General features: G+C 53.7%; 64 protein-coding genes and 1 other annotated feature. Of the genes, 34 read left to right on the top strand and 30 right to left on the bottom strand.

All coding sequences use genetic code 11. From position 1 onward, the window contains the following. Positions 1-57 precede the first annotated feature (57 nt). The 3 genes from L5470_RS07375 to L5470_RS07365 all read right to left on the bottom strand — a co-directional run bounded on the left by L5470_RS07375 (position 58) and on the right by L5470_RS07365 (position 2,744). On the bottom strand, positions 58-696 hold the full coding sequence (locus L5470_RS07375) for a Crp/Fnr family transcriptional regulator (protein WP_099798073.1): 639 nt from the start codon (positions 694-696) through the stop codon (positions 58-60). A gap of 174 nt (positions 697-870) precedes the next feature. Next, positions 871-2,391 carry an anthranilate synthase component I gene (trpE, locus tag L5470_RS07370; RefSeq protein WP_499499163.1) on the bottom strand — a complete coding sequence of 507 codons (1,521 nt, stop codon included), beginning with the start codon at positions 2,389-2,391 and terminating at the stop codon, positions 871-873. Positions 2,392-2,423: 32 nt separating this feature from the next. After that, positions 2,424-2,744: an aldose epimerase family protein gene (locus tag L5470_RS07365; RefSeq protein WP_198406113.1), complete on the bottom strand. Its 321-nt coding sequence runs from the start codon at positions 2,742-2,744 to the stop codon at positions 2,424-2,426. Positions 2,745-3,084: 340 nt separating this feature from the next. On the opposite strand from L5470_RS07365, the gene L5470_RS07360 reads away from it, so the two are divergent. The 6 genes from L5470_RS07360 to L5470_RS07335 all read left to right on the top strand — a co-directional run bounded on the left by L5470_RS07360 (position 3,085) and on the right by L5470_RS07335 (position 6,043). Further along, the gene (locus L5470_RS07360) at positions 3,085-3,453 is read left to right on the top strand and encodes a hypothetical protein (protein ID WP_099798075.1); all 369 of its coding nucleotides are present in this window, start codon (positions 3,085-3,087) and stop codon (positions 3,451-3,453) included. A 50-nt stretch (positions 3,454-3,503) separates the two neighbouring features. After that, positions 3,504-3,845 (top strand): LapA family protein, encoded by a 342-nt coding sequence (locus L5470_RS07355; protein ID WP_499499125.1) that lies wholly within the window; start codon positions 3,504-3,506, stop codon positions 3,843-3,845. A 66-nt stretch (positions 3,846-3,911) separates the two neighbouring features. After that, positions 3,912-4,484 carry a peptide deformylase gene (gene def, locus L5470_RS07350; RefSeq protein ID WP_099798077.1) on the top strand — a complete coding sequence of 191 codons (573 nt, stop codon included), beginning with the start codon at positions 3,912-3,914 and terminating at the stop codon, positions 4,482-4,484. 11 nt (positions 4,485-4,495) lie between these two features. Continuing rightward, positions 4,496-4,696, top strand: a complete 201-nt coding sequence (locus L5470_RS07345; protein ID WP_099798079.1) for a hypothetical protein — start codon at positions 4,496-4,498, stop codon at positions 4,694-4,696. Between the two features lie 22 nt (positions 4,697-4,718). Next, positions 4,719-5,102: a glycine cleavage system protein GcvH gene (gene gcvH / locus L5470_RS07340; RefSeq protein ID WP_448525483.1), complete on the top strand. Its 384-nt coding sequence runs from the start codon at positions 4,719-4,721 to the stop codon at positions 5,100-5,102. A gap of 5 nt (positions 5,103-5,107) precedes the next feature. Then, positions 5,108-6,043 (top strand): branched-chain amino acid ABC transporter permease, encoded by a 936-nt coding sequence (locus L5470_RS07335; RefSeq protein WP_499499122.1) that lies wholly within the window; start codon positions 5,108-5,110, stop codon positions 6,041-6,043. 26 nt (positions 6,044-6,069) lie between these two features. Here L5470_RS07335 and L5470_RS07330 read toward each other — a convergent pair whose 3' ends face one another. Continuing rightward, entirely contained in the window at positions 6,070-6,447 is a 378-nt protein-coding gene (locus L5470_RS07330; protein ID WP_499499120.1) for a hypothetical protein, read from the bottom strand. 276 nt (positions 6,448-6,723) lie between these two features. Here L5470_RS07330 and L5470_RS07325 point away from each other — a divergent pair, with 276 nt between their 5' ends. After that, positions 6,724-7,626 (top strand): vitamin K epoxide reductase family protein, encoded by a 903-nt coding sequence (locus L5470_RS07325; RefSeq protein ID WP_099798086.1) that lies wholly within the window; start codon positions 6,724-6,726, stop codon positions 7,624-7,626. Between the two features lie 35 nt (positions 7,627-7,661). Here L5470_RS07325 and L5470_RS07320 read toward each other — a convergent pair whose 3' ends face one another. After that, positions 7,662-8,294 (bottom strand): hypothetical protein, encoded by a 633-nt coding sequence (locus L5470_RS07320; protein ID WP_499499118.1) that lies wholly within the window; start codon positions 8,292-8,294, stop codon positions 7,662-7,664. A gap of 29 nt (positions 8,295-8,323) precedes the next feature. Here L5470_RS07320 and tnpA point away from each other — a divergent pair, with 29 nt between their 5' ends. Beyond that, a complete protein-coding gene (gene tnpA / locus L5470_RS07315; RefSeq protein ID WP_499499116.1) occupies positions 8,324-8,773 on the top strand; it encodes an IS200/IS605 family transposase in 450 nt (149 codons plus the stop codon). 155 nt (positions 8,774-8,928) lie between these two features. Then, on the top strand, positions 8,929-9,696 hold the full coding sequence (locus L5470_RS07310) for an amino acid ABC transporter ATP-binding protein (protein ID WP_099799545.1): 768 nt from the start codon (positions 8,929-8,931) through the stop codon (positions 9,694-9,696). Here the strand turns inward: L5470_RS07310 and L5470_RS07305 are convergent. The 6 genes from L5470_RS07305 to L5470_RS07280 all read right to left on the bottom strand — a co-directional run bounded on the left by L5470_RS07305 (position 9,693) and on the right by L5470_RS07280 (position 14,200). Then, positions 9,693-10,211: an inorganic diphosphatase gene (locus L5470_RS07305; protein ID WP_099799546.1), complete on the bottom strand. Its 519-nt coding sequence runs from the start codon at positions 10,209-10,211 to the stop codon at positions 9,693-9,695. The genes L5470_RS07310 and L5470_RS07305 overlap by 4 nt on opposite strands. 96 nt (positions 10,212-10,307) lie before the next feature. Next, positions 10,308-11,504, bottom strand: a complete 1,197-nt coding sequence (locus L5470_RS07300) for an aspartate aminotransferase (protein WP_099799547.1) — start codon at positions 11,502-11,504, stop codon at positions 10,308-10,310. After that, positions 11,505-12,635, bottom strand: coding sequence for an iron-containing alcohol dehydrogenase family protein (locus L5470_RS07295; RefSeq protein WP_499499161.1), 1,131 nt, complete (start codon positions 12,633-12,635; stop codon positions 11,505-11,507). Positions 12,636-12,701: 66 nt separating this feature from the next. Next, positions 12,702-12,812, bottom strand: coding sequence for a photosystem II reaction center protein PsbM (gene psbM / locus L5470_RS07290; protein ID WP_099799548.1), 111 nt, complete (start codon positions 12,810-12,812; stop codon positions 12,702-12,704). 148 nt (positions 12,813-12,960) lie between these two features. Next, the gene (gene hisB, locus L5470_RS07285; RefSeq protein WP_099799945.1) at positions 12,961-13,596 is read right to left on the bottom strand and encodes an imidazoleglycerol-phosphate dehydratase HisB; all 636 of its coding nucleotides are present in this window, start codon (positions 13,594-13,596) and stop codon (positions 12,961-12,963) included. Positions 13,597-13,606: 10 nt separating this feature from the next. Beyond that, positions 13,607-14,200, bottom strand: a complete 594-nt coding sequence (locus L5470_RS07280; RefSeq protein WP_099799549.1) for a hypothetical protein — start codon at positions 14,198-14,200, stop codon at positions 13,607-13,609. Between L5470_RS07280 and L5470_RS07275 the strand changes: the two genes are divergently transcribed. From L5470_RS07275 to L5470_RS07265, 3 genes are all read left to right on the top strand, one after another. Continuing rightward, positions 14,199-15,242 (top strand): cell division protein FtsQ/DivIB, encoded by a 1,044-nt coding sequence (locus L5470_RS07275; RefSeq protein WP_499499112.1) that lies wholly within the window; start codon positions 14,199-14,201, stop codon positions 15,240-15,242. The two genes, L5470_RS07280 and L5470_RS07275, sit on opposite strands and share 2 nt — an antisense overlap. Before the next feature lie 26 nt (positions 15,243-15,268). Further along, positions 15,269-15,784, top strand: coding sequence for a cofactor assembly of complex C subunit B (locus tag L5470_RS07270; RefSeq protein WP_099799550.1), 516 nt, complete (start codon positions 15,269-15,271; stop codon positions 15,782-15,784). A 68-nt stretch (positions 15,785-15,852) separates the two neighbouring features. Beyond that, entirely contained in the window at positions 15,853-17,058 is a 1,206-nt protein-coding gene (locus tag L5470_RS07265) for a 4-hydroxy-3-methylbut-2-enyl diphosphate reductase (protein ID WP_499499110.1), read from the top strand. Positions 17,059-17,064: 6 nt separating this feature from the next. Here L5470_RS07265 and psb30 read toward each other — a convergent pair whose 3' ends face one another. Continuing rightward, positions 17,065-17,205, bottom strand: coding sequence for a photosystem II reaction center protein Ycf12/Psb30 (psb30, locus tag L5470_RS07260; RefSeq protein WP_099799551.1), 141 nt, complete (start codon positions 17,203-17,205; stop codon positions 17,065-17,067). Between the two features lie 69 nt (positions 17,206-17,274). Between psb30 and L5470_RS07255 the strand changes: the two genes are divergently transcribed. Then, positions 17,275-17,640 carry a YkgJ family cysteine cluster protein gene (locus L5470_RS07255; RefSeq protein ID WP_099799552.1) on the top strand — a complete coding sequence of 122 codons (366 nt, stop codon included), beginning with the start codon at positions 17,275-17,277 and terminating at the stop codon, positions 17,638-17,640. On the opposite strand, the gene dprA is transcribed toward L5470_RS07255, so the two are convergent. The 3 genes from dprA to ndhC all read right to left on the bottom strand — a co-directional run bounded on the left by dprA (position 17,637) and on the right by ndhC (position 19,716). Further along, positions 17,637-18,761 carry a DNA-processing protein DprA gene (gene dprA / locus L5470_RS07250; RefSeq protein ID WP_099799553.1) on the bottom strand — a complete coding sequence of 375 codons (1,125 nt, stop codon included), beginning with the start codon at positions 18,759-18,761 and terminating at the stop codon, positions 17,637-17,639. The genes L5470_RS07255 and dprA overlap by 4 nt on opposite strands. 9 nt (positions 18,762-18,770) lie before the next feature. Further along, positions 18,771-19,283 carry an NAD(P)H-quinone oxidoreductase subunit J gene (locus tag L5470_RS07245; protein ID WP_499499107.1) on the bottom strand — a complete coding sequence of 171 codons (513 nt, stop codon included), beginning with the start codon at positions 19,281-19,283 and terminating at the stop codon, positions 18,771-18,773. Between the two features lie 70 nt (positions 19,284-19,353). After that, entirely contained in the window at positions 19,354-19,716 is a 363-nt protein-coding gene (gene ndhC, locus L5470_RS07240; RefSeq protein ID WP_099799555.1) for a photosynthetic/respiratory NAD(P)H-quinone oxidoreductase subunit C, read from the bottom strand. A 116-nt stretch (positions 19,717-19,832) separates the two neighbouring features. On the opposite strand from ndhC, the gene L5470_RS07235 reads away from it, so the two are divergent. After that, the gene (locus L5470_RS07235; protein ID WP_499499105.1) at positions 19,833-20,816 is read left to right on the top strand and encodes a carbohydrate kinase family protein; all 984 of its coding nucleotides are present in this window, start codon (positions 19,833-19,835) and stop codon (positions 20,814-20,816) included. Between the two features lie 457 nt (positions 20,817-21,273). Here the strand turns inward: L5470_RS07235 and acsF are convergent, their stop codons facing one another. From acsF to L5470_RS07220, 3 genes are all read right to left on the bottom strand, one after another. Next, a complete protein-coding gene (gene acsF / locus L5470_RS07230; RefSeq protein ID WP_499499103.1) occupies positions 21,274-22,416 on the bottom strand; it encodes a magnesium-protoporphyrin IX monomethyl ester (oxidative) cyclase in 1,143 nt (380 codons plus the stop codon). 98 nt (positions 22,417-22,514) lie between these two features. Further along, positions 22,515-22,883 carry an Npun_F0494 family protein gene (locus L5470_RS07225; protein ID WP_099799947.1) on the bottom strand — a complete coding sequence of 123 codons (369 nt, stop codon included), beginning with the start codon at positions 22,881-22,883 and terminating at the stop codon, positions 22,515-22,517. Positions 22,884-22,910: 27 nt separating this feature from the next. After that, positions 22,911-23,570 (bottom strand): cyclic di-GMP-binding domain-containing protein, MshE-related, encoded by a 660-nt coding sequence (locus tag L5470_RS07220; RefSeq protein WP_448514226.1) that lies wholly within the window; start codon positions 23,568-23,570, stop codon positions 22,911-22,913. Positions 23,571-23,851: 281 nt separating this feature from the next. On the opposite strand from L5470_RS07220, the gene L5470_RS07215 reads away from it, so the two are divergent. Next, positions 23,852-24,262 carry a single-stranded DNA-binding protein gene (locus tag L5470_RS07215; RefSeq protein WP_499499100.1) on the top strand — a complete coding sequence of 137 codons (411 nt, stop codon included), beginning with the start codon at positions 23,852-23,854 and terminating at the stop codon, positions 24,260-24,262. Here L5470_RS07215 and L5470_RS07210 read toward each other — a convergent pair. Then, on the bottom strand, positions 24,259-27,327 hold the full coding sequence (locus tag L5470_RS07210; protein ID WP_499499098.1) for an alpha-mannosidase: 3,069 nt from the start codon (positions 27,325-27,327) through the stop codon (positions 24,259-24,261). The genes L5470_RS07215 and L5470_RS07210 overlap by 4 nt on opposite strands. 150 nt (positions 27,328-27,477) lie before the next feature. Between L5470_RS07210 and L5470_RS07205 the strand changes: the two genes are divergently transcribed. After that, entirely contained in the window at positions 27,478-28,284 is an 807-nt protein-coding gene (locus tag L5470_RS07205; protein WP_499499096.1) for a hypothetical protein, read from the top strand. A 2-nt stretch (positions 28,285-28,286) separates the two neighbouring features. Beyond that, on the top strand, positions 28,287-29,258 hold the full coding sequence (locus tag L5470_RS07200) for a glycosyltransferase family 2 protein (RefSeq protein WP_499499095.1): 972 nt from the start codon (positions 28,287-28,289) through the stop codon (positions 29,256-29,258). Here the strand turns inward: L5470_RS07200 and L5470_RS07195 are convergent. Continuing rightward, entirely contained in the window at positions 29,176-30,090 is a 915-nt protein-coding gene (locus tag L5470_RS07195) for an alpha/beta fold hydrolase (protein WP_499499093.1), read from the bottom strand. The genes L5470_RS07200 and L5470_RS07195 overlap by 83 nt on opposite strands. Before the next feature lie 96 nt (positions 30,091-30,186). Between L5470_RS07195 and secE the strand changes: the two genes are divergently transcribed. The 8 genes from secE (at position 30,187) to cobO (ending at position 34,216) form a co-directional block, all read left to right on the top strand. Continuing rightward, positions 30,187-30,402: a preprotein translocase subunit SecE gene (gene secE / locus L5470_RS07190; protein ID WP_099799561.1), complete on the top strand. Its 216-nt coding sequence runs from the start codon at positions 30,187-30,189 to the stop codon at positions 30,400-30,402. A gap of 81 nt (positions 30,403-30,483) precedes the next feature. After that, complete coding sequence (gene nusG, locus L5470_RS07185; RefSeq protein ID WP_376787948.1) at positions 30,484-31,113, top strand: transcription termination/antitermination protein NusG; 630 nt, start codon at positions 30,484-30,486, stop codon at positions 31,111-31,113. A 14-nt stretch (positions 31,114-31,127) separates the two neighbouring features. Next, positions 31,128-31,553: a 50S ribosomal protein L11 gene (rplK, locus tag L5470_RS07180; protein WP_099799563.1), complete on the top strand. Its 426-nt coding sequence runs from the start codon at positions 31,128-31,130 to the stop codon at positions 31,551-31,553. A gap of 81 nt (positions 31,554-31,634) precedes the next feature. Continuing rightward, a complete protein-coding gene (gene rplA, locus L5470_RS07175) occupies positions 31,635-32,348 on the top strand; it encodes a 50S ribosomal protein L1 (RefSeq protein WP_499499090.1) in 714 nt (237 codons plus the stop codon). 7 nt (positions 32,349-32,355) lie between these two features. Beyond that, entirely contained in the window at positions 32,356-32,511 is a 156-nt protein-coding gene (locus L5470_RS07170) for a hypothetical protein (protein ID WP_157768365.1), read from the top strand. Then, positions 32,377-32,515: a sequence feature (ribosomal protein L10 leader region), on the top strand. Its footprint overlaps the gene before it by 135 nt. Positions 32,516-32,532: 17 nt before the next feature. Then, complete coding sequence (gene rplJ, locus L5470_RS07165; protein ID WP_499499088.1) at positions 32,533-33,060, top strand: 50S ribosomal protein L10; 528 nt, start codon at positions 32,533-32,535, stop codon at positions 33,058-33,060. Between the two features lie 70 nt (positions 33,061-33,130). Beyond that, complete coding sequence (gene rplL, locus L5470_RS07160; RefSeq protein WP_099799565.1) at positions 33,131-33,526, top strand: 50S ribosomal protein L7/L12; 396 nt, start codon at positions 33,131-33,133, stop codon at positions 33,524-33,526. 87 nt (positions 33,527-33,613) lie between these two features. Then, on the top strand, positions 33,614-34,216 hold the full coding sequence (gene cobO / locus L5470_RS07155; RefSeq protein WP_499499086.1) for a cob(I)yrinic acid a,c-diamide adenosyltransferase: 603 nt from the start codon (positions 33,614-33,616) through the stop codon (positions 34,214-34,216). Here the strand turns inward: cobO and L5470_RS07150 are convergent. Then, positions 34,213-35,013: a PhzF family phenazine biosynthesis protein gene (locus tag L5470_RS07150; protein ID WP_499499084.1), complete on the bottom strand. Its 801-nt coding sequence runs from the start codon at positions 35,011-35,013 to the stop codon at positions 34,213-34,215. The two genes, cobO and L5470_RS07150, sit on opposite strands and share 4 nt — an antisense overlap. Positions 35,014-35,069: 56 nt before the next feature. Here L5470_RS07150 and ndk point away from each other — a divergent pair, with 56 nt between their 5' ends. Beyond that, entirely contained in the window at positions 35,070-35,522 is a 453-nt protein-coding gene (gene ndk, locus L5470_RS07145; protein WP_099799568.1) for a nucleoside-diphosphate kinase, read from the top strand. Here ndk and L5470_RS07140 read toward each other — a convergent pair. From L5470_RS07140 to lipA, 3 genes are all read right to left on the bottom strand, one after another. Next, entirely contained in the window at positions 35,497-36,231 is a 735-nt protein-coding gene (locus tag L5470_RS07140; RefSeq protein ID WP_099799569.1) for a TerC family protein, read from the bottom strand. The two genes, ndk and L5470_RS07140, sit on opposite strands and share 26 nt — an antisense overlap. Positions 36,232-36,274: 43 nt before the next feature. Further along, the gene (locus tag L5470_RS07135; RefSeq protein WP_099799570.1) at positions 36,275-37,600 is read right to left on the bottom strand and encodes a valine--pyruvate transaminase; all 1,326 of its coding nucleotides are present in this window, start codon (positions 37,598-37,600) and stop codon (positions 36,275-36,277) included. 84 nt (positions 37,601-37,684) lie between these two features. After that, entirely contained in the window at positions 37,685-38,554 is an 870-nt protein-coding gene (gene lipA / locus L5470_RS07130; protein WP_499499081.1) for a lipoyl synthase, read from the bottom strand. Positions 38,555-38,725: 171 nt separating this feature from the next. On the opposite strand from lipA, the gene L5470_RS07125 reads away from it, so the two are divergent. Next, positions 38,726-39,694: a protochlorophyllide reductase gene (locus L5470_RS07125; RefSeq protein WP_099799571.1), complete on the top strand. Its 969-nt coding sequence runs from the start codon at positions 38,726-38,728 to the stop codon at positions 39,692-39,694. Next, complete coding sequence (locus L5470_RS07120) at positions 39,694-40,182, top strand: DUF3828 domain-containing protein (RefSeq protein ID WP_099799572.1); 489 nt, start codon at positions 39,694-39,696, stop codon at positions 40,180-40,182. Before L5470_RS07125 ends, L5470_RS07120 begins: the two co-directional genes overlap by 1 nt. Here the strand turns inward: L5470_RS07120 and L5470_RS07115 are convergent. Next, complete coding sequence (locus tag L5470_RS07115; RefSeq protein WP_499499078.1) at positions 40,179-42,857, bottom strand: CHAT domain-containing tetratricopeptide repeat protein; 2,679 nt, start codon at positions 42,855-42,857, stop codon at positions 40,179-40,181. The genes L5470_RS07120 and L5470_RS07115 overlap by 4 nt on opposite strands. Before the next feature lie 12 nt (positions 42,858-42,869). On the opposite strand from L5470_RS07115, the gene L5470_RS07110 reads away from it, so the two are divergent. From L5470_RS07110 to L5470_RS07100, 3 genes are all read left to right on the top strand, one after another. Next, positions 42,870-43,016, top strand: coding sequence for a hypothetical protein (locus L5470_RS07110; protein WP_157768366.1), 147 nt, complete (start codon positions 42,870-42,872; stop codon positions 43,014-43,016). Positions 43,017-43,042: 26 nt separating this feature from the next. Then, on the top strand, positions 43,043-43,987 hold the full coding sequence (locus tag L5470_RS07105) for a M23 family metallopeptidase (RefSeq protein WP_499499075.1): 945 nt from the start codon (positions 43,043-43,045) through the stop codon (positions 43,985-43,987). A gap of 185 nt (positions 43,988-44,172) precedes the next feature. Beyond that, complete coding sequence (locus tag L5470_RS07100) at positions 44,173-44,586, top strand: hypothetical protein (protein ID WP_099799575.1); 414 nt, start codon at positions 44,173-44,175, stop codon at positions 44,584-44,586. Positions 44,587-44,679: 93 nt separating this feature from the next. Here the strand turns inward: L5470_RS07100 and psbC are convergent, their stop codons facing one another. After that, positions 44,680-46,065 carry a photosystem II reaction center protein CP43 gene (gene psbC, locus L5470_RS07095; protein WP_099799576.1) on the bottom strand — a complete coding sequence of 462 codons (1,386 nt, stop codon included), beginning with the start codon at positions 46,063-46,065 and terminating at the stop codon, positions 44,680-44,682. Further along, positions 46,049-47,107, bottom strand: coding sequence for a photosystem II D2 protein (photosystem q(a) protein) (psbD, locus tag L5470_RS07090; RefSeq protein ID WP_099799577.1), 1,059 nt, complete (start codon positions 47,105-47,107; stop codon positions 46,049-46,051). The genes psbC and psbD overlap by 17 nt, the downstream gene beginning before the upstream one ends. Before the next feature lie 460 nt (positions 47,108-47,567). Here psbD and L5470_RS07085 point away from each other — a divergent pair, with 460 nt between their 5' ends. Continuing rightward, positions 47,568-48,014 (top strand): universal stress protein, encoded by a 447-nt coding sequence (locus L5470_RS07085; protein ID WP_227517413.1) that lies wholly within the window; start codon positions 47,568-47,570, stop codon positions 48,012-48,014. Positions 48,015-48,017: 3 nt separating this feature from the next. Beyond that, positions 48,018-50,510 carry an HAD-IC family P-type ATPase gene (locus L5470_RS07080; protein ID WP_499499072.1) on the top strand — a complete coding sequence of 831 codons (2,493 nt, stop codon included), beginning with the start codon at positions 48,018-48,020 and terminating at the stop codon, positions 50,508-50,510. On the opposite strand, the gene L5470_RS07075 is transcribed toward L5470_RS07080, so the two are convergent. Beyond that, positions 50,487-50,627: a hypothetical protein gene (locus L5470_RS07075; RefSeq protein WP_157768367.1), complete on the bottom strand. Its 141-nt coding sequence runs from the start codon at positions 50,625-50,627 to the stop codon at positions 50,487-50,489. The genes L5470_RS07080 and L5470_RS07075 overlap by 24 nt on opposite strands. Before the next feature lie 82 nt (positions 50,628-50,709). Here L5470_RS07075 and L5470_RS07070 point away from each other — a divergent pair, with 82 nt between their 5' ends. Beyond that, entirely contained in the window at positions 50,710-51,027 is a 318-nt protein-coding gene (locus tag L5470_RS07070; RefSeq protein WP_448514854.1) for a c-type cytochrome, read from the top strand. 483 nt (positions 51,028-51,510) lie between these two features. Here the strand turns inward: L5470_RS07070 and L5470_RS07065 are convergent, their stop codons facing one another. Both L5470_RS07065 and L5470_RS07060 read right to left on the bottom strand, forming a co-directional pair. After that, entirely contained in the window at positions 51,511-54,927 is a 3,417-nt protein-coding gene (locus tag L5470_RS07065; protein ID WP_499499070.1) for an EAL domain-containing protein, read from the bottom strand. Positions 54,928-55,119: 192 nt separating this feature from the next. Next, positions 55,120-55,365 (bottom strand): zinc ribbon domain-containing protein, encoded by a 246-nt coding sequence (locus L5470_RS07060; RefSeq protein ID WP_499499159.1) that lies wholly within the window; start codon positions 55,363-55,365, stop codon positions 55,120-55,122. Positions 55,366-55,477 lie beyond the last annotated feature (112 nt).

Genomic DNA, 55,477 nt, shown 5'->3' with positions numbered 1-55,477 from the left:
AAGCTCTAAGAGGCTCCATCGGTATGAACCGCACGCGGTTTTTGGTAAGGCGAATGCCTAGAGGGGGGAGGGCTCGCTGTTGGCGGTAATGATAATGTGGCGATCGCGATCGTAGGTGAGCCAGTGTTCAGCGCGGAGTTTGCCGAGCAAACGAGTCATCGTCACGCGACTGGTACCGATAGCGGTGGCGAGTTGTTGGTGCGTTAAGCGAACGCTGTAGCGGCTACCGAGGGGATGGGGCTGGCCAATTTCTGCTTTTAGGAGCAGGAGGAGATGACGGAGGCGCTCTTCAATGCGGCGGTGGCTGGCGATGGCCAGTAGCACTTCTGCTTGACGCAAGCGCCGGGTCAAGCCTCGCACTAAGCCTTGGGTTAGGTTTGGCGAGGATTCCACCTCCACTAATGAGAAGAGCATTAACTCAACCCTTGAAAGTGCTTTGGCGTGGTAGGCATTTAGGCTACTGAAGGGGAGGCCAAAGGCCGTGCTAGGGGTCGCTAGACCCACCACCACTTCTTCACCGTCGGGGTGTAGCAAGTTTAGGAGGACAACACCCTTGCTCACGAGCCAAACGCGCTCTGGTTCCATCCAGATGACATCTCCTGCTCCGAAGCTGTGGAGTCGCGAGGGAGAGGGAGTCGCTGTTTCCCGAAAGAGTCCCTCTGGGCGAGGCGGCGCAGCAGCAAGGAAGTTGGCCATGGTATCAAGACCTCAAGCAAGATAACCAATGTTGAACCCATAGCCCAAGACATTGGTGGCTTTGACGATTGAACGACTCACACTTACGACATGAACTGAGTCAGTCAGGACAAAACTACTGCCCACTATAGGTGGTCAATGTGAAGTTTAGTTAAAGTGTTTGTCAATGTTAGGTTAAGGTTTGGCACTCAGGGCAGAAATGGCCTCCAGTAAGCCCCGGGCTTTATTGAGGGTTTCTTCAAATTCTCGCTGTGGATCAGAGTCCGCCACAATCCCCGCGCCAGCTTGAACGTGGATCAGGTGTTGGTCTGCCTTGAGAGGCTGTACCACCATGGTGCGGATGGCGATCGCCGTGTTGAGTTGGCCTTCAAAGTCGTAGTAACCGTAGGCACCAGAATAGGGGCCTCGTCGCTTGCCTTCAAGGGCATGGATAATCTCCATCGCACGAATTTTGGGGGCACCACTGACGGTTCCTGCCGGAAAGCAGGCTTGCAGTAAATCCCATGCGGTTTTCTCTGGCAACAGTTCACCAATGACATTACTGACAATGTGCATGACGTGGGAGTAGCGTTCAATTACCATGAACTCTTCCACCTGGACGCTGCCTTGGCGACAGACCCGCCCTAAATCGTTGCGACCTAGATCCACGAGCATGACGTGTTCTGCCACTTCTTTATCGTCGGCTAGGAGCTCTGCCGCTAACTGTTGATCTTCGGCGTAGGTGCGCCCCCGTTTGCGCGTTCCCGCAATGGGGCGAACGGTGGCCAGCAGGCGATCGGGCTGGGTGGGGTGGTGTTCTGCTTTGACCATCACCTCAGGGCTAGAGCCAATAATCTGCCAATTGCCAAATTGAAAGTAGGCCATGTAGGGGGAGGGGTTGATCAGCCGCAGGGAGCGGTAAAGAGAAAAGGGATCGCCACGATAGGTGGCACTGAGGCGTTGGGAGAGCACCACTTGAAAAATATCCCCGGCGCGAATGTAATCTTTGGCACGCTCAACGTTGGCACAAAACTGCTCAGGGGTGGTGTTGCTGGTGTAGATGGGGGAGGGCTGGTGAGGCTGCCAGTGGAGATGAGTACTGTTGCTGGGATGTCCTATTTGGAGTTGGGTCAGGAGCCGCTCGAGGCGATCGCCCGCGTGGGTATAGGCGGTTTTAAGGTCAGTGTGGCGAGTGTCGGCATAGACCACGGCCCAAATTTTACGCTTCACCTGATCAAAGATAAGGATTTGATCCACTTGCATCCACACCCCGTCTGGCAGGTCATCAGCGGTGGGGGGATGAATGGGTACGCGTGGTTCAATCCACTGAATAAGTTCATAGCCCCAAAAGCCAAACAGACCACCAATGCCAGCAGGAAGTTGAGGGAGTTTGACTGGCTGGTAGGGKGCCAAGCACGCCGCCAAAATCTCAAAGGGGTTGCCTTCAAAGGTGGTTACCCCGCCATCGCGGTGGGTTTGGGTGGTTTGGTTCCCCCGGGTTTCCAGAACCCACAGGGGATCGCAACTCAGCAGGCTATAGCGAGCTAATGTCTCACCCCCCTCAACGGACTCCAGCAAAAAGTTATAGGGGCGATCGCGACAGACCCGATACCACGCCGAGACGGGGGTATCCATATCGGCAACCCACTCTTGGTAAAGGGGAATGAAGTTACCAGTGGTGGCAAGATCGCAAAACGTCTTGAAGTCGGGATACATGGGTGCGCCAGTCAAACCTATACGATTGTCGCCTATTGGGGGGCATTCGTAGCGGCAACAGCAATCTCAACCCCCAAGGTTGTATGACTTTGGGGCGGCACTTGGAGGAGATCCACCCCTGTATTCAAGGCATTGCGGGGGGCGGTCCATGGTTCTAGGCAATAGTAGGGTTTACCCTGAAGTGTCCAAAATACCAACGTCGTAAAAGCGAGATCGTAGCGCAGGGTGAGGCAGTACTGCTGCTGATGATCACAAACCTGTGTCCGCTGACCCTGCAGAGGACGACACGCCAAATCCAGTTCCGCAGCCCCCCAGTCAAAGGTACCCGCAAAGGTTAAGGGCTGCTTTGACACTCCCACCACCTAAAGGTGGGGGATTCTTACGCAGTCCATAAACGAACTCATAAAGGCGTTGTCAAGACGCCCCTACACAGTTCCTAGAGGCAAAGCCCCAAGGTTCTGCTTACTTGTAACAACTGTCGCCGATTGGGTTTTTCACCAAGGATGGCGACCAAGTATAGTTTAGCACAGAGCAACTAAAGTTGCTTTAGGGCTTTTCCACCCCGTACTAAAGTACGGAGCTACCAAGCTAACCCTCTGTGTAGGGCATGACCATCTCTTTGCTCCATGCTGGATTCTAGGATACACCGACCGCCTAAGCTACAATAGCGGCAATGCCCTTGGAGGGATTGCCATGACCCTAAAGTTTGCCAGCTTGAACCCGACCCTACGTTTTTGGCTCACCATCTTAGTAGTGACGTGGCTGTTGGGGGTGTTGGGGTTGGGCTGGTTGGTGCAGTCCGTTGCGATTCTGCTGCTCATTCTGATGGTGACACCAGTACTGTTGGTGGTAGGGTTGCAACTGTGGTTGCGATGGACGCTGGTGACCGCCGCCTGTCCAGTGTGTAGGTTTGAATTTAGCAGTCTCAATAACACCCAAACTCAGTGCCCGGCCTGTGGTGAAGTGCTGGTGGTGCGCGATCGCCAGTTTCAGCGGTTAACACCGCCTGGAACAATTGATGTTACCGCAGTAGAAGTCAATGCTAGTGTGATCGACGATTAACCACGGTGGTATGATCAGCCTCAGACCGTGAGTGTGTGGCAGGATGCCCTATGCGACAGTTAAACTTCGTCATGATATTTGTCATTGGCTTGGCTCTAGTTCTCTTTAGTATCCAAAATACGGATCCTGTTAGTATCAAAATCATTGAAGGAAAAGTCATTCAAGCCCCCCTCTGCGTCGAGTTGATTGTGGCGATGGGGATTGGTGCCGTTTTTGCGTGGGTCTTTAACGTTTGGGTGCAGGTACAACGCATCTTCACGGTACGGGTGGAAATGGAGGCTCGCGATGAGCAAATTGCCCACCTTGAGGAAGATTTAGAGCGCTATAAAGCCGCCCTTGAGGAGCAGCAACGTCTGCTGCCGAGTGTCAGTAGTGCATCGGTGGAGCAGTAGGCCAACGGCAGCAAAATTCGTTAGGCTATTTACAGTGATTAAGTTTTGTTGTCCTTTACCTGTCCTATGGCTACCTCTGAATCCCTTGGTATTGAAAAGAAAAAGTTAAAAAAGCCGCCGTTGCAACTGCATTACCTTGGCGATCGCATCCTGCGTCAGCCCGCCAAGCGGGTTGCCAAGGTTGATGACAGTGTTCGTCAAATTGTCCGACAAATGCTTCAAACGATGTACAGTGCCGATGGCATTGGTTTGGCCGCTCCTCAAGTCGGGATTAATAAACAAATTTTGGTTATTGATATTCACCTTGATGACCCGGATGTTCCGCCCTTAGTGATGATTAACCCGGTGATCAAGGAGGTGAGTGAGGACTTAGAACTATCTCAGGAAGGCTGCCTCAGTATTCCGGGGGTATTTCTGGAGGTGCGCCGACCCGCCATGGTGGAAGTGGCCTACAAAGATGAGTGGGGACGGCCTCAGACCCTCGTGGCTGGGGGGCTGCTGGCGCGTGCCATCCAACACGAAATTGATCACCTCATGGGTGTGATGTTTGTGGATCGGGTGGAAAATCAGGCATTGTTGCGCCACGAGCTGAAGGAACACGGGTTTGCCAACAGCACAGTGCGCTCCATTGCTGCTTGAGGACACCCTGAGTGCTGAAAAGTTACCTCTACTTGTTAGTAGCCTGTATTGCGGCGATCGCCACAATTGGGTCTATTTTTGAGCTAAGCTCCGGGGATGCCCAGCTTGGCACCGCCCTCACCACAGGGATTTTAGTCCTCAGTGTGCCCCTTGGCCTAGGTTGTTTTATTGCTGCTGTACGCCTTGGTCGCATGGGCGATCGCTCCGAATAATGCCCCCTCACCTTAAGTGCCTATGACCCTCACCTACCCCGACGATCTGCAATACCTTGACACCCACGAGTACCTCCGCCTTGAAGGAGAGATAGCCACCCTTGGCATTAGCGCCTTTGCAGTGGATCAACTGGGGGACATTGTATTTGTTGAGCTACCCGCTGTAGGAGACACCCTAGACCCCGGTAAGCGGTTTGGCACCATAGAGTCGGTCAAGGCAGTGGAAGATTTGTACGCCCCCTTTGCTGGAAGGGTGATTGCCGTTAACGAGGCCGTTGTCGAGAACCCTGAGCAAATTGCCCTAGATCCCTATGGTGAAGGTTGGCTGGTGCAAGTTCACATCACCACTCCCCCCACCGGCACCCTTTCTGCTAGTGCCTATCGTGCTCTGGTGGAAGGGACATAACCCCGATGGCGATTCCCAGCCTGCAACTTGTTGTAGATGGGCTAGCCACGGGCAGTGTCTATGCCATTTTTGCCCTTGGCTATACACTGGTGTTTTCAATTCTCGGCATCATTAACTTTGCCCACGGTGCTCTATTTGCCGTAGGGGCTTACATCACCTACGCATTGTTGGGGGGGCGCTTTGGCTTTAATGGCATCTTAGCCAACTGGCAACTGCCCATTGCCTTGCCCTTTGCGGCTGCTCTGATCTTGAGTAGCTTGCTCTGTGGGCTGCTAGGGGTTGCCATTGAATGGGGGGTTTTTCGGCCATTACGCCAGCAACGTGCCGATACGCTCCTCACCGTTGTGGCTAGTCTAGGGGTGGCTGTGCTCTTAACTAACCTCATTCAATACCTTGTCGGGGCTGAGGTTTACACCTACCCTGATCAACTCTACGGTGCGCTGCCTTTAACGCTTCACCTTGGTGAGTTGAGCCTGCGCAGCAGTCAATTTGTGATCCTCAGTGTTTCCCTAGTATTGATGGTGGCGCTAACCTATTGGGTGAACTATMCCCGCCTAGGCAAAGCCCTACAAGCAGTGGCGGAAAATCCGCTGGCGGCTACCCTAGTGGGAATTGATGGCGATCGCATCATTACCCTGACGTTTTTTGTTAGCAGTGCCCTTGCAGCAGTTGCCGGTACCCTTGTTGCCTCTAGTGTCAGTATCACAGGCCCGCAGTTTGGTGTCACCTTTGGTCTTAAGGGCTTAGCTGTCATTGTTTTGGGGGGGCTGGGGAGCTTACCCGGAACCATGCTGGCAGGGTTTTTGATTGGGTTAATTGAAGCGATGATTCCCGCTGCAGCCTCCGGCTTTCGTGATGCAGTGGCCTTTGGCATTTTGTTTCTTATCCTGCTGCTGCGCCCTCAAGGGCTGCTAGGGCGACCCCCCATCGAAAAAGTCTGACTCCCACCCTCAACGGTTGGTCAGTGTCACCGACACACCCAATGCCATAGGGGATGCTGCGCTCCCTGATGGCGAATACGCAACACTTGTTTCTCTAACCGTTGTTGCCACTTGGGCGATCGCCCCCACAAAATATTGCGGGTCTGCCAGTAGAGAACACTGAGGGTGAGGCCAATACAAAACGCTAAGCCCAACGAAGGCAGACGATTAAACATAATGCCGTAGCGCAGAGCGGCCCACGTAAAATGCTCCTTGAGCAAGCTCATCTCGTAGCGAAAGCCCCACAAACTGGCTAGCCCCACCGTCAACCACAGCACAAAAACCATACTCCATCGCATGTAAACCGTTAACCGATGGAGGCGCTCCACTTGTTGCTGAAATTCAGACTCAACTACATCTTGCATCTGTCGTAATCATACTGCGATCCTCTGGCTATTTAGTTGTGGCTCATGGCTGCGAGTTTGACGACGCTGTTCCAAGCACACACCACGGTATCCCCCTACCCCTATTCCTTTCAATTCTATAGCGTTGGCCTGCCCGGATGGGGGGTCTCATACCCCAATGCCCCGTCTGTTGACCTAGGTGCTGCCCTGTCTAAGGCAGCTTACCTCTCAAGCTATAATGAACTGGATAAATTCCTGAGGGTGCTTGTGTCCTCGGTGTCACCCGGAGGTTAACCTATGGTTCGACGTCGCTCAACTCCTTGGATTCATCGCTGGTCCCGCTGGTTTATTAGCGGTATTGCCCTTGCGGGGATGGCGGTTACCGCTTACTTGACGATCGCAAAGTTAACCAATCAGGATGTCACCTGTCCAACCAATGGTTGCGACATTGTACTCAATAGCCCGTGGGCAACTGTGTTTGGCATTCCCCTATCCCTATTGGGGTTTGTGGCCTACACAGGGATGCTGTCGCTGGCACTCTTCCCACTGCTGCTGCACCAGCCCCAACAAAAGGAGTTGCGCAAGCGCGCAGAGGGCACGACGTGGATGCTGCTATTTATAGGTGCCACCGCCATGGCGGCCTTTAGTAGCTATTTAATGTACATTTTGGCCACCGCCATTCAAGCGTCTTGCCCCTACTGTATTGCCTCCGCTCTCTTTAGCTGGGCCTTTTTAGTATTGGCAGTGATTGGTCATGACTGGGGCGATCGCGGCCAATTATTTTTTACAGGCTTTATTGTAGCAGTGATTACACTGGTGGGGGTATTTGGCGTTTACAACACAACGATGGTGCGGGATGACAGTGGCCCTGGGATACCCATCGTCAATACCTCTGGGCCTGCGGAAATTGCCTTGGCACGCCATCTAACCCAAAGCGGTGCCGTGATGTACGGTGCCTATTGGTGTAGCCACTGCCACGATCAAAAAGAACTATTTGGCAAAGAAGCCGTCCGTGAACTCACCTACGTTGAATGTGATCCCAATGGTGCCAACCCCCAAGTAGAGCGCTGCCGGGCAAAGGGGATTCAAGGCTATCCTACGTGGGAAATTAATGATCAACTCTACTCAGGAACGCGATCGCTAACCGAATTGGGGCAGCTCACCCAGTATCGTGGCTCCTATGCCTTTAAGAACCAGTGACACTCCCCGCCGTGGAACGGCGAGGCTTCTCTGAGTTAGGCTAGAGCAAAGCCAATCTGCTCTAACTTGACCTTAGAAGGGGCTGCCACAGCCCCTCTACACACTCCACTCAAATCGATATTGAGCTTTGTGCTTACCTTTCTCATGATGTTGCAGGCTCCATTACAGTCTGCATTGATAAGCCATCCTTGAGCAGTTCGATACAGACCTCTAAGAATTCGTTTTCCTGATGCCTTCCACCCTTCAGGTTTTTCGCCGAACGTAGGCAAGAAGTCATTATCAAAAAACGAGGCTTGAGACGTATACGATTCTTCGGTTTCGACTAATCGAATCCCGAAAATTAAACAAAGCTGCTTAATTCGTCCAAACAGCTTGTAGTGCGGAATTTGCACGAACTCCTGATTCGTTTTTGCACCCAAATTGATTTCATCTTTCTGCCCGTTGTTTCGACCGTAGATGATCGTATCGATGTCGTTTTCCAAGCAAAAGTAGAGGTTGACATACTTCAGAACCTTGAACGGTTTCCGTCCTTGCTCAAAGAAGTATTGCCGAGACTCATACACGCCTTGGTTGTAGAGATTGTTGGCAAGACGCGCTAACTCAGTAAGCAACTGAGCAAGCTGCTTGTCAGGTTGAAAAATATCTTTTTGGACGGCTAAAAACATCATTGGGTTAAGATGGTATGCAGTTATTATAGATGCCGATTTACGTGAATAGCAACCGTATGAGAGAAGATGGCATACAGCTAAAATCGACTCGTCATTGCACGTATCAGTCAGGACATCACTTTGTCTGGATTCCGTTCAAGCGCCGCAAAATATTTACCAACGAAGCAATCATTGAAGCAACCAAAAGGTATGTGACTGAAGCGATTGAAAACAACGATATGGAACTAATCGCCATTGAGGTAGACCGAACCTTGATGGATCATGTTCATGTGTTTGTGTCGTTTCCTCCTAGAATGTCAGCTTCTCAGGCGGTGACCATCATGAAAGGGTACAGTTCAAGACGGCTCAGAATGGAATTTCCACATCTCAAAAACCTGCATGAAAAATCCCAACTCTGGGCACACAGTTATTATTGGGGTACTACCGGGAACGTTTCAGCCCAGACAGTGAAACGGTATATCGAAGAATGTCAAGGCTGACTCTCCCTACTGCCGTAGGCGCGGGAACCGTTCTGTATCCCCGTCGGGAACGAGCGAGGTTTTATCCGGTTCCCGAACCCTCCGGTTTCTATAAGCCGATTTGTCTAGAGTTTGATTAGGGATGAAAATATCAAAGAGTATTCTTGGAGGTTGGCATGAATGGCCTAGGGGCAGCACCAGAGATTTTGATTGAAACTCGCAACCTCAACAAGTACTTTGGCGATCGCCATGTGCTAAAAAACATTGACTTTAGGGTAGCCAAGCAAGAAGTTGTAGCACTCATTGGCCCCAGTGGCTCCGGTAAAAGTACCTTGCTACGATGTTTGAATGGCCTCGAAACCTATCAGTCCGGCAGCATTGTCATCCTTGGTCATCGCTTGCCGCCTGTGGCTACGCCGCAACAGTTGAAGGTGATTCGCCGCGATGTGGGGATGGTGTTCCAAAACTTTAATTTGTTCCCCCACATGACGGTGCTACAAAATATTATCGAAGCGCCGATACTGGTGCGCAAACTACCAAAGCGCCTGGCTACGGACATGGCCGAGCATTTGCTGGCAAAGGTGGGGCTAGCAGAGAAACGGCATGTGTACCCCAACCAACTTTCGGGCGGGCAAAAACAGCGGGTGGCGATCGCCCGGGCACTCGCCATGCAACCGCAAATTCTCCTCTTTGATGAACCCACCTCTGCCCTTGATCCGGAACTGGTGGGGGATGTCTTGGCGGTGATGCGGCAGTTGGCCGAGGAGGCGATGACGATGGTGGTTGTCACCCACGAGATGCAGTTTGCCCGCGAGGTCTCCTGTCGGGTGGTGTTTTTGGCAGAGGGGCAGATTATTGAAGAAGGGTCGCCCCACGAGCTATTCCGCCATCCGCAGCAGGAGCGTACCCGTCTCTTTTTAGAGCGTGTGCTCGTGAGGCACTAGCCCTTATAAGCCTTAATGCATTTTTCCACTAAGGGCTGCACGGCATCCACATCCTGCCAGCCAAGGATTTCGGTAATTTTCTTTTGCAGGTTTTTGTAGGTGCGGAAGAATTCAGCAATTTCCTCTAGGCGGTGCGGTGCCACATCTTTGAGGGATTTGACCTCGGCATAGCGGGGATCTGCAGCAGGCACGCAGAGAATCTTTTCGTCGCGATCGCCACTGTCAATCATTTCCAACATACCAATGGGACGTGCCGCGATCACACAGCCCGGAAAGGTTGGCTCATCCATCATTACCAAGCCATCGAGGGGATCCCCATCATCGGCGAGGGTATTGGGGACAAAGCCATAGTCGTAGGGATAGTTCACCGCTGAGTAAAGGACGCGATCGAGGGCAAAGGCATTCATGTCTTTGTCAAACTCGTATTTGTTGCGGCTGCCACCGGCAATTTCCACTAAAACGTTGATCACTCCCGGCTTGGGCTGGGCAGGAATACGGCTGAGGTCTAAACTCATAGGAATGGATTAAGGGTGAAATTGACAACAACAAAATAACCAAAAATAATCAAAGGCATTCAATGCTGTAGCTGAATGCTTCTGCATTGTACCGTCTTAGGGGGCCAAACTCGAAAAGCGGATGTTAGCTTGAGCCATCCGCTGCAACGCTTCCCCTAGGCGATCGCAGTTGGCAATTAAGCTAATGCGCACGTAGCCCTCACCCCCCTCGCCAAAGGCATTGCCCGGAGTCACAACCACGCCAGTTTCCTGAAGGAGCTTCAGGGCAAAGTCCGTCGAGCCAAGCCCCGGAGGAGTCGGCACCCACAAGTACATCGTGGCTTTTGTGGGCGGAATCTGCCAGCCAAGTTCTGCCAAGCCGCGAATTAAAAAATCCCGTCGCTGGCGGTAGCGATCGCACACCGCGGTCAAATAACTATCCGGCAAGCTCAGGGCAACTTCGGCAGCCTTTTGCAGCACCGAAAAAACCCCATAGTCTAAATTTGTTTTCAGGGTGCGCAGCCCTTGGATAATATGGCGGTTGCCCACTACAAAGCCAACCCGCCAGCCCGCCATATTGTAGGTTTTCGAAAGGGTGTGAAACTCCACTCCAATCTCCTTGGCGCCGTCAATTTCTAGCAGGCTCGTGGGCTGATAGCCATCAAAAGCCAGCTCGGCATAGCACAGGTCATGAACCAAGAGAATGTGGTACTCCCGCGCAAAGGCTACGATCTCTTCAAAAAATGCGCGAGGAGCAGTAGCGGCGGTGGGGTTACTCGGGTAGTTAAAGTACAGCACCTTGGCTTGGCGAGCCACATCTGTGGGAATCTCGCTCACGTCAATAAGCCACTGTTTCTCAGCCTTAAGGATAAGAGGATAGATATTGGCACCGGCGATCGCCGGCCCGCGAAAATGAGCCGGATAGGCGGGGCTGGGAACCAGAACCACATCGCCTGGGTTCACGTAGGCCAAGGCGAGGTGAGTCAGTCCCTCCTTAGACCCCAACAGCGGCAGGGCTTCGCCATCGGCATCGAGGGAGACATTGTAGCGACGGTCATACCAGCGGGTAATCGCTTGCCGGAATACCGCTGTTCCCTCGAAGGGCGGGTAGCCATGATAGCTGGGTTCCTCAAAGGCAGCGATCGCCGCCTCAATCACTGGGCGGGGTGCCGCACCATCGGGGTTGCCCATCCCCAAATCAATGAGATCCAGACCTTGCTGGCGGGCTTGTAACTTTAGCTCGTCAAGACGCGCAAAGACGTAAGGGGGTAATGTTCCGAGGCGATCGGCGGGCGCAATCCAATCTAGACCCATTCAACGGGCACTCCCATCCATCACCTTAGAGGTATAGCCGACCAGCGTGGACACCATGGCTTCTAGCACTAATTCCGGGGTCACGGCAAAGGGCAGGTAATGAATATCCGACTCAGGCGCACAGGCCACGGTGGCCGCGTACTGGAGTTGTGCCAAACTTGCCTCCTGCAAGCCTAACTGCTCAAGATTTAGAGGTAAGCCCACCTGCTCATAGAACTGGCACAGTTGCTGCCGCGCACTGGTCGCTAGTTGACTCCCCTGCACCAATTCTTCCAATCGTAATTGCACTAAAATGCCGTAGGCCACTTTTTCGCCGTGGAGGGTGCGCTTACTTTGGGGCAGGTGGGTGAGGCCATTATGGATGGCATGGGCAGCAACAGTACGACACTGGGCACCCCCTAGGCCACCGATCATCCCCGCTACTAAGGTGGTGGCATCCACAACATTCTCCCAAGCAGGGCTACCCACCTCGTTGAGAGCACTCACAGATTGCTGTAGTAACAAGTCCCGCAAAACTCGCGCCTGCTGAACTGCGGCGACGGTGAGGGTGGCCTGAGTGCTGCCGCTACTCACAGAGGCTTCGTACCACTTGGCAAGAGCATCGCCAATACCCGCTACTAGGGTGCGCTTGGGGGCACTCTGTACCAAGGCATAGTCTAGAAGCAGGAGATCGGGGCAGCGCTTTAGGGGAACATCGTAAGCAAAAGCGCCAGTCTCGGTGTAAATATTGGCTAAGGCCGTCCATGCTGCACAGGTTGCTGCTGAGGTAGGAATCGTAACCACCGGCACGCCTAATTGATCTGCCAGTAGCTTTGCGGTATCAAGAGCCTTCCCACCCCCAATCCCAATGATGAGATCACACCGGTGATCCGTTGCCTCCTGCTGCAATGTGGTTAGGGTCGCTTCGCTGCATTCACCGTGAAAGGTTCCCACCTTTAACTCAAGGCGTTGGGCGATCGCCCCTAAGTCTGCCTCTATGGATTGGTAGCGCCGTGGAGAGGCTACCACCAAGGCACGCTGCCCTAGATGGGCAATGGCCTCTCCAGCTTTAGGGAGAATCGACCACCCTCGATAGACGTGGGTTGGCGCAACGCACAACAATGAAAGATCAGCCGCAGTCACAGGCACGATAAAACCTACATGCTCTAGATACCTTGGCACATAGACGTTATCGAACTAGTGCCATAGAGATCTATATTAGTTACTTTTCTGCTGACTTTCTGTTTGCACGTACAAGATAATGAGAAACACCGTTGGCACCAGTACAAACATCGCGGTTGCCACTAAGCCGAGATCGTTGACTTCCATAGTGTCCTGCTTTCTGTTGACTAAGGTTTAAGTAGGGTTACGCTACAGGCTAAGCTGGCCAGATCAGTGGTTATGGCGGCYCATGCACCCSAGCAGCCCATGAATCAAGCGCAGATAGACTGCAAGAGTTATCATACCCCATTGCGCTCTAGGCTTGAATGATTCCCTTAGAGCTAGGGATTTGCTGGTCACGTCGTGGGTCAATGGCGATCGCCATCCGTAGTGCCCGCGCAAAGGCTTTGAAGGTGGCCTCAATGATATGGTGAGAGTTCAAGCCGTCAAGCTGCCGCAGGTGCAGGGTCATGCGGCTGTGGTTCACCAGCGCCACAAAAAATTCCCGTACCAGTTGGGTATCGTAGGTGCCCACCCGTTGAGTTGGAATGGTCAGTCCGTAGCTGAGGTGGGGGCGACCGGAGCAGTCCAGTGCCACCTCCACTAAACTTTCATCAAGGGGAGCAACAAAATGGCCAAACCGCTGAATACCCCGGCGATCGCCCAAGGCTTGGTCTAAGGCCATCCCCAAAGTAATTCCCACATCTTCATTGGTGTGATGGTCGTCAATGTGAGTATCTCCGGTGGCCTGCACCCGTAAATCTAGTAAGCCATGGGAGCACAACTGATCCAGCATATGATCCAAGAAGGGAATTCCCGTCTGATTGTGGGCTATTCCCGTGCCGTCTAAGCACATCTCGACGTGAACACGGGTCTCCTTGGTTTGGCGATCGACAATCGCCTGCCGTGGCAGCACCTCACGACCTTGAGGGGTAGATACGTCAGAAACCATCATGGACAGGTTAGTTACTAGGCGTTGGCGTGGCCGGCGTTCCCGTGGCTGCCGGAACCGTGCCAGCGCGCGGAAACGGCACATCCACAAAGCCCAATTCTAGCAATTGCTGATACGCTTTTTGCCCCAGTTCGCGGGTGGGGTTTTGACTGCGGATAATTTCCACAAGCAGGGGCACCGCTAGCTCTGGTTGGTTATTTGCCCGATAGACAAGGGCAAGCTGAAATGTGGCTTGATCTCGCAATTGCGCAGTTTCCAGTGCCCGTCGTCGGCTACTGTCGGCGGCATTGCTATCAATCCCCAAAAAACTTGAACTCAGGGATTGGTAAAAATTGGATAGTTGGTTCATCACGGTACGCGCTTCCAACAGCTTCCGTGCCGCTAAGGGATAGTTACGGCCACTCACTGCTGCTGCCGCCTCATCCATGAGTCGTTTGCCCCCCTCGATGGTATAGACCGAGCCACCGGCGGGAGGGGTCGGAGCTACAATTTCAACGCTTGGCGACGCTGTTTGAGCCAGCACCGCTCGGGTCGGTACTCCCAGCAGTACAACCCCAAGCAGGAGGGATGATCTTGACCAGTTGGCAGAGGTGGTAACGGGCATGGTGCTGACCCTTTATAAGATGGAGGCAGTCAAGACGACAATTGACAACGGGTATCTTATCACCAAGCATGACAAAGAGTTTACATTTAAGGTTCCAATTCCCAAGATTTCTGAGGCAGTGGGTATGGTAAATCCCTCCCGCCAAGGTGCAGCGGCCAACGATGCCATCCGTGAACGCCGCCGTCAACTGCAAAGTAAGCGTCGCTGGCGGCAACTAGCTGGTTTATGGCGAACAATGGTGCTGTTGGGGTTGACTGGCGGGCTGGKGTGGGGGCTGACACTGCCCGACTGGATTATTCGTCGCCCCGATCAAGTGCAGATTCGCGGCAATGTGTTGCTCAAGACAACGGCCATTCAAGCCCAGCTAGCCCTAGATTATCCCCAATCCCTGCTGCGGCTACAGCCTCAACCCCTGATTCAAAGCCTAGAGGCAACCTTACCGCTACAGCGAGTCACCATTGCCCGCCAACTTTTTCCTCCCCAGCTCATCGTTGAGGTACAGGAACGCTTACCCGTGGCCGTCACCACCTGTCGCCAGTGCTTGGTGATCAGTGAAGGGGGGCAACCCCAAGGCCCTGCTAGTCGCTGGTTTATTGACGCGACAGGGGCGGTGGCTCCTAGTACCAGTTACCAAGCAACTGCCCTGAATCCGGCTCCCACACTGATGATTCAGGGGTACTTTGTGGCAGTGAGTACGCCATCTCGCCCCAATCTGCTGGCGGTCTCCCGCGATCGCCAACAACAATGGCAGCAGCTTTACCGCCTCCTGCAACGCCAATCCCTGCCGATTATTGCGATAGACTGGCGCAATGAGCAAAACTTAGTTGTGCAAACACCGTTGGCACCCGTGCATCTTGGCGCAGTGCAGTGGAACAGCCATGTCCTTGAGCAACAACTGATGGCTTTGGTAAATTTGCAGCAACTCCCTGACTATCTGGATCCGCGCCAAATTGTTTTTATAGATTTGGTGAATCCTCAAGAACCCCTTGTGCAAATGCGCAATCAGCCCACGCAGCAACCCTTGCCACGGCGGACCCCTTAGTGCGCCCAATAATTTGGAATACTGCTATGCCAACTGATTTAGTTTATCCATCCACGCTGTTGCTCACCAGTCTATTAGCCATTGGCTTTGTCTTTTTTGTGCGAGCCTCCACGAAGGAGCGCTTAGAAACAAAGGTGTGGGCGATCGCCCGTCCAGTCGCCGAGGTGGGCGACCTGCTGAAGCAGTATTTTCAACAGCGAGGGTATCGGCTGCACTCGGTGAGCAGCGATGGCCGACAGGTTACGTTTCAGGGAACCGTGGCCGCTAGTCGTTTTTTAGCGGCTCTCCTCTTTGGCTTGGCGGTCGCTGGAGCCACCTGTATTGCCCTAGCGCTGACGGTTTTATTTCCCAAAGGCGGGATTTTAGCCTTTGGCTTGGTGGGCTTGGCGCCTGTGGCACCGTGGTTTTACTGGCGCGGGGCGCAGCGGGTTGAAACGGTTCAATTAGTTTTAGAGCCGCAGCCTGAGCACACGCAAGTCACCATGAGCGGGCATCGCGATGAGTTAATTGCCTTTGCCAAGTATCTGGCCACGTTGGTCTGAGGACTGCTTGGTAAGGGAAGGGCGGGGAGTATGTCACAATACCTCTAGGTTGCTGCATGAGGAGACCTATGGATACCCGCGCCTTTAAGCGATCGCTACACAGTTCTGGAAATTATCACCGCAAAGGGTTTGGCCACGGGGAAGTAGTCAACGAACAACTTCAAGGAGAGTACCAAAGTTCTCTCATTCAGCAAATTCGTGATAATGGCTACCGCTGGCAGCACGGCGATGTCACTATTCGTTTGGCGGAAGCCTTTGGCTTTTGCTGGGGGGTGGAGCGCGCCGTTGCCCTTGCCTACGAAACCCGCACTCACTTTCCCACAGAGCGGATTTGGATTACCAACGAAATTATTCACAATCCGTCGGTGAATGAGCGGCTGCGGCAGATGCAGGTGGAGTTTATTCCCGTCCTTAACGGCGTGAAGGATTTTAGCAATGTTGCGCAGGGGGATGTTGTGATTCTGCCTGCCTTTGGGGCAAGTGTGCAGGAGATGCAGTTACTCAATGAGCGCGGCTGCACCATTGTGGATACGACGTGTCCGTGGGTGTCAAAAGTGTGGCACAGCGTTGAGAAGCACAAAAAAGTGAGTTTCACCTCAATTATTCACGGTAAATATAATCACGAAGAAACGATTGCCACGAGTTCCTTTGCGGGGACGTACTTGATTGTGCTGAACCTTGAGGAAGCCCGCTACGTTTGCGATTACATTCTCCATGGGGGCGATCGCGATGCCTTTATGGCAAAGTTTGCCAAGGCAGCATCAGCGGACTTTGACCCAGATCGAGACTTGGTGCGGGTGGGGATTGCCAACCAAACAACAATGCTCAAGGGTGAAACAGAGCAGATTGGTAAGTTATTTGAGCGGACGATGATGCAAAAGTATGGCCCCGACCAACTGAACAATCACTTCCAAAGCTTTAATACCATTTGCGATGCCACCCAAGAGCGGCAGGATGCCATGCTGTCCTTGGTTGAGGAACCCCTTGATTTGATGGTGGTGATTGGGGGCTATAACTCTTCCAATACAACCCACCTCCAAGAAATTGCTATTGAGCACGGCATTCCCTCGTACCATATTGACGCTGCCGATCGCATCGGGCCTGGCAATCGGATTGAGCATAAACCGCTCAATCAGGAGTTAACCGTAGCCGAAAACTGGCTTCCCGATCGCCCAGTGACTATTGGGGTGACTTCGGGAGCCTCAACCCCTGACAAGGTGGTGGAGGACGTTCTCCAGAAAATTTTTGCCCTCAAGGCACCCTGCCTCCTCTAGCGGGACTTAAAGGTTACCACGGCGCACAGCCAAGAGGAACACCACCATAGGGCCAGCAAGACCAATCATGCTAATCATCGTCAGTTGGGCAATGACTTCAAAGTTAATGTTGGCGACAAAATCAATAATTCCGTTGAAGATTCCCATAGGTTCTCCCGAGCAATCAGCGGTAGGTCATTGTGGTTCTATTTTACGGCAGGTTGGAGCACTCTAAGCATGGCAACATGGCAATGTATGCAAGGCTGTGGGGCGTGTTGCTATCTCGACTTGAGCGATCGCCCAGAGGTGGCCACCATCCTTGATGAGGCTGAGTTTGCCCTGTACCAATCCCTGATTGGTGAGGATGGCTGGTGTATTCACTTTGAGCCAATCACCCGCCGCTGCCAAATTTATGCTGAGCGTCCGCGGTTTTGTCGCGTTACCCCTGAGGTGTTTGCCGATCTGTACGGTATTACGGCTGAGGAACTAGACGAGTTTGCAATCGCCTGCTGTCGTGAACACATTAGCGATCGCTACGGTGAGCGCAGCTTGGAGCTACTTCGCTACGAGTATGCCCTGACACAGTCTCTAGCGGATAGCTAGGGGAGAAGATAGCGGTTGCCGGGTTCCTGCTGCACCACCCCGAGAAGTTCTAGGGTCAGCAGTTCAGCCGCCACAGTGCCGGTATCGAGGGGTACTGCCTGCACAATGTCATCAAAGGCAATGCTGCCAGTGTGCCCTTGGACGCTGAGGTGACTCAGGGTTTGCAAAATTTGCTGCTGTTGAGGCGTCAGCTGTGGCACGGCTGGGGGAGAGGGTAGCTGAAGGGGAGGCGTTTGCCCCAGTTGTTGCAGCAGTGCTTCTTCCCCCAAAATAATGTGTGCTCCCTGATTCACTAAGCTAAGTCCCCCCTTGGAGCGATGGTTATCGAGGTGACCCGGCAGAACATAGACATCGCGGCCATACTCGGCAGCATAGCGTGCCGTAATCAGGGCACCGGATTTGAAGGGGGCTTCAACAATAATGACCGCGCGGCACAGACCAGCAATAATGCGATTGCGGCGCGGAAACTGAGCGCGATCCGGACTAGTACCACGGGGATACTCACTCAAGAGCGCACCGCGCTGTACCAGTTGCCAATACAGAGCTTGGTTTTCAGGTGGGTAAATCATATCCACCCCAGTGGCTAAAACGGCGATGGTGCTGCCACCACTCTCAAGGCAGCCCCAATGGGCTTCAGCATCAATGCCAGCGGCCATCCCCGAGACCACGACAAAGCCAGCTTGGCCTAGGCAGTATCCCAGCTTGCGTGCCCAGCGGCGACCGTATTCCGATGGATCTCGGGTGCCCACAATGGCGATCGCCCCCTGTGCCGACGTGAAGACACTCGCACCTAAGGTGCCACCGTAGTACAACAGGGGGGGTGGATCCGGAATTTCCGTGAGGAGGTGGGGATACCCTGTGTCACCATAGACCCAATGCTGCGGGTTTTGCCGAGCATGCTCCGCATAGGCGCGTTCAGGAGTATCGCTAGATCGCTGCTGCTCAATCACCGCCAAGAGTTTTGTGCCAATCCCCTCTACGGCTCCTAGGTCACGCAGCGGCGCCTCCCATGCCGCTTTCAGCGTGCCAAAGTGTTGCCGTAGGCGTTGCAACAGTACCGGCCCAATGCCGGGAACCTGTGCCCAGCTATACCAGTAGGCCGCATCGGTGGGAACAGCCACTGGCGATCGCTAGTAAGCTTCCTGAAGTTCGTAAAAGTCAGGGGTGATGTAATCCTTGCGCAAAGGCCAGCCCACCCAATCTTCAGGCATGAGTAACCGTTTCAGGTGGGGGTGCCCCTCATAGACAATGCCAAACATATCGTAGGATTCCCGCTCTTGCCAGTCCGCTGTTTTCCAAATCCAATACACTGAAGGAACCCGAGCATCATCCCGCGGCACAAATACCTTGAGGCGAACTTCTGGGGGGCGATCGGCCGCATCGCTCAGCTTAATGAGATGGTAGGTGCTCACTAACTCTTGCCCCGGACCAGCATCGTAGGCCGCTTGGCACTGTAAATAGTTAAAGCCATCGGCGTAAAGTGCTTGACAAACGGCTAACAGACAATCGCGCTCCACCTTCAGCAGCTCTACTCTAGAGGCATCAAGCCCTAAGTATTCTACGGTCAGGTTTTGAGACTGCAACCAGCGGCTAATCGGGCCTGCCTCAACAATAGGGGCATCGCTATGGGGGGTATCAGTCATGGGTTGGCTCCAACACTATTGCAGAACGGCGAGAGAGAGATACATACAAAGTCAGAGAGTTGCAGGATAGCTACGACCATTCCAGCGCGCGCTTACGCCATGCATAGACCAAGGCAACCACAAGCACGGCAATGAATATCAAGGCTTCGATAAAGGCCAGCACCCCTAACTGGTGGAAGGCCACTGCCCAAGGGTACAAAAACACCGTTTCCACGTCAAAAATAACGAACACCAGCGCGAACATGTAGTAGCGAACATTGAATTGAATCCATGCGCCACCAATGGGTTCCATCCCCGATTCGTAGGTGGTGAGGCGGATCATCCGGCCTGACTTGGGTCGGACAGCGGCGGAGGCCGCAAGGGCAAGAACCGGTACTAACCCACAAATGAGCAAAAAGCCAAGGAAATACTCGTAGCCCGTGAGAACAAACACAGTTGCAGCGCACCTTTCTATGTTGGAATCGCTACCATTTTGACACACTCCCCCAGCAATCGCTAGGCTAGGGATCAATAGAAAAAACTAAATCCACTAATAGCAAATTATTAGCAATGTCAGAGGCTACTGTTTTATGCTTCGGTGAGGTTCTCTTTGACTGCATCGAAGGAGATGATGGGGCAAAGGAATGTTTTCTGGGGGGCGCACCCGCGAATGTGGCCTGTGGCTTGGTCAAACTGGGGGTACCTACGGCATTTTTGGGGGCGGTTGGCGAGGATGCCTTAGGGGAGCAAGCGCGATCGCAATTGGCCGCTATAGGGGTGGATGTTAGTAGCATGGAGACCATCCCCAGTGTGCCGACTCGACAGGTGCGGGTCAAATTGAGTGCCACGGGCGATCGCCAGTTTGTGGGCTTTGCCCCCACCAATACCTTAGCCTTTGCAGATACCCAATTTCTAGGGAGCACCATTTCCCCTAGGCAGGTCGCAGCGGCGCAGTTTCTGGTCACAGGAACCCTTGCCTTAGCCGCTGAGCCAACGGCAACCACTCTCCGGAACCTCGTGCAGCAGATGCACAGCCAAGGTAAAGCAATTTTAATCGATGCCAATTGGCGACCTATTTTTTGGCCGGATACCGAGGCAGCGGTGGCGCAAATTCGCCCCTTTTTGGAAGCCGCCAATTTTCTCAAGCTGGCGAAGGAAGAGGCAGAACTATTTTTCTCTAGTAGTGATCCCCAAGTGGTTTATGGGCGCTTATGGGGGAATGTGGGCGATCGCGCCGTTGTCATTACCGATGGCGGTGCCCCCATTCGCTACTGTTGGCATGGCCACCTTGACACGATTGACCCCCCATCAATGGCAGTTGTGGATACGACGGGGGCAGGGGATGGGTTTGTGGCGGGATGGCTCTATCAATTGCTCACAGGCACACCGGAAGACTATCGCCAACCAGACTGGCAGCACAACTGTTTACAGTTTGCAGTTGTTGTCGGTGCCTTAGTGACGACCCAAAAAGGGGCGATCGCCGCCCAGCCTACCCTTGAAGAGGTTACAGCATGGCTTCGGGATCATCCTCAAAGAAAAATAAAGATGTCGTAATTGGGGGTACTGCCGTCTGCAATGAGGAGGGAAGGGAGTCTGCCCTAGTGGGAGCGACTGCTAAGGAGCACGCACGCCAAAACCCCCGCACAGGCACATTTAATTTTTCACACGTTCCCCCACGCCGCCCTTCGGAATGATAGAAGGAGCAAAAACGACAGGTAGGGGGGGGAATCACTGGGGTATCCATCGCGGGGATCAACTCCGAAGCAATAAACCTCTACCTCCATCCTACGAAATTGCCACAGGTCGATTTTTATCTGATCACAGGTTCAAACCCATCGCCATAGGCTATTTCAGCGATCCCCATTTTTAAAAAGAGCTTTTAGAATCTTTTCATACTTACGCAATGTTTCGCAACATTATAGCAATAATTTTTATCAAAATAATAAAAAAGGTTATGCTCCCTTGAGCATAACCCTGACCTTATCTTTTATCTTGCTAACGAGAGGATGCCTTAGCGAACGGGTGCGGAGGTTGGTGCCTTCACTGGCAGTAAGAACAGCTTCACCATTTGCACCACGTTAGAGAGATAGAGGGGGAGCTTTTTCAGGAACCCACCGCCCGCACGGGCGATCTCGCTGAGCTTCGCATTGTTCTCAACACATTTCTCAAGGCGAGGGTAGAATTCGGGATGATCGACATCCAAAATAATGGGGAAGACTCGCCCAGCAGTCTCATTGGTTTTAGCAATCACCTCGCGATCATACTCCCGGGCATCGAGGCCAATGGCTGCATAGAACTTCGCACGCTGCAGATCGTTGAGGTACATTGTGGCAAAGACCGACAGGAGGAAGAAGCGGCACCAGAGGGTGGGTGGCAGCCAGCAGATCATGAAATAGCGTGCCCATTTCTTGCCTGACAACGAGAGCGGCATTTCTTTAAGTTTTTGCCAGAAGGAACGGGGGCGATCCAGCATCTGTGGCTGGGCACGCATAATGGCATCAAAGAAGTCTCCATGGCGGTTTTYATCTTGGCACCAATTTTCAAAGAAGCGGAAAATTGGGTAGATGCGATGCTCAGGGTGCTTCTCGAGATGGCGATAGATGGTGATATAGCGCCAGTAGCCAATTTTTTCAGAGAGGTACGTGGCGTAGAAAATGAATTCTGGCTCAAAGTAGGTATAGCTGCGACTTTGGGTGAGGAACCCCAAATCAAGGGATAAGTTAAAGTCCGACATGGCTTTATTGAGGAAGCCCGCATGGCGCGCTTCATCCCGAGACATTAGCGCAAAGCATTCTGCCAGTACTGGGTTGCGATCTTTAAGCTTGCGGCTCAGTTCTTTGTACAGCAGGAAGCCAGAAAATTCTGCGGTACAGGAGCGCTCTAGGAATTCAATAAAGAGTTGCCGCGTTTCGCCATCAATGTGATCCCACGATTGCTCAAATTCCGCATCCCGCACAAAGTGGTGGCGGTTGTAGTCGGTGCGGAATTCTTCAAGGATAGCCTGAAGTTCTGCCTCATTTTCAGTAATGCTCATTTCCGCCATCGCTTCAAAATCGGTGGTGTAGAAGCGGGGGGTGAGGATGGTTTCTTGAGCGGGGGCTTTGACGCCCGGACGCAGTTCTTCAAACTCGGGCTTAGCTACGGTATTGACCATAAAACGCTGTGTCTCGCTGTCGCTAACGGCACTCTATAGAGCATGGTAGCGAAAATACGACACTGCATTACGGCTCATTACAGAACCGTTACATTCTGCTAGGGATGAAACCAACGGTTCCATAGGTTTTGCAGGCGATCGCCCCAGGAGGCTGACCAGTCTTGAGTCGCCAGCTCCTCTAGGAGGGATTGCCCCAAGGGGGTAAGGCGATAGCGATCGGTCAACCCTTGGCCATCGACTTCACGGCGCAGTAGGCCAACTTGGATCAACCAATCCAGTTCCGCTTCGACTACTAAGGCTGGCAGTGGCGATCGCGTAAAGCCCGCTTCCACCCCCTTGTGGGCAGCAATTTCTAAAAGCGCAACACTTCCTTGCTGCATCGCACGGAAGAGTTGGGGTAAAAATGGACTACACCGCAGGGCGCGATCGCCCCGTTGGCGGACATGGACGGAATAGGGAATGGGCACAGTGTCTTTACGTTGCAGGAGCACTACCTAGCCGTGGCCGGAAAACTGGGTATCGATAAGGGTGGCGCGATCGTTGGCGGAGTTACTGACTGCCGGACTGGCAGGCGAGGGAGACTTAGCGGCTGGTGACGTTTCAGGTTGCCCCATCCGCCGATCCGGAACGACCACACGCTCCATAATAAATTCAATGGTGCCTTTGCGTAACCAACCTCGCGCCACTAGGATATCGCCAAGGCGAGCACCCGTAGAGCGCTGATCCGCAAGCGCAACTTCAATTTGGGCTGGGGTGACTAACTCTGCTTCAACCAGATAATTCCCTAGGCGTTTTGTATAGCTATCATCCTGTGGCCGTTGAATAAACGGGCGGTTTTTCGCTGGGGTCGCTGGCGCTGCGGGCACATCGGGTAGGCTTTCAGCCATTGCCCGATCGCCGGCCAAGGCAACCAAGCAATCTTTGATCTTCATTAAAATCTCAGCAGCACGCCGGGGCTGATTCTGATGTGCAGCTTGCTCCAGTAGCCGTGCTTCGGCTTCAACAAGCGTCTGCCGCGAGGCAACCGCAGCGACCTGCAGAATACGTGCTTGCTGCTGAAGAGCAGCCATATCATGCTCCAGCAGTGCTTTTTTACATTGCTTGAGGACAAGAGATCCCTGTTTGAGCAGGACTTTTTCGGCGGCAGTGGTCATAGTCAAGAACAGTGAGCGTTTGCTATTGGGGGGTTATATCTATTTTTTTTTAGTCAGTTGTTTAGTCGGTCAATGCTCGCTGTAGCCTACAATGCTATCAGTTTTCAAAGGCTACCGACAACTCAACACGTTATGCTTATCCTTGTGCTTTTACTATAATCTTTTTTGCGGTGGCGATCGCGAGAAGTACAAATGGTTTCACAATTATCGTTAAAAACACCCCGATGGGCTGGAAAGGGTGGCACACTGGCTACAAGCGCTCTCGAATTGGGATGAGGACCATGAACAGTTGTGTACTCTTTGCCGAGGTCATTGAGGCTCCGGAACTGCGTTATACCCAAGACAACCAGATGGCGGTGGCAACCATGGTGGTGCAGTTTCAGGGCATTCGTAGTGAGGAGCCACCGATGAGTTTGCGGGCAGTGGGCTGGGGTGGCCTTGGCCAAAAAATGCACGCTGAGTGCCATGTGGGCGATCGCCTGATCCTTGAGGGTCGCCTCAAGATGGATACCATTGACCGTGCTGAAGGCTTTAAGGAAAAGCGAGCGGAATTGGTTGTCAGCCGGTTTTATGCGGTGGAGGGCAATGTGGTTGATCATGTGGCTCACTCCAGTAGTGTTCAGAGTGCCCCTAAGGTGCCCGTCGCACCACCGCCGCCAGAGGATTTGAATCTCGACGAAGTGCCGTTCTAGCCCTTAGCTGCCATCCCCAAGCGTAACGTTAGAAATTGCCATGGCTTTAAGCGGGTTGGCCACGGCAGGGACTGCGGGGGAGCTTCTAAGAAGTTGTGCTGCTCTGTGGGGTACCACGGTAGCAAGCTAGGCTGAAGGGTGAAGGTGCCCCCGTCGCCGTAGGCATCGGCCACTCTCAGGATCCAGCCCCTAGCGTCTTCGGCCTGCTTCAGCGCCATCAGGTGGAGGTTTGGGTCAGACCATGCCAGCAGTGAGCCATGACTGGGTAGGGAACCTGAGGTTGATAGGGGGGCGATCGCCGCCGTGAGGGGGTGGTTAAAGGCTGCTGCTTGATCGGGCACCCGTGCCTTCTGCCACGATTGACTGTGGGGAAATAGGCCATAACTGAAGTGGTGTTCACCGCGATCGCTGTGGGGATCCGGCCACGTGGGCGATCGCAACAGCGTTAATTGCAGTTGTTGGGGCTGGGCATCCACCCCATGCTTGCAATCGCTCAAGAGGCTCAGGCCATACTCTGGCGTGCTTAAATCTACCCACGTGAGAAAGGGCACCTCCCACTTCGCTTGGGCATGGGGGTCTAGATCACGATTGGGAAGCGTGGGGCGCTCTGTGATACCGCCGGGGGTTTCACAGGTGATAGTTGGTGCACTGATGGCCAAGGGAAACGCGGCTTTTAGCAGAATATGCGCTTCGTGCCAGTCAAGGGACGTGTCAATACGCAGCCATGGAGTCTGGTACTGCAGGACATACTCTTGCTGAATCCGTGAAGACTGGAATCGCCACGTCACCCGCAGCCGTTGCTCCAGTTGATGCCAGCAAACCCATTCAATGGACTCTAAGGTTGCCCCTGTCAGTGGGTGCTGGGCGTAGTTTGGGTCAATATTCCACGCATCCCAGTACTGGCCTTGATCGCGGAAAAATCTCAGTTGATTGCCCGGCCCTCCCAAGCAGGGGCGGTGGTTGAGTTTATCGTAGAGGTTGGTAATTTCCCCTGTCGTGGGGTCAATCTCTACGTGGAGATAGTCATTTTCAAGGACATAGCCGAGGGGCGGGGTTGGCAGCCCATCCGGTTGGGAGCGCGGACACACCCACAGCAGGTGATAGCCTACACTGGGGATGTCTTGCGCCCAAAAGCTCAGGCACTGTTGGGGGAGGTTGAGTTGCGCTGGTAAATCGTAATCACCGCGCGGGCAATAGACGCGCCACGAGGGAACCCCTGTGGGCAGATCCGCCAAATTAAGGTGAATGACCCCAGCGCGATCGCCATTCAAGTCATTAAAGATCACTACTGGAATAGCACCCGTTTCTGGGGGAGATCCATCGGCGATCGCGGTGAGAATGGCTGCTTGAGCTTGGCTGAGCAGGTTTTGGGTGCTATCAATGAGGGTTTGCCAAGTGGGGTTAACCTCGGCATAGACCTCAGGGATAGAGGAACCCGGCAGAATATCGTGAAACTGGTTAAACAGCAATTGTTGCCAGAGAGCTTTGAGGGTGGTTTGGGGATAGGGGGTAGCGGTGGCGATCGCCGCTAGGGTTGACCATAGCTCTGCCTGTTGCAACTGCCGCTGGGCGCGATCGTGAGCCGCTTTTTGATCGCCGTGGCTGGTGTAGCAACCGCGATGGAATTCTAGATACAGTTCATCACACCAGATGGCCTGAGGAGGGGTTTCAGCCATCAACTGATCGAGGTAGGAGCGCACCGGTGTCCACTGCCACTGCGGCCCAATCCCTCCTAAGCGCTGCCAACGCCGCACGATCTCAGCCATGTCAGCGGTGGGGCCACCCCCGTGGTCCCCAACCCCCGGCAGCCATAAACTGCGCCGCGAGCCAGTTTGCTGAAACCACTCCTGAGCATAGGCCGCCATCTTCACCGGATCAACCCCTTCGCCGATGGGGGCAGACATCAAACTGGGCAGGCGTGCTCCCGCTGCATCCTGCCACTGAAACCAACCGTAGGGAAAGCGAGTGGTGTCGTTCCAGCGGAGTTTTTGGGTAACAAAGTAGCGAATCCCCGCCTCGGTTAGGAAGCTAGGTAACCGCGCCGGAAAGCCGAAGGTATCCGGTAGCCAAGCAATGGGGCTGACCTCCCCAAACGCCTGTTGTAGGTAGTGTTGACCGTAAAGAAGTTGGCGGACAATGGACTCACCACTAATGAGGTTTAACTCCGGCTCCACCCACAGTCCAGCCGCAACATCCCACCAGCCCTGCGCGACAGCAGTTTGAATCGCCCTAAACAAAGCGGGGGCATGGTGTTCCAGATGGGCATATAACGCCGGGGTGGAATGGGTAAAGGTCAATTCTGGGTAATTTTTTTTCAGGGCTAGCACTGAGGCAAAGGTGGCCTGCGCAACAGACCACGTTTCAGAAATCGGCCACAGCCAAGCAAGGTCGAGGTGGGCATGGCCGCACAGATGCATCTGAAATTGGCGCAGTGGTTCGGCGCAGTCCTGTAGGCGATCGTGGAGGTGATGGAGGAGGGGATCTAAGCGATCGCCCCCTGTTTCCAAGAGCTTAGAGAGCAATGGTGCGAGGGCGTTGGCCTCTACGTGTTCTGCAAACGTTTCTAGAATCTCTAGCTCAGCGGCCACAAACCCAGGGTCAACCCCCTCAGGTGATTCCCATAGGAGTTGCGAGCGCACCAACGCCCCCTCATCGTGGTGGGGACTGACCAATTCCACGACAACATCCCACGTCTGGCCGGGGGTCACGGCCACGTCAAGGCACAACCGCACGGAATGGTCAAATAAATCACCATGGTGTACCGCCTGGCCATTCACATAGACTGTGGCTCGATCTGCCCACCAAGTGAGCGCCAGCCGCAGCGTTAACCCCGCAACAGCGTAGCCCTGAACTGCCGTAGGAACCGTAATCCGCTGTCCTAACCACAGCGGGTGTCCCCCTTTGTCCCAAGCTAAATGTCCCTTGGCATTGCAAGGGTAGGGCAGACCCTCTGCGGGTAAGGGGTGGGCGTGGGGCGCAACGGCACACCACTGCCGCTGTAGATCAATGGTGGCCAGCTGGCATAGAAATTGACGGCTTTTTTTGAGCAATTCTGATAAAATCATAAAAAATAGTTAATCTCGCCGCGATCGGCCTAGGCCACTTGCTATGCTAGAGAAGTGAGGGCTCGTGATGATTGTTTGGCGTTTTTGGCTGACCCGCTTATCCACCTATACATAACCCACTCACACTGTTTTCTGGGGAGGAGTGACCCAATGGTAACCCGATTTGAGCAGTGGCGGGGTATTTTAACCTCCTCACTCTGTGCGCTACTCACGGCTGTGGTGGTTCCCCCCCTGACGCTTGCCCAACCTGACGTAACCCCACCGAAGGCAGATCAGTTGCTGCAAGTAGTGCCCACGGCCACTGACCCTCTGCAAAGCCCTTTTCCCCTGCCGTGGACGTGGATTGAGCAGGGACACGAGGCAGCCCTAAAGGCGCAAAAGCCCCTCTCCTACCGCCAGCAGACGGCCCGCTACGTTTCCCCCGATGGTCGTTATGTGGCGGAAGCCACCCTCTACTTTCAGGCGGCACCCCAGGCGTTCGAGCAACAGTTAACGAGCATATTGGAGATTACCGACCTGCACACGGGCGATCGCCAGCGCATCAACAGCCTTCAGGAAGTCCCGCGAGAGTTTTTAGCAGAGGTGCCTCGCCACCAAGGCTTGATTGCGGTATTAGTGCCGGTGGGGTGGTCGCAACGCGATAATCGTCTCTTGGTACGCCAGTTTATGGGGTTATTTGCGTCAGACCTCGTCACGGATGCCGCTTGGATTTGGCAGCCTGGGCGCGGCCATGTGGCAACAGTGTATCCCACGGCAGCCGACTATGACGTTGCAACGCTTTTGGGCTGGAGCCACACGTACCCGGATCAGGTGCTCTTTCAAACCCACGTGATGGGGGACGCGCAGGCAACCCTTTGGGCGGTGGATAGTCATGGCAGCACCCAACTGGCCCAGGGCGATCGCCCCGCGGTCTATGGCACCACCCTACCAGCGACCGCCACTGCCCGCCAACCCTAGGTATGGGGAACCTGCCACCGACCCTGTCGATCGTCATTCCCTGTTTTAACGAAGAAGCCAATCTGGATGCACTATTTCAAGAACTATTGCCAGTCTTGACACAGTTAGGGTTGCCCTACGAAATTATTTGCGTCAACGATGGCAGTCGCGATCGCACTCTCAGTGGGTTGCTCCAATGGCGCGATCGCCACCCCACGATTAAAATTCTCGATTTGTCCCGCAACTTTGGTAAAGACATTGCCCTCACCGCTGGGATTGATGCTGCCACGGGGTTGGCGGTTATCCCCATGGATGCGGACTTACAAGACCCGCCCGAGGTAATCCCTGACCTTGTGGAGCGCTGGCAGCAGGGATTTGATGTCGTTTATGCCACCCGACAGCGGCGGCGGGAGTCGCTCCTGAAGCAATGGACGGCGCACGGCTTCTATGCCTTGCTGCAAGGACTGAGTTCTGTGCCTATTCCTGCCAATACGGGGGATTTTCGGCTGCTAGATCGACGGGTGGTGGAAGCCCTCAAACAATTACCAGAGCGAGGACGCTTTATGAAGGGACTGTTTAGTTGGGTGGGGTATCGCCAAACTGCGGTTTATTTTGAACGGCCAGCTCGCCGTCAAGGCCAGAGCAAGTGGAGCTACTGGCAATTGTGGAATTTTGCCCTAGGTGCCATTTTTGCCTTTAGCGTCAAGCCCCTACAGGTGTGGCTCTACGTTGGCCTGATGATCTCTGGGGTGGCGTTGATCTATGCCCTGTGGCTGGTCGTGCGCACCTTGCTTTTTGGTGCCGACTTACCCGGGTACCCCTCCCTCATGGTGGCCATTTTGTTTATGGGGGGGGTGCAACTGCTGACCCTTGGCATCATTGGTGAGTACATTGGCCGCATTTACGAAGAAGTCAAACAGCGTCCCCTCTACCTTGTGCGCGATCGCTATGGTCTTGACCCGACACCTGCTGCAAATAGCGATCCAGCAAACTAATCATCACCGCCGGACACTCCAACTGGGGGGTTAGCCCCACCTCAGGCACAGTGTCAAAGGCACGAATCGCCTCTGGATTCAGTTCAGCTAAGCGTTGCCCCACACGCAGCGGCGGCAACTTGGCCTGCTCGCCCCACACGATATAGGTCGGTACCGTTAAGTGGGGCAAACGATGGCTAAGATCGCAACAGAGATCCCCGCGCACAAAGGCCAGTGCCGCAATTTCTGCCCCTTCTGCCTGCGCCACTTGGGTGTAGGTGGCAATCATCTGTGGGCTGATTCGTTGCGGCTGCGCAAATTGCTGATTCACCATAAACGACCGCACCCCCAAGGGATTGGCTACCGCCAGCCGATAGAAGACCACATCTAGGTAAGGTTGGCGAGCCAATTGGGCAATGAGGCTCTGACGGTAGTCTTGGCCAAAATCACTCAGACCCGTTGGACACACCAGAATTAAGGCACGAACGTACTGTGGCTGGGCGATCGCCGCTTGGATCGCAAACGCCGCCGTCAGCGAAGACGCAATCACCACCGCTGGCTCAGTTGCTAGCTGGCTGAGGCATTCACTGATGTGGGCAGCGTAGGCTGCAACCGTGTAGGGCTGAGCTACATGGGCAGAGGCACCCCATCCGGGCAAATCTAGGGCAAACACAGGATAATCCGCAGCAAAGGCAGGGTACACAGCTGACCACTCGTAAGAACTGGAGCCTCCCCCGAGACCATGCCAAAAAAACAGCGGTGGCGTTGTAGCCCCGAGGTTGAAGTCATTTGTTCTATAGACCACATCGCCAAGACCAGTGGTGAGGGTGCGAGATCGCAAACTCTCGATCATGATATTCCCTAAACTAAAGAAACCTGCTACGATAATAAATCGCGCTGAATTAGACTGGTAGTAACAGGCTGCCCCTGTGCCCGAAGGAGTTCCGCCGTGACCAAAAGCACCGAAGGCGATAAGCCCAGCAGTGGCTTCAACCTCACTGAGTTTTTCCGCGAGACCAAGGAAGAGCTCAACAAAGTGGTGTGGCCTGATCGCCAACGTTTAATTGGCGAATCTGCTGCTGTGATTTTAATTGTCTCTCTTTCAGCAGTCGTTATCTACTTGGTTGATGAACTTTTTCGCTGGTTGGCGAAACTTATTTTTTAGGCAGCCCACAAGGATTACACGTACGCGCCTATGGCTAGCGAATTTACAGATTACGATCAGCAGGATCCCCTCAATGACAGCATGAGTACCACGGATGACGAATCCGTAAAATCGGCAAAGCGATTTTGGTACGCTGTGCAAGTGGCCTCCGGCTGCGAAAAAAAGGTTAAAAGCACCATTGAGCAGCGGCTGCATACCTTAGATGTCGCTGATCGTATCTTCCGCATTGAAATTCCCCAAACACCAATCATCAAAATCAAGAAAGACGGCTCACGCCAAACCATTGAGGAAAAAGTGTTTCCGGGCTATGTGCTCATTCAAGTGCGGGCACAGCAGTCGCCAGACACCGGTGAGTGGCAGATTGATGATGAAGCATGGCAGGTTATCAAAAACACCCCCAATGTCATTAACTTTGTAGGTGCCGAGCAACGGCGGAGTACCGGCCGCGGGCGAGGGCACGTCAAACCCATGCCCTTGAGTGCGGCAGAAGTGGATCGCATCTTCCGCAAAGTCCAAGAGCAAGAGCCGGTTCACCGCATTGATCTCAACAGTGGTGATAAGATCAAAGTTCTCAGTGGCCCGTTCAAAGACTTTGAGGGTGAAGTTATTGAAGTCAGCCCTGAGCGCAGCAAGCTCAAAGCATTACTCTCGATTTTTGGCCGCGAAACACCGGTTGAACTCGAAGTGAATCAAGTGGAAAAAGAAGGATAGGACGCTCAATCACTATGGCGAAAAAAGTCGTCGCAATTATTAAGTTAGCGATTCAGGCAGGTAAAGCCAACCCTGCCCCTCCCATTGGCCCTGCCTTGGGTCAGCACGGTGTGAACATCATGATGTTCTGCAAAGAGTACAACGCTCGCACCGCCGATCAGGTGGGTACCGTCGTACCGGTGGAAATTTCGGTCTATGAAGATCGCAGTTTTACCTTTGTTCTGAAAACGCCGCCCGCCTCGGTGCTCATCCAAAAAGCGGCAGGGATCGAGAAAGGCTCTGGGGAGCCCAACAAAAAACAAGTCGGCAGTATTACCCGCGCCCAACTGCGGGAAATTGCCGAGAAAAAAATGCCAGACCTCAATGCCAATGACATTGAGGCGGCCATGCGCATTATTGAAGGGACGGCGCGGAATATGGGGGTTGCCGTCACCGACTAAGGGGTTTTCGTGTGTTCGCTGTTAAATTGTTGTGTTGGGGGAGAAACCGAGTTTCGCTTGCACCCCGTGGAGGTTAACCAAATGCCTAAACTCTCGCGACGACTGCGTGACCTCTATGCCAAAGTAGAGGATCGCCCTTACCCMCCCCTTGAAGCACTCCAACTGCTCAAGRAAACCGCCACTGCTAAATTTCCGGAATCGGCAGAAGCCCACATTCGTCTAGGGATTGATCCTAAATATACGGATCAGCAATTGCGAACCACTGTGGCGCTCCCCAAAGGCACAGGGCAAACCATTCGGGTGGCGGTTATTGCCCGGGGTGAAAAAGTGACGGAGGCCAGTGCCGCTGGTGCTGATGTGGTGGGGTCTGAAGAGCTGATTGATGAAATCCAAAAAGGGCGGATGGACTTTGATTTGCTGATTGCCACCCCAGATATGATGCCCCAAGTGGCTAAGGTGGGTCGAATTCTTGGGCCGCGCGGCCTCATGCCCTCTCCCAAAGCGGGTACTGTGACCTTTGATCTGCCCCAAGCGATTGCTGAATTTAAGGCCGGTAAGGTCGAATTCCGCGCCGATCGCACCGGAATTGTTCATGTCCTTTTTGGCAAAGCGAGCTTTAGCGCTGAGGATCTCCTGGTGAACCTGAAAGCCTTGCAGGAGGCCATTGATCGCAACCGACCCAGCGGTGCCAAGGGGCGCTACTGGCGCAGTGTCTATGTAACGGCGACCATGGGGCCGAGTATCCAAGTGGATATTAATGCCCTGCGGGAGCTGAAGCTGGCGGACGTGGCCTAAGGAGGAGTTGCCTATTGCCCAAACCCAAAAAATTGAGTTCTTGAAACCGAAGACCGCAGGGGTCTGGCGACTGCCAAGACATAATCGTCCTGCTGAGGTTTGCGATGTCCATCTTGCGGGATTGGGCGATCGCCCCGGCAGCACTGCTGGGGTTTTTTCTTGAAACCATAGGGAGGTGATCCGCGTGGGACGCACGCTAGAAAATAAAAAACAAATTGTAGCCGAACTCAAAGACCGCTTGAGTCAAGCCCAAATGGCACTGGTGATTGACTATCAAGGTCTCACCGATGCTGAACTCAAGGACTTACGACAGCGCTTGCGCAAGTGCAATGCCAGTTGCAAAGTTACGAAAAACACGCTGATGGAACTGGCGGTCAAARACAGTGACCACTGGCAACCTCTGACCCAGTTCTTGCAAGGACCATCCGCCTTTTTGTTGGCCACGGATGACTTGGGGGGCACCATTAAAGCCTACCAAGAATTCCAGAAAGCCACGAAAAAGACAGCCTTGCGCGGTGGTGTCCTAGAGGGACGCGCCCTTGACGAAGCCCAAGTCAAGGCCATCGGCGATCTGCCCTCCAAGGAGCAACTCATGGCGCAAATTGCCGGTGCCCTCAACGCTGTCACGGCCAAGATTGCCATTGGCATCAAGGAAGTTCCGGCTTCCTTGGCGCGGGCAACGCAGGCGATCGCCGACAAAGAGGCGGCATAGATCATCCTGCTTTTGGGTTCTGTTTGAGAATCCACCTGTTGTTTTATTTACTACACTTTAGGAGTTAACAATGTCTGCTGCAACCGATGAAATTCTCGAAAAATTGAAATCCCTAACCCTGTTAGAAGCTGCCGAACTGGTCAAACAAATTGAAGAGACCTTTGGCGTGAGTGCGGCTGCGCCGGTCGGCGGCATGGTGATGGCGGCTCCCGTTGCTGCCGGTGCCGCTCCTGCGGAGGAAGTCGAAGAAAAAACTGCTTTTGATGTCATCCTCGAGGACGTTCCTGCCGACAAGAAAATTGCCGTTCTGAAAGTCGTCCGTTCCTTGACAGGGCTGGGGCTAAAAGAAGCTAAAGAAGTGGTGGAATCAACCCCCAAAGCTGTCAAAGAGGGGGCTACCAAGGAAGATGCCGAAGCTGCCAAGAAAGAGCTAGAAGAGGCTGGCGCCAAAGTCAGCATCAAATAGCTTAATTTCTGGTATCTTGACCGCCAAGGGTAGTTCGACTGTCAGAGCTACCCTATTTATTATTTTTGCTAATTTGGAAGGTATCCGATGCTAAGCGATGAGCAATACCGCCAAAAAATGCAGCAACGTAAAGCGGTGCAGGCACAACGACTGGCAGAGCGCAACCGCGAAAAGGGGCTGATCATCGTCCATACCGGCAATGGTAAAGGTAAGACAACTGCCGCTCTGGGAATGGTTGTCCGCTCTTTGGGGCACGGCTACCGCGTGGCCATTATTCAGTTTATTAAGGGGGCGTGGGAACCCGCTGAGAAAGCCGTTCTGAGCCATTGGCCAGAGCAGTTAGCCTTCCATGCCATGGGAGAAGGGTTTACATGGGAAACCCAAGATCGGCAGCGGGACATTGCCCATGCCCTAGCGGCCTGGGAATTAGCGCTCACTTACCTGAGAAATCCGGAGTATCGCTTGGTGCTTTTGGATGAAATTAACGTTGCCTTAAAACTGGAGTACCTTGCGGTGGAGACAGTCTTGGCTGGTTTGAGTCAGAAACCCACCATGACCCATGTGATTCTCACAGGGCGCGGTGCTCCTGCGGCTCTGATTGAGGCCGCAGACTTAGTGACGGAAATGACCCTCGTGAAACATCCCTTCCGCGAACAAGGGATAAAAGCCCAACCTGGCATTGAATTCTAGTCCAGTCCTAGCAGTTCTCCTTGCAACACGGTAACGGCTTGACCAAAGAGGATGACGCGATCGCCTGCGCCTTGGACTTTGACGATTCCGCCTCGCCGCGAGGCTTGATACCCCACTAATGTTTCCTTAGCAACGTGCTCTCGCCAGTAGGGATAAAGGCTACAGTGAGCCGATCCGGTGACTGGATCCTCAGGAATGCCTAATTGCGGAGCAAAAAAGCGCGAGACAAAGTCATAATCCTGAGCATGGCTTAATGCTGTCACAATCACCCCTCGACAGGGCAGGGTGGCAATTTGGGCAAAATCAGGGCTTAACTGCTGCACTAGGGTTTCATTGTCCAAGACAACAAATAAATCACTGGCGGTTTKACCAARCCAAACGGGGGAAATCCCTAAGGCAGCAGTGAGTGTTGCAAGGAGTTTCGGATGCTCGAGGGAGTGCACCGGTTGTTGCGGAAAGTCCAAGGCAATCCAGTCCTCAGCTTGGCGGGCTACCAAGGTGCCGCTACGGGTATGAAATAGCAGATCACCAACCGCTCCCTGATGCTGCCAGAGGGCATGGGCTGCCGCCAGCGTAGCATGACCGCACAGATCGACTTCGGCCACGGGGGTGAACCATCGCAGATCAAATCCCGCAGCCGTGGGCACCACAAAGGCGGTTTCCGAAAGATTCATTTCCTGAGCGATCGCCTGGAGCTGATCGGACTCTAGGAACACTGGGAGAACACATACGGCTGCTGGGTTACCGCAAAAGGGAGTTTTAGTAAATGCATCAACTTGATAGAGTGGTAGCCCCATCTGGTACCTCTAAACCCGTAAAATTTATGCTGTAGTGCAAGCAGAGGAACGACTGCGTGGAACGGACATTTCTAGCCATTAAGCCCGATGGTGTCCAGCGGGGTCTAGTGGGGACGATTATCCAACGATTTGAGCAAAAAGGCTACACATTAGTAGGTCTGAAAATGCTGCGGGTGAGCCGCGAACTGGCGGAGCAACACTACGGCGAGCACAAGGATAAACCTTTTTTTCCGGGGCTCGTGAACTTTATTACCTCAGGGCCTGTGGTAGCGATGGTGTGGGAAGGTCGCGGTGTGATTGCCGCTGCCCGTAAGATGATTGGCGCGACAAATCCCCTGAATGCCGAGCCAGGCACCCTGCGTGGAGAGTTTGGTGTGGACGTGGGGCGCAATATCATCCATGGCTCTGATGCCGCCGAAACCGCAGAGCGCGAAATTAACCTCTGGTTCCAAACGCAAGAACTGGTTCCTTGGGAGCCATCCCTTACCTCTTGGGTGTACGAGATGTAGGTTCCTGGGCTTGCGGGGTTATGGCTGGAGGGGGCTCGTCCGTCGCCCGTTTGGAAAACCCCCAAAGAAAGCACAGGGCAATGAGACTAATCATCAGCCAGTCAGGGGGAACAAGGGCATGGTTGACAACCCGCATAAGCAGCCGTAACCCCACCAAGGTGACGGTTAAGTAGCCAGCATCTTCAAGGCGAGGAAATTCCTTTAACCATCGAATAAATAGCTCTGCCATAAACCGCAGCATAATGACACCGATGGTGCCCCCCAGCACCACCAGCCAGCGTTCATCCGACAGGGCGATCGCCGTTGTCACACTATCTAAAGAAAACGCCAAATCTGCCAGCGCCAGCAGGGGTACCGCTTGCCAAAAGGAGCGAATCACCCGTTCGTGCTCGTGCTCTGGTTCGTTTGTGAAGAAAAAGTACTTGATCGCCAACCAGAGGAGGTAAAGTGCGCCCGCCAATTCAAACTGCCAGAACTGGAGTACCCAGCTTGCCGTAAAAATGAGGCCGATGCGAAAAATGTAAGAGATGGCCAGCCCCAAATTCAGGGCGTTGCGCTGCTCTTGCGGATCGTCAATGCCCTGTACTAATGCTGCCAGAGCAATCGCATTATCAGCGGAGAGAATTGCTTCTAACGCCAACAACACCACCAGCAACAGCAGCGTGTCCACCCCCCAATTGGGTGACAGTTCCAGCAACTCATCAATCATGTAGGCAGCATCTATCTCCGAAGCTCAACCATGGACATAATGTCTATGGTCGCATACCTGCTTCAGAAATCTGCCATTGCTGACCGGCAGAGTAGGTCGAAGCGTCTTGATAGATTTGGCTAATTGTTGCTGCTAAGCGCTCCATCCCCAGAGCAATTTCCTCATCACTGGCAGTGAGGCTAATGCGTAAGCATTCTTGCTTATGATGCCATTCCTCGCTCAGACCGGGGAAGAAGGAGCTACCGGGAACCACAATCACCCCCGCTTGCTTCAAGTGCTGGTACAGTTCCCAATCCGTCATTGGCAAATTCCGCAGCCATAGCCAGGCAAAAATCGCCCCTTCACCGCGATGGAGGAACCATGGCAAATCTTGAGGTAAGGCGGTTCTTAGGGTTTCCTCTAAAACAGCAAATTTACGTTGATAAAATGGCCGAATGACATTTAGTGAGACATCGGCAAGGGCACCATTGGCTATGGCCAAGGCAGCAATTGCCTGACCATAGCGGGAGGCATGAATACACGCATTGGTCTGAAACGCTTCTAGAACACTGAGAATGTCGCGATCGCCAATGGCAATCCCCACCCGCTCACCGGGTAAGCCCGCCTTAGACAAACTGAGACAGTGAACAATATTGCCACCAAACACAGGCACCAGTTCCGTAAAATTCAAGCTGGGATAGGGAGGGCCATAGGCGGCATCAATGAGCACGGGTACCCCGTAGGGCACCGCCAGATCTGCAATTTGCCGCACTTCCACATCGGTCAGAACATTGCCAGTGGGGTTACAGGGGCGCGAAAAAATTACACACCCAGTGGTGTCATCAATCTGTAACTGCTGAAAATCAGGACGGTACTTAAAGGCGTGCTCCGTTTCAAAAATCTCTAAGCGGGGACGGTAGGCCACTACGGTATGGGGCATCAAACTCACGCCACCATAGCCGGTATATTCGGGACTCAAGGGCAGCACCACTTTCTTGGCTTGACCGTTCGCCGCAGCCCCTCCAAAGGCATTGGCAGCAAAGAAATAAATCGCTTGGCTGCCGGGGGTCACCAGCACATTCTGTTCACTGAGGTTCAAGCCATAGCGGCGGTTAAAGTCATCGACAACGGCGGCAATGAGCGGCTCATAACCTTGGCTGGTACCGTAGCGACACACTACTTGGCCAAATTCTGGACTGGCCATGAGTTCTTGGGTGCACTCTCGCCACAGTTGCTCGACCTCCGGCAAAATCAGCGGGTTGCCTGCACTCAGGTTAATAAGATCCTGACCGCGATTCAGACGCAGGGTTTCGATAATATCCTTCATGATTGCCCGTACTCCCGTCAGTTGGGACATTTGTTGGCCAATCTGGGAGAGTGCAGGATTCATAAGCGCAGGGGAATCATGACAGTAACGTTAGAATAACACTTTGGCTTTGATGGTGTCTCAGACATGCGTTGGTGCAAATGTCCCCTAAGCTTCACCAGCGTGGTAAGAGCTTCGCACCAGTGGGCCTGAGCGTACATGGCTAAACCCCAGCTCCTTGGCTATCTCACCTAAGCGCTCAAACTCTTCAGGGTGCCAGTATTTGACAACAGGAAGATGGTTAAGGGATGGGGGCAGGTACTGCCCTAGGGTGAGGCGATCGCACCCCACTGCCCGTAAATCCTTCAGCGTGGCCACAATCTCTGCTTCAGACTCGCCGAGACCAAGCATCAGCCCCGATTTGGTGGGAATCTGTGGGTTCAACGCCTTGACGGTTGCCAGTACCCGCAAGGAACTCTCATAGGTGGCGCCGCGCCGAACGGGTTTTTGCAGCCGTGCCACGGTTTCCAGATTATGGTTATAGCAGGCGGGGTCTAGGGCAACAATTTGGGCAATGCAGTCGCGCTGGCTCAGCCGCCCGTGATCCATGCGAAAGTCAGGGGTGAGGACTTCAATGTGCGCTTGGGGTCGCTGTTGGCGAATGGCTTGGATGGTGGCCACAAACTGCCCGGCTCCCTGGTCAGGTAAGTCATCCCGCGCCACACTGGTTAAGACTACGTAGTCTAACCCCAGCGTAGCGACTGCCGCGGCTACCTTCGCCGGTTCCTGGGGATCCACCGCTAGGGGGGCGTGTCCCTTATCCACTTGGCAAAAGGCACAGGCGCGGGTACAGGTTGACCCCAATAGTAAAAACGTTGCGGTTTTTTGGGCGTAGCACTCCCCCCGATTGGGGCAGCGCCCCTCCTCACAGATGGTGTGGATGCCCTGCCGTCGTATTAACTGCTGTACGGTGGCGATATCGCTGGCTTTGCCGAGGGGTTTGCGTAACCAAGCTGGCAGGGGCTGAAGATGGGTCATAATGCCTTTGAATGATAGCAATAGAGCAGAGGACGTATAAATACAAAACTTAATGAATTATTGAGTCTATTTATTAAGTAACTGTAAATTATCAGTGGGGCACCCCCTAGGGGGCGATCGCTTCTGTGGCAGGATCAATAGCGATGTTACAGCACGTACCCCGCAAGACCTATGAGTGATCAGCCACGCCCTACCGTTATTATTACAGGTGCCTCCTCTGGCGTTGGACTGTACGGAACCAAAGCCTTAACCGCCAAGGGCTGGCACGTTGTCATGGCCTGCCGTAATCTTGAAAAAGCAGCACGGGCGGCGCAGGATCTCAATCTCCCCAGTGATGCCTATACTCTGCTGCATCTGGATCTCGCTTCTCTAGCCAGTGTGCGCGGATTTGTCGAGTCGTTTCGCGCTCTGAATCGGCCGCTGCGGGCGTTGGTTTGCAATGCAGCAGTGTACTATCCACTGCTGAAAGAGCCAATCTACAGCGTTGATGGCTATGAAGTGACGGTGGCCACCAACCATCTGGGGCACTTCCTCCTGTGTAATTTACTCCTGAGCGATTTACAACAGTCTCCCGAAAGCGATAAACGCCTGATTATCTTGGGTACGGTTACGGCCAACCGCAAGGAGTTGGGGGGCAAAATTCCGATTCCGGCTCCCCCCGATCTGGGGAACCTAGAAGGCTTTGAGAAGGGGTTCAAAGCCCCCATTTCGATGATTAATGGCAAGCCTTTCAAATCGGGTAAAGCCTACAAGGATAGTAAGCTCTGTAATATGCTGACCACGCGGGAGCTGCATCGTCGCTTCCATGAGTCCACCGGGATTATCTTTAACTCGCTTTATCCTGGCTGTGTAGCCGATACGCCCTTGTTCCGTCATCATTTTCCCCTCTTTCAGAAGCTCTTTCCCCTGTTCCAGAAAAATATCACCGGGGGCTATGTCACCCAAGAGTTGGCAGGGGAACGCTTAGCGATGGTGGTGGCAGATCCGGGATTTCGGCAGTCGGGTGTGCACTGGAGTTGGGGCAATCGCCAAAAAGCGGGTCGCCAAGCCTTTGTTCAGGAGCTTTCGGCGGAAGGCAGTGATGAGCAAAAAGCCCGCCGCCTCTGGGAACTGAGTGAGAAACTGGTGGGACTGGCCTAATGCGGGCTGGCTTGGGACTAGGCATTGCAGCGGGACTGGTGATCTCACCCATAACGGTGGCGATCGCCAACCCTCCCCCTCAGGCTGTGGTTACACAGTTCTATCAATGGCTGGTGCAACATCAAGACCAGAGTCGCCAACAACTGCGGCAGCAACAACACCACTTCACACCGGAGTTGTATCAGCAGCTAACGGCAGCGTTTCGCAAACAACCCCAAGATGGGGCATGGCTAGACTTTGACCCCTTTTCCTACACTCAGGTGAGCACTCTGGGGATGCAAGTACGCAAGGTGACCCCCTCCACCACAGATCCGCGCAGCGCTGACGTGGATATTGATGTTATTGCTGGGCTACGGGGGCGGCGGGGAACCCCTGTGCCCATTAAGGTGATCATGAAAAAGACGGGCGATCGCTGGCAGATTGACAATTTGGTTTATATCAGCACTTGGGATAATCTGCGCTGTATTTTGCGGGAGATCAACCGCTAGGGGAGCGATCGCCACTCGCCACTGGTTACAAACGCTGCCCAAAAGTAGGGAATTTGCCTGCTACTGTCTTGCATTAAGCTGAGCTGGGCTTGTCGCAATGCCTCACTGCGGCTCTTTCCGGCTGCTAAGTTCTGGTAAAAGGCTGTCATTAACTGTTGGGTTGTGGTGTCGTCCACCTTCCACAGGGAACTAACTTGAGTGCGTGCTCCGGCAAGGGTAAAGGCACGCCGCAACCCATAGACCCCATCGCCATTAAAAATGTCGCCCCGCCCCGTATCACAGGCAGACATCACCACGAGTTCTGTGCCCTCTAGGTTAAGACCGGTCACTTCTAGAGCCGTGAGCACGCCATCATCACTACCGCTTTGGCGTTGATTGAAGCCAGCCATGGCCAAGCCAGAGCGCAACAGCGGATTCTCACCCCCAAAGGGTGCGTAGGCATTCAAGCCCCGTGTGTTCTGTAAACCCTGAGAACTGACAGCAGGACTCTCTAGAAAAAAGCCGTGGGTGGCCAAATGCAAAATGCGGGGACGATTCGCTTGCTTGATGGCCGTCTCTGTGGCATTGCTGCCGGTGAGCACTTGCGCTTGGGGCAATAGGTTGCTGAGGGTTTTGACTTCGGTCGCAGTTCCCGGTAGCTCGTTAAAGGTGAGGCTGCGCAGATCCAAGGAGCGGCTGCTACTGCTCTGCTGTGGGCTAGGGCGGCTCTGGCCAAAGGCAGGGTTCCCCACCACTAAGGGGGGGCTGGGCGATCGCCCGCGCTGTTGTAGCCGCAGCAAATCCCGACCCGAGGTGAGGAGAGTCACAGTGTAGGATTCCAGCAAGTAGCGATCTTGGCGATTGACTAGGGCTTCAAAGGGGAGAGTATTTAACTGACCATCAGGGGCGATGAGGAGGTGGGTACTGCCGCCAATGAATGGTTCCAGCGGTGCTAGCAAGGTCTCGTAGGCCGCCTTGAGAGGGGGCTTGACAATGTTGGGAGTCAAGCGCGGATCCGCCACCCGCGATCGCGCGGCATTGACGACCCTATCCACCTCAGCAACGGTGCCTAAATCTCGCCACTGCGGTGCACCGGTGGCTTTAAGGCCATAAACGGCATAGCGAGGTGCATCCCAGCGATTGGTTTTGGGATTGTAGGGCACGTACTGGATAAATTCCAGTAAAACCGCATCGGCAGGAATGGCTTGCTGAACGGCCGCTAGGGTGACAGGGGTCATTTCGACACGGAAATTAGCATTTTGGCTGGTGAGTTGGGCTTCAAGCTGGCTGGCACGCTGCTCCAGTTGGCTAATTTGACTGCTGGGCGCTGGGCGATCGCGCATAAAGGTGAGGCTGGCAATCTGGGTGCGCAGCCGGATGAGTTCCTCCAGTTGCTGTTGGCCAGCAGCATCCAGTTGATGGCGCAAGCGGCTGGTGGTTTGTGCCAGCACATCCAGTAACCGCCCCTTGCGACGCAAAATAGTGGTTAAGGCCAGCGTTGCCGCTGTTGGATTCTGGGGATTGCCTTGCAGGTGGAAGGAGATGGCGGTATTCGTTGAGTCTTGGAAGGTGCTGAGATAGTTGCGTTTATAGGCTTCGGAACCCACCACTAAATTACGAGCAAGGTTAGTTTCTTCAATCTCAAGGGAGCGCGTCAGGGTGGCTAGAGCCTCCGGTATGTTGCCTTGTGCCCAGTAAGCTTTGGCCAGATTCGCCAAACTCAAGGCCAAATAAGGATGCTCATTCCCTAGGGTGCGCTGCCGCAGAGCAATGCTGCGTTGGTACAGCGGCAGTGCGGCGCTATAGTTATTTTGGCTACGGTAGAGTTCTGCCAAATTGTTGAGACTGGTGGCTACATCGGGATGATCTTGGCCAAGGACACGTTCGCGCAGACCCAGACTCCGCTGATACAGGGGTAAAGCCGCACCATAGTTGCCCTGTGCCCGGTAAAGTTCAGCCAAGTTATTGAGCAGCGTGGCCACAAGGGGATGATCTGCGCCAAGGGTGGACTCTACCACGGCAATGCTGCGCTGATACAGGGGTAGAGCCGCCGCCAGATTGCCTTGGAGATGGTACATCACTGCTAAGTTATGCAGGCTAACCCCCACATCGGGGTGATTGGCACCCAGTGCCTGCTCGCGAATGCTGAGGCTGCGCTGATAGAGGGGAAGCGCCTCCCCATAATTGCCCTGATCACTAAAAAGATTCGCTAGGTTATTCAGACTGGTGGCCACATCGGGATGGCGCGCCCCCAGTGCCTGTTCCCGAATGCTGAGGCTGCGTTGGTACAGCGGCACAGCAGCGCTAAAGTTGCCCAATTCTTTATAGAGGACGGCCAAATTGTTTAGGGTGGCGGCTACGGTCGGATGCGTCGGCCCTAACACCCGCTCGGCAATCGCCACTAATTCCTGAGACGGGGCGATCGCAGCGGTATAGTTTCCCTGCCGCTGTAATTGTTCAATTGAGTTCGTTAGGGCAATAACATTCCCACTATCGGCACCAAAGGAGGTTTGGCGAATCACATCCAACTCACTCACCGCCGTCGTGTAGCGCTGCTGCAGTGAGTCAAGGCGTTGCATAATGTCCCGTAACTGCTGGGACTCATTCTGCGCCATCACCGACCGTGCTAGCCCCCCCACCCCCAGTAGCACCAGAAGAAGCAGTAAGTGACCCCGGAATTGTAAAAAGGCAGCCATAGGACAACACCAGTGCGCCTACTTCTATCCTACGCAGCAGGCTTTGATCTTGGTGGGGCATGGGCCACCCTAAGAGAGCCAACGACCCCACAGGATGTGGATGTCCGCGACACCCTAAACACCAGCATCCCGCTGCTTAAGCTAAAATTTTGGGGATAACTGGGTGTGAAGGGGATATTAACGTCATGGAATTCCGATTACTGGCAATGGGGTTAACCGTTGGGTTGCTGGCAGCAGGGATGGGCAGCAGCTATGCTGAGCCTCCCTTAGCAGTTTCTGAAGACAGTTCCCCTGCACCAACCCTCATCAATCCTGTCGAAGCGGTGGACAGTGACCCCCTTGTKTTTTCAACGGAACCGGTGGACCCGCCGGCGGGCAGTGAACCCCTCGAAAATTTGCTGCCTGCTCGCCCCTTGCCCGTTGTGCTGCAAGAGCGTTCCACCGGCTGCCAAGCAACGCTCCATGGCGCTGAGGAACTTCCCGCCTCTCTATGTGCCCCAGCGATCGCCCCTGCTACCCCTGCCACAATTGCCAGTTACCCGACCCATCACTCCTATCCGCCGATCCGTAGCGCATCACACGCATCACAACCGAGGGCAACAACCACTTACGTCCGCCAACCCTTTCCAGGAGCCAATCCGCTGCGTTGGCTGAATTTTAATAATCGGCAAATGCTGTTTCCGCTGCCCTTTGCTGCCCCCATTACCTCTTCGTTTGGCTGGCGTGTGCATCCTATCTTTGGCGATCGCCGGTTTCACTCTGGCACTGATTTAGCTGCCCCTGAAGGAACACCCGTCCTTGCGGTATTTGATGGCCGAGTCGTTGAATCCAACCGGTTAGGGGGCTACGGCCTCACGGTCATTCTGCGACACCCGCCGGATCAGCATGAAACCCTGTACGCGCATCTGTCGCAGCTATTTGTCAATCCGGGGCAGTGGGTTAAGCAGGGGGAGGTCGTTGGCTTGGTGGGTAGTACGGGAAACTCCACCGGTCCACACCTCCATTTTGAAATTCATGAAATGACCGCCCAAGGGTTGATTCCTGTTGCTCCTGAAGCTCGCCTAGCGTTGGCATTACAGCATCTGCGCGAGGCGATCGCCCACGCTCGTAGCCAGCAAAATCCCAGCTAGTGTAGCCAATTTAATCGTTCATCTGTGCCTGTGCCACTACTGTCACAGTTCAGTAGAGCGATCAGCTAAAATCTGTCACGATCAAGGTATCAGCGCTATCACACCACGCTTCGCTACAATTCGCTGTCGAAAGCTCTGGTATGACCGTTGGCCATTCATTTACCTCGTCTCAGGTAGGTCCAGCAATGTTTTCAGTGCGGTTGTTTGGTCGGCAATTGTCTGTTTTGGTTGGTGTTGTCACGCTTTTTGCAGGGGGGGCGATCGCCCAACCCGTCAGCTTAATTGCTCGGCAAAACCAGCCTACCCAGTTAGCAGACGGTATCTATCTTTTTGGTGAATCTCCCCAGCCCCACCAGACGGGGCATGGCTATATAGTCTTTGAAGTCTCGAATCAACAAGTTCGTGGTGCATTTTACCTACCCAACTCTTCCTTTGATTGTTTTGTAGGAACTGTTGGTGATCAGCAACTTGATGTCACTGTAGAGGCCACCTACGATGACGAAACCTATCCAGCCCACGTTGATCTGTTTAGTTTTTACAGCCTTGATCACGTCAGTTCTGGCGATCGCGCCATCCTATCTGCGTGTCACGCAAACTGATCGCTCGGATTTGTGCTCTTAAACGGTCAAAAATAAAAAGACTCCCATCTAAATGGGAGCCTTAGACATGGTTGTGATATTTAGCCTTAGCGACTAGTCAAGGCTTGGCATCGTCAGCACGGGTTCAGTTTCGCGATCAATGCCTTTCTCGAACCCTGCCGCAGCAGCGCGGGCACGTCCTGCATGCCACAGATGACCAACTAAGAAGAAGAAGGCCAGTACAAAGTGAGATGTGGCCAACCACGAACGGGGCGACACAAAGTTCACCGAGTTAATTTCGGTGGCTACCCCTCCCACAGAGTTCAAGGAACCCAAGGGTGCATGGGTCATGTACTCAGCAGCACGGCGAGCTTGCCATGGCTGAATGTCATTTTTGATCTTGTTCAGGTCAAGACCATTCGGCCCACGCAGCGGCTCTAGCCACGGGCCACGGAAATCCCAGAAGCGCATGGTTTCGCCACCAAAGATGATTTCACCTGTGGGCGATCGCATCAGGTATTTACCTAAACCAGTTGGGCCTTGAGCCGAACCAACGTTTGCCCCTAGCTTTTGGTCACGGATCAGAAACGTCATCGCTTGGGCTTGCGAGGCTTCAGGGCCTGTGGGGCCATAGAACTCGCTGGGATACACCGTGTTGTTGAACCAAACAAAGCAGGTGGCAATAAAGCCCATCATCGAGAGGGCACCCAAGCTATAGGAGAGGTAGGCCTCACCGGACCAGATAAAGGCACGGCGTGCCCAACCAAAGGGCTTGGTGAGAATGTGCCAGATACCACCAAAAATGCAGATTAAACCAATCCAAATGTGCCCACCGACCACATCCTCAAGGTTATTGACGCTGACGATCCAGCCATCACCGCCAAAGGGAGACTTGAGTAGGTAGCCAAAGATCACCGTGGGATCAAGGGTGGGGTTGGTAATCACCCGCACATCGCCACCACCGGGTGCCCAAGTGTCGTACAGCCCCCCAAAGAACATGGCCTTCGCCACCAGTAGGAGGGCGCCAATGCCAAGGACGATCAGGTGAAATCCTAGGATCGTCGTCATTTTGTTCTTGTCTTTCCAGTCATACCCAAAGAAGGAGGAGTACTCCTCTAAGGTTTCGGGACCACGAATGGCGTGATAGACACCACCCAAGCCCAAGACAGCGGAGGAAATTAGGTGAACCACCCCCACCACAAAGAAGGGGAAGGTATCGACGACTTCACCGCCGGGGCCTACGCCCCAGCCGAGGGTCGCAATGTGGGGCAGTAGGATTAAGCCTTGCTCATACATCGGCTTTTCAGGGATGAAGTGAGCCGTTTCAAACAAGGTCATAGCACCTGCCCAGAAGACCATAAGGCCAGCATGGGCAACGTGGGCACCCAAAAGCTTACCAGACAGGTTAATCAGGCGAGCATTCCCGGCCCACCACGCGAACCCTGAGGATTCTTGGTCGCGGTTGGTGGCAAAAATAGAATTACTAGAGAGCGTTACCACGGGGGAGTACCTCTTCGGGGAAGACTAGGTTTTCATGGGGTTGGTCTTGCGGCGCCATCCACGCCCGAATCCCTTCGTTCAACAGAATGTTCTTGGTGTAGAACGTCTCAAACTCAGGGTCTTCAGCCGCACGAATCTCTTGCGAAATGAAGTCGTAGGAGCGCAGGTTCACCGCTAACCCTACCACCCCAATCGCACTCATCCACAGACCTGTCACTGGCACAAACAACATAAAGAAGTGTAGCCAGCGCTTGTTCGAGAAGGCAATCCCAAAAATTTGGCTCCAGAACCGGTTCGCCGTCACCATCGAATAGGTCTCTTCCGACTGGGTGGGGGTAAAGGCACGGAAGGTACTGGCCCCTTCGCCATCCTGGAACAGGGTATTTTCAACCGTCGCACCGTGAATGGCACACAGTAGGGCACCCCCCAGCACCCCGGCAACCCCCATCATGTGGAAGGGGTTCAAGGTCCAGTTGTGGAACCCTTGGAAGAATAGCAAGAACCGGAAAATCGCCGCTACCCCAAAACTAGGCGCAAAGAACCAGCCCGACTGCCCCAGTGGGTAAATCAAAAAGACACTCACAAATACGGCAATCGGCGCACTAAAGGCAATGGCGTTGTAGGGGCGAATGCCAACCAAGCGGGCAATTTCAAACTGCCGCAACATAAAGCCAATGAGGCCAAAGGCACCATGGAGGGCAATAAACGTCCACAGGCCTCCCAGTTGACACCAGCGGGTAAAGTCCCCTTGGGCTTCGGGTCCCCACAGCAGCAGCAGGGAGTGTCCCATACTGTTGGCCGGGGTCGAGACTGCCACGGTCAGGAAGTTACAGCCTTCCAAGTAGCTGGAGGCCAAGCCGTGGGTGTACCACGAGGTTACAAAGGTGGTGCCGGTCAGCCAACCACCCAGGGCAAGGTAGGCACAGGGGAACAGCAGGATGCCTGACCAGCCCACAAACACAAATCTGTCGCGCTTGAGCCAGTCGTCGAGAATGTCGAACCATCCTCGCTCCGCTGGCGCACGTCCGATTGCTATTGTCATGGAATTAAATCCTCTTGCAGATATTTAGATGCCAGATTTAGAAGATGACAGTTGCTGGTATTGCTATTGTCACCCCCAAAGGGAGCGATCGCCCCAGCATCCTGTTAATTTGGCTTATAAATTAAAATCCAACCATTAACCTTGCCACAACATTATTAGGCGCTTTTACCTATTACGTATGGCAAGGGCTAGCGGTAGGCTTAGGTTCCCATCAGTGTTTACTGCGGGAGAACTATATTAACGTGATAGCGGAATTCTTACGAAATATCAAGGTGAATCGGGGGAACTTTTTCAGCGTTCTCATAATTGATCTCTCTTGGGAAACCCCTTGATGCACTAGGCGTCTTGCTTTGGAGGATTGCTCTGTGCTTTAGCTTATCTTTAAGTTTTGTAAAGAAACCCTATCGGCACGTGGCTTACGGCGGCTGGTGTCTTATGGCAGACTAGGAAAGCACAGGCAGTGAGTCAACGGGTAATGTTCAAAACGATTCTGGTGGCACTTGATACCAGTGATTTAGCACAGCAGGTGATGAAAGCGGTTGATCAATTGAACTTAGACCCTGATGCCCACGTTATTTTAAGTCATGTGATTTCCCCTACGGAGTCTGGCTTTGGGGTGAGTGCCGATCGCCCCTCACCGAATCCGCAGATCGGCACCTATCGCAGTATTGAGCAACACTTAAAGCAGTTCCAGGGCAGGCTTCCGTGTGACTCAGAGATCGAAATTGTGACCGGCGAGCCAGTGGAGGAAATTTTACGACTGGCCAATATCTACAGTGCTGACCTGATTGTTTTAGGCAGTCGGGGCTTAACGGGAGTGCGGCGAGTGGTGCAAGGCTCCGTGAGTAGTGCGGTTGTGGCGGATGCTGCCTGCTCGGTGTTGGTGGTCAAGTCAGCAGATGTTTAGACCATGGACGACCTAACTGGGTTAACCGCTGCTGAGGTGGCTAAGCGGCAAGCACAGGGTCAGAGCAATCGACAGGTGAATGAGAGTCATCGTACCTATCGCGAGATTTTCTTGGAAAATCTTTTCACCTTTATTAATGGGGTGTTTGCCTTTATTAGTGTGATCTTACTGGGGTTAGGACGGCCAGGGGATGTCATCGCTATTGTTTTGGTGGTGTTCTTGAATGCCATTATCAGTATCGTCCAAGAAATTCGTGCCAAACGCCAACTGGATGCCATTAGCGTGTTGACTCGACCCCGGGTGAAGGTGCGGCGCGATCGCCACAATCAAGTCATTGACCCAGCGGAGGTGGTTGTGGGGGATATTGTGCTGCTGGAGCCAGGCGATCAGGTCGTGGCGGACGGCACCGTGGTAGGCAGCGGCAGCATCCACGTTGATGAATCGTTACTGACGGGCGAGTCAGACTTAATTCCGAAGCAAGCTGGCGATCGCCTCTACTCCGGCAGCTTTTGCGTGCGGGGGGCAGCAGCCTATGTGGCTGAGCAGGTGGGCAGTGCCAGTACGGCGCAACAGCTTACCGCGGCTGCGAAAACCCATCACCGTAAGCTCACCCCTCTACAACAGGAAATCAACCTAATTATTCGGGTGATTCTGGCGCTCGCTATTTTTCTGTGGTTATTAGTGCTGCTATCTCTGTTAGTACGCTTAACCACCCTACCCATGAGTGTGCAAACCGCAGCGGTGGTCGCGGGCTTAGTCCCGGTTGGCTTGTACCTAACCATTACCCTCACCTATGCGTTGGGGGCCATTCGCATTTCCCGCGCAGATGTGCTGGTACAGCAAGTGAATGCCATTGAGTCCCTCAGCAGTATTGATATTCTTTGTCTGGATAAAACAGGTACCCTAACCGCCAATACCCTTGAGTTACACAGCATTCACCTGTTAGCCCATGCACCGGCCAATACCCAGCAGCAGCTAGCAACCCTAGCCGCCAGTGTGAGTGCCCCCAACCGCACCGTGACGGCCCTGTGTGAGGCCTTGGGGGGAACCCCTGCCCCCTTACGCTGCGAAATTCCCTTTTCTTCAGCTTATAAGTGGAGTGCCGCGGCATGGGATGAGAGCGGCGCTTATATTTTAGGCGCGCCGGATGTGCTGTTAGAGGGTGCTCAGAGTTATCCTGAAATAGAGGCGTACCTGCACGAAGGCAGAGAGCAGGGGCTACGGGTTTTGTTATTCGCCCACAGCCCAGCACTCCCGCAATGGGATGCCCAAAACGACGCACCATTGCTGCCTGCCAACCTCAGCCCCTTAGCTGTGATTTGGGTGGGCGATCGCCTGCGGCCTCAGTCTAAGGAGGTGCTAGAGCGGTTTCAGGCGGCGGGGATTCGCATCAAAATTATTTCCGGCGATCATGCGGATACCGTTGTTGCTCTCGGCAAACAGGTGGGGCTAGACCCTGAGGCGATCGCGGTCTCCGGCCAAGAATTAGCACGACTGGATGAGCCAAGCTTTGATCAGATGGCGGTTAACGCCACGGTTTTTGGGCGCATTACCCCTAATCAAAAAGCGCAACTGGTCAGCCGTTTGCGCGCACAGGGACACCAAGTCGCCATGATTGGCGATGGGGTCAACGATGTCCTCTCTCTGAAGCAGGCCAACGTGGGTATCGCCATGGAAAGCGGCAGCGCCATTACCCGCAATGTGGCGGATATTGTGCTACTGAAGGATTCCTTTGCCGCCCTGCCGGAAGCCTTTCGCGAAGGTCAGCGCATTTACAACGGCATTCAGGATGTCACCAAGCTGTTTTTAGTGCGGGTGCTGAGTTTTAGTTTACTGTCCCTAGTCACCGTCATGGCGGGACGCGCCTTTCCGCTGCTAATTAAGCACAACACCCTGTTAACCCTGTGGGGTGTGGGGTTACCCACCTTAGCGGTCGCCTTCTGGGCCGTGCCGGGGCCGCGTCCCTACCGTTCCCTGATTCGTTCGCTCTTGCACTTTGTTGTCCCTGCTACCCTCAGCTTGGCTTTATTGGCAATTTTCGTGTACCTCGGTGTATTGGCACGAGAGCTAACTCCCCTCATGGCACTGTTCCAGAGTGGGTTTGGCTCAGCCTTATTAAACCGTCAAGAGGTCATTGGCGATATTCAGCACAGCATCGCGATCGCCCGCACAGCATTGGTGACCACCCTCCTCTTGGCATCCCTTTGCTTGGTCTTGTTCCTGAAACCTCCCCATCCTGTATGGGTGGGCGGCGCCCCCTTAGTGGGGAACTGGCGCTATGTTGGTGTTGTGGTGGCTCTACTGGCACTATTTATCGGTATGAATGTCTCCCCCCGCCTGCGATCGCTGATGGAGCTGGAGCCGATGCCGTGGCAGTTATGGGCCGGAACAGTCCTGATTGTCATCCTATGGGTGCTGATGTTGCGCACCTTCTGGCGCTACCGGCTCTTAGATCGCTTTTTAGGGGTGAGCCTAGATGGCTGCTACCCAACCTAGGCCAGCACTCACTGAAATGAGTACTAGCAGCCGGAAATTTGGGGCAGGATAGGTGCCAATGCCTTGAACCTGCTTCTCATTACGGTTTAGAATGCAAAGTGCAACAATAATAAACATTTTTTAACTTTTCCCAATCCATATAATGCGTTTAGTCAGCACAGTAGCGTCTGGTTCAAGCCTATGGCGGTGGGKACTCCCGTTGGCCATTCTGCTGACAGTGCTCGGTTGCTGGGGCGTAGCTCTACTACTGCCCTTAACGGATCCCTACGTGCAATCAGTGCGATCGCTAGTGGCGGATGTCAAGCGGGGGGAGCAAATTTATATCATGAATTGCGCAGGCTGCCACGGGCTGGAGGGAAAAGGGCAAGTCGGGCCAACCCTGATTCAAATTAGTCGGCGGCGATCGCAACCACAGCTCATTCATCAAATTGTAAGTGGTGAAACACCCCCCATGCCAAAGTTCCAAGCTCAACCCCAAGATATGGCCGACCTGCTGAGCTATTTGAAAACCCTGTAGGTCTTCACACTATTGCTTTGTTTAAGGAAATAAGGTAGCCTGTGCTTGGCAATTTAGCAGGGGTTATGTGCCTCTATTAAGTTACCGCAGCAATCATAAACTTATAGGAGTGATGTGGGCGGGCTAAAACCCCTCCGCTTTAGCGAGGGGATACAGCCAACTCAGGGGGCTTTAGCCCTCTCTATGTGTTAAACTAGAGACGTGGAAAGTAGGCGTATCAACTACGCGAAGAAACATCCTAGTACGGAGAGATCCCGGCAAGTAAGTCACTACCGCTTTGGCGGCAAGCCTAAACCACTGCAAGCAATGGCAGGATGTTGAGCGTATCGAACTGGCTAGTGTTGAAAAGTGCGAAACCACGAACCGAAACATAAACGTAGTCCCAATAGCAGAGATGCTTGAGGTGAGTAGGGGGTCTTTGACTGCCCCCACCCGCATTAAGTTGTGGGTGACAGCTCAAGGGAAAAGCGAAGCAACGCGGCTTCAGCCCGTTGCGTAGCATCCTTTGGGAATCCCCTCTCTTTCAAGGAGGGGAGAAGTCAAGAAGCTCTGAGCCATTTGAGCAGTGACCGGCGGGCTAAAGAGAAATCCTTGCCCACGGCGGCAGCCCAACTGCAATAGCTGCTCTTGTTGCTCGTGGTGCTCAATACCTTCGGCAATGACTTCAATGTCAATGGCCTGAGCCAAACTGAGGATGGCACGAATAATCTCCAGATGTTGTGAGCCAGCACTCATTGCCCGCACAAAGGATTGATCAATTTTGAGGGCATAGAGCGGGAGCTGGCTGAGGCGACTCAGGGAAGAATAACCAGTCCCAAAATCATCAATGCTACAGCGAACCTGAATGGCGCTGAGGTCTTCGAGTTGCCGTCGCGCAAAGTCAGCATTCTCCATAATGACTTGCTCAGTAATTTCAAGGATAATTTGGTGGCCACAGATACCGTAGGTCTGCAGTAGCTGCTTGAGGCGGTCTGCCATCTGACCAGAGGCAAAAAAAGCATCGGAGATGTTGATACTCAAGGTTAGGCTTGTTGCAGCCGCCCCCAGTTCTTTGTGCCATTGATGTAATGTTGCTACTGCTTTTAGTAATACCCATTCATCTACCTTCTGAGCCAAGCCCAAGGCCGTTGCTAGGGGTAAAAACTCTGCGGGTGTGATCCACCCCGCTTCTGGGTGGCGCCAACGCAGCAGTACCTCAAACCCGAGTAGTTTTTGAGTGGCTAGCTCGACAATCGGCTGATAAAACACCTCCAGTTGATTCTGTTGCAGTGCCCGCCGAAATTCCTGTTCCCGTTGAAGTAGGGTATGGGCCATCTGGTGGCGATCGGGTTGAAATAATTGCATACAGTTACGTCCCCGACTCTTGGCGGCATACATGGCAATATCCGCATCCCGCAAGAGTTCACCAGCACTATGGTAGCTGGGAGTAACAATGGCAATGCCAATACTGACCCCGACACTCACCTCCGTATGCTTGAGGAGATAAGGCTCGCTGACCCGAAACCGCAGGCGATCGCCACACTCGTAAAGCTCGTCTACGCCTTCAATGTTTTCAATAATAGCAATAAATTCATCGCCCCCCAGTCGCCCTAGGGTATCCTGCTGGCGTAACACCGAGCGTAAGCGATGGGCAATTTCTAGCAGTAGTTCATCCCCCGCTGCGTGGCCTAAACTGTCGTTCACCACCTTAAAGCGATCGAGATCAAGAAACATGACCGCAAACGGTGGGATGGCTCCCCGATGATAGGCCTCCAACAAACCCTCAATTTTATCCGTGAGAAAGGTTCGGTTGGGTAGTCCCGTCAAGCTATCTTGCCATGCCGCACTGCGGAGCTTAGCTTCTCCCAGCTTTAGAGTTGTAATGTCAATCGCCGAGCCAACATAGCCAATAAAGTTGCCATCATCGTCATAGCGAGGCTTAGCCTGCTCCAAAATCCAGCGATACCCCTCCTTAGGAGAGTGCACCCGATACTCTATTTCATAGCTGTGCTGCTGTTGCATTGCGTCCCGGATAGCGACTTCAACCCGCTGTTGGTCATCGGGATGCACAAACTCAAGCCATTGCCAACCCTCTACGCTCTCAAAGGATACCTGCAAAAAACTAAGAATTGTCTGATTGGCAAAGGTGATGTTGCCCAATTCATCCGAGAGCCAAATCATTAAGGTTGAGGAATCTGCCATCTGCCGAAAGCGGGCCTCACTTTCCGCCAAGGCTAGAATGGCTTTTTTGCGCTGGCTAATGTCAACGCCAACGTAGGTGATCAAATGGCTGCCATCTGCTTGGGGATCACTACTAGCGTTCAGCGAGATCCAGATAATGTGCCCCTCGCGGTGACGGAAGCGGTACTCCGTATGGGCGCTACCATGGGCAAGCAGTGTTTCATGAAAAGGACGGTGATACGCTTCCCAGTCATCGTCAGGAATGCGCGATCGCCACAGGTCTTTATTTTGCTGAAACTCGTGGGGACTATAGCCCAAAATGCGCAGGTGCCCTTGAGAGAGATACTCATAGTGCCATGAGCCATCCGCCGCAATAGAAATCTGACTCACAAAGGCATCGGCTCGGTCTAGCAATTGATTAAGCTTTTCTTCAGAGGCTTGCAGTTCGGCATTCACCGCCACCAAATCAAGCGTACGGGCAGCTACTTGGGCTTCCAGTTCCGATTTATGAGTTTCTAGCTCTTGGGTCATTTGGCGATTCTCGGTGACATCGACCGCTGTGATCAGTGCCAATAGTTGATTGCTGGTGCTGAGCTTCAGCGGAATAGACACCATATTCCATATCCGCACCTCTCGCCAGTTGGTGTGAACCTGAACATCCCCATGCTCCACCCGCTCTGCCGTGACAAAAGGGCGACGAAATTCTGCGTCAGCCCAGCGATGCACCTCTGGCTGTGGGAACGTGACACTCAGCCACTGCTGCCATGTCGTAATCTCACTCGGCCTATAGCCAGTTTCCTCTTGCCAGGCGCGGTTCACTAACCACAGTTGCCCATCCTCGGCCACCAGCGCCATGGGAAAGGGAGACAGAAAAATACTGCTGCGGAAGATCTGCTCAATTTCTGTATAGGCACGGTAAAAGGACTGCCGTTCTTGCTCTAGCTGGTTGAGGCGGTGGGCACCCACTGCCAACAAGCTAATGAAAAACAGGATCGTACTCAGAACTTGGATGTCTTGCGCAACGGTGCCATTAATAAGCTGCGAATCATGGTGGAGGTACTCCACCGTCCAACCAATGACAATAGGCCCCACAATGACCCATGGTAAAAATTGGTGCAGGAGGATGCCACCCGCCGTTGGTGACATCAGGTAGCGCATTAAGCCGCGATGGGGGCGTAACTGGAGCAAGTGAACACTGAGGAGCCACAGCAAACTCCCACTAATCAGGGAGCCTAAGGTACCGACCTCTTGAGGCAAGCGATAGGTGACGTCCAACAGTTCCAGCAGCAGTAGGCTGCCGCCAGCGATCGCCCCCCCTTGGCTTAAGATAATTTGCCATTGCGGCGTTCCCCCCAGCCCCCACACACTCAGACCCAACCCCAACAAGGCCAAAGGGCGCAAGATAGGTGTATTGACTTGGAGCATCCGGAGTTCCACCAGCCAAGGCTGCGGCCAGAGTGACACGACATGTAGGCTAGCCAGTAGTGTTATCACTAGTAACACCAGCCCCGTTGACCGCTGCACCAGTTGTAGTCGATTCGGCTGCAGCAGTGGTGGCCACCACACGACTAAAAGAATATTGAGTCCGATCAGCCAAACAGCGACAGCACTCAAACCATCAGAAATAGATAACGAGGGTAAGCGGTTCTCATAGAGTGCAAGCAGGAGATCCACCAAAACAGCGGTTCCCACACCAAGGCTTCCCAGCGCCACGACCGTCAATAGTTTTGGATTGGGCATAGATCATTACAGCCGCAAGTGGTAGCTAACGCCTAAATCAAATTTCCTGCTTTTAGTCTAGTCGGGACGCTCAATGCTCTGCGGTTTCAGTTCTGAGAGTCTTGCCCGGTTCCAGCAGCAGCTGCGTGATGCCTCTAAGGCTTGAGGTGGTGAACTGAACCCCGCCCTAGAAGGGCGAGGCTTCTACCCCGGTTAGGGGCTTAATTCCGGGTTCCCCGGTAAAAGACGAACCGCCTCTTGCAGGATATTCCATGCAGCGGTCACATCGCGAACATGCTGCCTTCCGCACGATGGGCACGTCCACTCTCGGTCGCTGAGCGTCAAATTGTCGTTCAGTGACCCGCAATCCCAGCAAAGCTTGGTGGACGGGAACCAGCCCTCAATGAATTGAACGGCAGCTCCGTACCACTTGCCCTTATAGGTGGTGTAGACGTGCAGCGCTCGGATACAGATTATCTACGGCGCTTTGGAGTGACTGTGAATTGGGGTATTTCAGCCACGCAAATTGCCGCTTCAAGTCGGGCAGCATCACCTTGTACTGATTCTTCTT

This window comes from Synechococcus sp. PCC 6717 (assembly GCF_022698185.1).
Classification (GTDB): Bacteria; Cyanobacteriota; Cyanobacteriia; order Thermosynechococcales; family Thermosynechococcaceae; genus Thermosynechococcus; species Thermosynechococcus lividus.
The sequence above is the reverse complement of the archived record's forward strand: the minus strand, read 5'-3'. Positions and strand labels throughout refer to the sequence as shown.

What these genes read in the sequence shown, in the direction of transcription:
- L5470_RS07375 (WP_099798073.1), bottom strand. Translation starts at nt 696, where the DNA reads ATGGCCAACTTCCTTGCTGCTGCGCCGCCTCGCCCAGAGGGACTCTTT.
- L5470_RS07360 (WP_099798075.1), top strand. Translation starts at nt 3,085, where the DNA reads ATGACCCTAAAGTTTGCCAGCTTGAACCCGACCCTACGTTTTTGGCTC.
- L5470_RS07355 (WP_499499125.1), top strand. Translation starts at nt 3,504, where the DNA reads ATGCGACAGTTAAACTTCGTCATGATATTTGTCATTGGCTTGGCTCTA.
- def (WP_099798077.1), top strand. Translation starts at nt 3,912, where the DNA reads ATGGCTACCTCTGAATCCCTTGGTATTGAAAAGAAAAAGTTAAAAAAG.
- gcvH (WP_448525483.1), top strand. Translation starts at nt 4,719, where the DNA reads ATGACCCTCACCTACCCCGACGATCTGCAATACCTTGACACCCACGAG.
- L5470_RS07330 (WP_499499120.1), bottom strand. Translation starts at nt 6,447, where the DNA reads ATGCAAGATGTAGTTGAGTCTGAATTTCAGCAACAAGTGGAGCGCCTC.
- L5470_RS07325 (WP_099798086.1), top strand. Translation starts at nt 6,724, where the DNA reads ATGGTTCGACGTCGCTCAACTCCTTGGATTCATCGCTGGTCCCGCTGG.
- L5470_RS07320 (WP_499499118.1), bottom strand. Translation starts at nt 8,294, where the DNA reads ATGATGTTTTTAGCCGTCCAAAAAGATATTTTTCAACCTGACAAGCAG.
- tnpA (WP_499499116.1), top strand. Translation starts at nt 8,324, where the DNA reads ATGCCGATTTACGTGAATAGCAACCGTATGAGAGAAGATGGCATACAG.
- L5470_RS07310 (WP_099799545.1), top strand. Translation starts at nt 8,929, where the DNA reads ATGAATGGCCTAGGGGCAGCACCAGAGATTTTGATTGAAACTCGCAAC.
- L5470_RS07305 (WP_099799546.1), bottom strand. Translation starts at nt 10,211, where the DNA reads ATGAGTTTAGACCTCAGCCGTATTCCTGCCCAGCCCAAGCCGGGAGTG.
- L5470_RS07300 (WP_099799547.1), bottom strand. Translation starts at nt 11,504, where the DNA reads ATGGGTCTAGATTGGATTGCGCCCGCCGATCGCCTCGGAACATTACCC.
- psbM (WP_099799548.1), bottom strand. Translation starts at nt 12,812, where the DNA reads ATGGAAGTCAACGATCTCGGCTTAGTGGCAACCGCGATGTTTGTACTG.
- hisB (WP_099799945.1), bottom strand. Translation starts at nt 13,596, where the DNA reads ATGGTTTCTGACGTATCTACCCCTCAAGGTCGTGAGGTGCTGCCACGG.
- L5470_RS07280 (WP_099799549.1), bottom strand. Translation starts at nt 14,200, where the DNA reads ATGCCCGTTACCACCTCTGCCAACTGGTCAAGATCATCCCTCCTGCTT.
- L5470_RS07270 (WP_099799550.1), top strand. Translation starts at nt 15,269, where the DNA reads ATGCCAACTGATTTAGTTTATCCATCCACGCTGTTGCTCACCAGTCTA.
- L5470_RS07265 (WP_499499110.1), top strand. Translation starts at nt 15,853, where the DNA reads ATGGATACCCGCGCCTTTAAGCGATCGCTACACAGTTCTGGAAATTAT.
- psb30 (WP_099799551.1), bottom strand. Translation starts at nt 17,205, where the DNA reads ATGGGAATCTTCAACGGAATTATTGATTTTGTCGCCAACATTAACTTT.
- L5470_RS07255 (WP_099799552.1), top strand. Translation starts at nt 17,275, where the DNA reads ATGGCAACATGGCAATGTATGCAAGGCTGTGGGGCGTGTTGCTATCTC.
- L5470_RS07245 (WP_499499107.1), bottom strand. Translation starts at nt 19,283, where the DNA reads ATGACTGATACCCCCCATAGCGATGCCCCTATTGTTGAGGCAGGCCCG.
- L5470_RS07235 (WP_499499105.1), top strand. Translation starts at nt 19,833, where the DNA reads ATGTCAGAGGCTACTGTTTTATGCTTCGGTGAGGTTCTCTTTGACTGC.
- L5470_RS07220 (WP_448514226.1), bottom strand. Translation starts at nt 23,570, where the DNA reads ATGACCACTGCCGCCGAAAAAGTCCTGCTCAAACAGGGATCTCTTGTC.
- L5470_RS07215 (WP_499499100.1), top strand. Translation starts at nt 23,852, where the DNA reads ATGAACAGTTGTGTACTCTTTGCCGAGGTCATTGAGGCTCCGGAACTG.
- L5470_RS07210 (WP_499499098.1), bottom strand. Translation starts at nt 27,327, where the DNA reads ATGATTTTATCAGAATTGCTCAAAAAAAGCCGTCAATTTCTATGCCAG.
- L5470_RS07205 (WP_499499096.1), top strand. Translation starts at nt 27,478, where the DNA reads ATGGTAACCCGATTTGAGCAGTGGCGGGGTATTTTAACCTCCTCACTC.
- L5470_RS07200 (WP_499499095.1), top strand. Translation starts at nt 28,287, where the DNA reads ATGGGGAACCTGCCACCGACCCTGTCGATCGTCATTCCCTGTTTTAAC.
- L5470_RS07195 (WP_499499093.1), bottom strand. Translation starts at nt 30,090, where the DNA reads ATGATCGAGAGTTTGCGATCTCGCACCCTCACCACTGGTCTTGGCGAT.
- nusG (WP_376787948.1), top strand. Translation starts at nt 30,484, where the DNA reads ATGAGTACCACGGATGACGAATCCGTAAAATCGGCAAAGCGATTTTGG.
- rplK (WP_099799563.1), top strand. Translation starts at nt 31,128, where the DNA reads ATGGCGAAAAAAGTCGTCGCAATTATTAAGTTAGCGATTCAGGCAGGT.
- rplL (WP_099799565.1), top strand. Translation starts at nt 33,131, where the DNA reads ATGTCTGCTGCAACCGATGAAATTCTCGAAAAATTGAAATCCCTAACC.
- cobO (WP_499499086.1), top strand. Translation starts at nt 33,614, where the DNA reads ATGCTAAGCGATGAGCAATACCGCCAAAAAATGCAGCAACGTAAAGCG.
- L5470_RS07140 (WP_099799569.1), bottom strand. Translation starts at nt 36,231, where the DNA reads ATGATTGATGAGTTGCTGGAACTGTCACCCAATTGGGGGGTGGACACG.
- L5470_RS07135 (WP_099799570.1), bottom strand. Translation starts at nt 37,600, where the DNA reads ATGAATCCTGCACTCTCCCAGATTGGCCAACAAATGTCCCAACTGACG.
- lipA (WP_499499081.1), bottom strand. Translation starts at nt 38,554, where the DNA reads ATGACCCATCTTCAGCCCCTGCCAGCTTGGTTACGCAAACCCCTCGGC.
- L5470_RS07125 (WP_099799571.1), top strand. Translation starts at nt 38,726, where the DNA reads ATGAGTGATCAGCCACGCCCTACCGTTATTATTACAGGTGCCTCCTCT.
- L5470_RS07120 (WP_099799572.1), top strand. Translation starts at nt 39,694, where the DNA reads ATGCGGGCTGGCTTGGGACTAGGCATTGCAGCGGGACTGGTGATCTCA.
- L5470_RS07115 (WP_499499078.1), bottom strand. Translation starts at nt 42,857, where the DNA reads ATGGCTGCCTTTTTACAATTCCGGGGTCACTTACTGCTTCTTCTGGTG.
- L5470_RS07100 (WP_099799575.1), top strand. Translation starts at nt 44,173, where the DNA reads ATGTTTTCAGTGCGGTTGTTTGGTCGGCAATTGTCTGTTTTGGTTGGT.
- psbD (WP_099799577.1), bottom strand. Translation starts at nt 47,107, where the DNA reads ATGACAATAGCAATCGGACGTGCGCCAGCGGAGCGAGGATGGTTCGAC.
- L5470_RS07080 (WP_499499072.1), top strand. Translation starts at nt 48,018, where the DNA reads ATGGACGACCTAACTGGGTTAACCGCTGCTGAGGTGGCTAAGCGGCAA.
- L5470_RS07075 (WP_157768367.1), bottom strand. Translation starts at nt 50,627, where the DNA reads ATGTTTATTATTGTTGCACTTTGCATTCTAAACCGTAATGAGAAGCAG.
- L5470_RS07065 (WP_499499070.1), bottom strand. Translation starts at nt 54,927, where the DNA reads ATGCCCAATCCAAAACTATTGACGGTCGTGGCGCTGGGAAGCCTTGGT.